59 protein-coding genes, 6 pseudogenes and 1 riboswitch (2 of these 66 only partly in view) are annotated in these 57671 nt (G+C 35.6%); of the genes and pseudogenes, 24 read left to right on the top strand and 41 right to left on the bottom strand.

Annotated features, from left to right (window positions below; genetic code table 11):
* The 18 genes from ABH959_RS16515 to ABH959_RS16430 form a co-directional block, all read right to left on the bottom strand.
* On the bottom strand, positions 1 to 151 hold the beginning of the coding sequence (locus ABH959_RS16515) for a VanZ family protein (RefSeq protein WP_404492916.1). 623 nt of this gene lie to the left of the window's left edge; 151 of the gene's 774 nt are visible here — the first part of the coding sequence; it begins with the start codon at positions 149 to 151; its stop codon lies off the left edge, out of view.
* Positions 144 to 476: a PadR family transcriptional regulator gene (locus ABH959_RS16510; RefSeq protein ID WP_061674045.1), complete on the bottom strand. Its 333-nt coding sequence runs from the start codon at positions 474 to 476 to the stop codon at positions 144 to 146. The genes ABH959_RS16515 and ABH959_RS16510 overlap by 8 nt, the downstream gene beginning before the upstream one ends.
* A 115-nt stretch (positions 477 to 591) precedes the next feature.
* Positions 592 to 2274 (bottom strand): aerobic glycerol-3-phosphate dehydrogenase, encoded by a 1683-nt coding sequence (glpD, locus tag ABH959_RS16505; protein WP_002134793.1) that lies wholly within the window; start codon positions 2272 to 2274, stop codon positions 592 to 594.
* A gap of 133 nt (positions 2275 to 2407) precedes the next feature.
* Positions 2408 to 3898 (bottom strand): glycerol kinase GlpK, encoded by a 1491-nt coding sequence (gene glpK / locus ABH959_RS16500; RefSeq protein ID WP_404492915.1) that lies wholly within the window; start codon positions 3896 to 3898, stop codon positions 2408 to 2410.
* A gap of 12 nt (positions 3899 to 3910) precedes the next feature.
* Complete coding sequence (gene glpF / locus ABH959_RS16495; protein WP_144505599.1) at positions 3911 to 4732, bottom strand: glycerol uptake facilitator protein GlpF; 822 nt, start codon at positions 4730 to 4732, stop codon at positions 3911 to 3913.
* Positions 4733 to 4959: 227 nt separating this feature from the next.
* Positions 4960 to 5520, bottom strand: coding sequence for a glycerol uptake operon antiterminator GlpP (gene glpP / locus ABH959_RS16490; RefSeq protein WP_000394293.1), 561 nt, complete (start codon positions 5518 to 5520; stop codon positions 4960 to 4962).
* 90 nt (positions 5521 to 5610) lie between these two features.
* The gene (locus ABH959_RS16485) at positions 5611 to 6060 is read right to left on the bottom strand and encodes a helix-turn-helix domain-containing protein (RefSeq protein ID WP_404492914.1); all 450 of its coding nucleotides are present in this window, start codon (positions 6058 to 6060) and stop codon (positions 5611 to 5613) included.
* Positions 6061 to 6333: 273 nt separating this feature from the next.
* On the bottom strand, positions 6334 to 7530 hold the full coding sequence (locus ABH959_RS16480) for an oxalate decarboxylase family bicupin (protein WP_002166205.1): 1197 nt from the start codon (positions 7528 to 7530) through the stop codon (positions 6334 to 6336).
* Positions 7531 to 7742: 212 nt separating this feature from the next.
* Entirely contained in the window at positions 7743 to 7943 is a 201-nt protein-coding gene (locus ABH959_RS16475; RefSeq protein ID WP_002087191.1) for a sporulation YhaL family protein, read from the bottom strand.
* A gap of 77 nt (positions 7944 to 8020) precedes the next feature.
* On the bottom strand, positions 8021 to 8893 hold the full coding sequence (locus ABH959_RS16470) for an alpha/beta fold hydrolase (RefSeq protein ID WP_404492913.1): 873 nt from the start codon (positions 8891 to 8893) through the stop codon (positions 8021 to 8023).
* A 239-nt stretch (positions 8894 to 9132) separates the two neighbouring features.
* Positions 9133 to 9372 (bottom strand): Phr family secreted Rap phosphatase inhibitor, encoded by a 240-nt coding sequence (locus ABH959_RS16465; RefSeq protein WP_044444079.1) that lies wholly within the window; start codon positions 9370 to 9372, stop codon positions 9133 to 9135.
* Complete coding sequence (locus ABH959_RS16460; protein ID WP_404492912.1) at positions 9372 to 10466, bottom strand: response regulator aspartate phosphatase; 1095 nt, start codon at positions 10464 to 10466, stop codon at positions 9372 to 9374. Before ABH959_RS16460 ends, ABH959_RS16465 begins: the two co-directional genes overlap by 1 nt.
* 256 nt (positions 10467 to 10722) lie before the next feature.
* The gene (locus ABH959_RS16455; RefSeq protein WP_002134781.1) at positions 10723 to 11700 is read right to left on the bottom strand and encodes a ring-cleaving dioxygenase; all 978 of its coding nucleotides are present in this window, start codon (positions 11698 to 11700) and stop codon (positions 10723 to 10725) included.
* A gap of 43 nt (positions 11701 to 11743) precedes the next feature.
* Positions 11744 to 12688, bottom strand: coding sequence for a ring-cleaving dioxygenase (locus ABH959_RS16450; protein ID WP_404492911.1), 945 nt, complete (start codon positions 12686 to 12688; stop codon positions 11744 to 11746).
* Positions 12689 to 13233: 545 nt separating this feature from the next.
* Complete coding sequence (locus tag ABH959_RS16445) at positions 13234 to 14661, bottom strand: serine hydrolase domain-containing protein (protein ID WP_113936620.1); 1428 nt, start codon at positions 14659 to 14661, stop codon at positions 13234 to 13236.
* A gap of 413 nt (positions 14662 to 15074) precedes the next feature.
* Complete coding sequence (gene yhaM / locus ABH959_RS16440) at positions 15075 to 16019, bottom strand: 3'-5' exoribonuclease YhaM (RefSeq protein ID WP_002011096.1); 945 nt, start codon at positions 16017 to 16019, stop codon at positions 15075 to 15077.
* Positions 16020 to 16060: 41 nt separating this feature from the next.
* A complete protein-coding gene (locus ABH959_RS16435; RefSeq protein ID WP_404492910.1) occupies positions 16061 to 18985 on the bottom strand; it encodes an ATP-binding protein in 2925 nt (974 codons plus the stop codon).
* Positions 18982 to 20223: a metallophosphoesterase family protein gene (locus tag ABH959_RS16430; RefSeq protein ID WP_404492909.1), complete on the bottom strand. Its 1242-nt coding sequence runs from the start codon at positions 20221 to 20223 to the stop codon at positions 18982 to 18984. The genes ABH959_RS16435 and ABH959_RS16430 overlap by 4 nt, the downstream gene beginning before the upstream one ends.
* A gap of 253 nt (positions 20224 to 20476) precedes the next feature.
* On the opposite strand from ABH959_RS16430, the gene ABH959_RS16425 reads away from it, so the two are divergent.
* Positions 20477 to 20662 (top strand): YhzD family protein, encoded by a 186-nt coding sequence (locus tag ABH959_RS16425; RefSeq protein WP_000539551.1) that lies wholly within the window; start codon positions 20477 to 20479, stop codon positions 20660 to 20662.
* 27 nt (positions 20663 to 20689) lie between these two features.
* On the opposite strand, the gene ABH959_RS16420 is transcribed toward ABH959_RS16425, so the two are convergent.
* Positions 20690 to 21052, bottom strand: coding sequence for a hypothetical protein (locus ABH959_RS16420; RefSeq protein ID WP_002011092.1), 363 nt, complete (start codon positions 21050 to 21052; stop codon positions 20690 to 20692).
* Positions 21053 to 21206: 154 nt separating this feature from the next.
* Here ABH959_RS16420 and ABH959_RS16415 point away from each other — a divergent pair, with 154 nt between their 5' ends.
* Positions 21207 to 21347, top strand: a complete 141-nt coding sequence (locus ABH959_RS16415; RefSeq protein ID WP_000273535.1) for a YflJ family protein — start codon at positions 21207 to 21209, stop codon at positions 21345 to 21347.
* A gap of 73 nt (positions 21348 to 21420) precedes the next feature.
* Here ABH959_RS16415 and ABH959_RS16410 read toward each other — a convergent pair whose 3' ends face one another.
* The 4 genes from ABH959_RS16410 to ABH959_RS16395 all read right to left on the bottom strand — a co-directional run bounded on the left by ABH959_RS16410 (position 21421) and on the right by ABH959_RS16395 (position 24369).
* On the bottom strand, positions 21421 to 21819 hold the full coding sequence (locus ABH959_RS16410; RefSeq protein ID WP_113936623.1) for an Ig-like domain-containing protein: 399 nt from the start codon (positions 21817 to 21819) through the stop codon (positions 21421 to 21423).
* A gap of 100 nt (positions 21820 to 21919) precedes the next feature.
* On the bottom strand, positions 21920 to 22354 hold the full coding sequence (locus tag ABH959_RS16405; protein WP_113936624.1) for a hypothetical protein: 435 nt from the start codon (positions 22352 to 22354) through the stop codon (positions 21920 to 21922).
* Positions 22355 to 22517: 163 nt separating this feature from the next.
* Positions 22518 to 23162: a response regulator gene (locus ABH959_RS16400; protein WP_113936625.1), complete on the bottom strand. Its 645-nt coding sequence runs from the start codon at positions 23160 to 23162 to the stop codon at positions 22518 to 22520.
* On the bottom strand, positions 23152 to 24369 hold the full coding sequence (locus ABH959_RS16395; protein WP_113936626.1) for a sensor histidine kinase: 1218 nt from the start codon (positions 24367 to 24369) through the stop codon (positions 23152 to 23154). The genes ABH959_RS16400 and ABH959_RS16395 overlap by 11 nt, the downstream gene beginning before the upstream one ends.
* Before the next feature lie 94 nt (positions 24370 to 24463).
* Here ABH959_RS16395 and ABH959_RS16390 point away from each other — a divergent pair, with 94 nt between their 5' ends.
* The 5 genes from ABH959_RS16390 (at position 24464) to ABH959_RS16370 (ending at position 28649) form a co-directional block, all read left to right on the top strand.
* Positions 24464 to 24649: a hypothetical protein gene (locus tag ABH959_RS16390; protein WP_040963148.1), complete on the top strand. Its 186-nt coding sequence runs from the start codon at positions 24464 to 24466 to the stop codon at positions 24647 to 24649.
* A gap of 464 nt (positions 24650 to 25113) precedes the next feature.
* Positions 25114 to 26106 (top strand): zinc-dependent alcohol dehydrogenase family protein, encoded by a 993-nt coding sequence (locus tag ABH959_RS16385; RefSeq protein WP_404492908.1) that lies wholly within the window; start codon positions 25114 to 25116, stop codon positions 26104 to 26106.
* Positions 26107 to 26223: 117 nt separating this feature from the next.
* Positions 26224 to 26529 (top strand): hypothetical protein, encoded by a 306-nt coding sequence (locus ABH959_RS16380; protein ID WP_404492907.1) that lies wholly within the window; start codon positions 26224 to 26226, stop codon positions 26527 to 26529.
* 181 nt (positions 26530 to 26710) lie between these two features.
* Positions 26711 to 27391: a FadR/GntR family transcriptional regulator gene (locus ABH959_RS16375; RefSeq protein WP_242311190.1), complete on the top strand. Its 681-nt coding sequence runs from the start codon at positions 26711 to 26713 to the stop codon at positions 27389 to 27391.
* A 70-nt stretch (positions 27392 to 27461) separates the two neighbouring features.
* Positions 27462 to 28649, top strand: a complete 1188-nt coding sequence (locus tag ABH959_RS16370; RefSeq protein WP_404492906.1) for an MFS transporter — start codon at positions 27462 to 27464, stop codon at positions 28647 to 28649.
* Between the two features lie 119 nt (positions 28650 to 28768).
* Here the strand turns inward: ABH959_RS16370 and ABH959_RS16365 are convergent, their stop codons facing one another.
* Positions 28769 to 29080, bottom strand: a complete 312-nt coding sequence (locus ABH959_RS16365) for a YbjQ family protein (protein WP_000637510.1) — start codon at positions 29078 to 29080, stop codon at positions 28769 to 28771.
* A gap of 203 nt (positions 29081 to 29283) precedes the next feature.
* Here ABH959_RS16365 and ABH959_RS16360 point away from each other — a divergent pair, with 203 nt between their 5' ends.
* Together ABH959_RS16360 and ABH959_RS16355 are read left to right on the top strand one after the other, a co-directional pair.
* Positions 29284 to 29754 carry a hypothetical protein gene (locus tag ABH959_RS16360; RefSeq protein WP_404492905.1) on the top strand — a complete coding sequence of 157 codons (471 nt, stop codon included), beginning with the start codon at positions 29284 to 29286 and terminating at the stop codon, positions 29752 to 29754.
* Between the two features lie 268 nt (positions 29755 to 30022).
* Positions 30023 to 30139, top strand: a complete 117-nt coding sequence (locus tag ABH959_RS16355) for a YjcZ family sporulation protein (protein ID WP_002069235.1) — start codon at positions 30023 to 30025, stop codon at positions 30137 to 30139.
* 165 nt (positions 30140 to 30304) lie between these two features.
* Here ABH959_RS16355 and ABH959_RS16350 read toward each other — a convergent pair whose 3' ends face one another.
* The 7 genes and pseudogenes from ABH959_RS16350 to ABH959_RS16325 all read right to left on the bottom strand — a co-directional run bounded on the left by ABH959_RS16350 (position 30305) and on the right by ABH959_RS16325 (position 35341).
* A complete protein-coding gene (locus tag ABH959_RS16350; RefSeq protein ID WP_113936632.1) occupies positions 30305 to 31156 on the bottom strand; it encodes a P-loop NTPase family protein in 852 nt (283 codons plus the stop codon).
* 590 nt (positions 31157 to 31746) lie between these two features.
* Entirely contained in the window at positions 31747 to 32406 is a 660-nt protein-coding gene (locus ABH959_RS16345; RefSeq protein WP_404492904.1) for a hypothetical protein, read from the bottom strand.
* 54 nt (positions 32407 to 32460) lie between these two features.
* Positions 32461 to 33132 (bottom strand): ribonuclease, encoded by a 672-nt coding sequence (locus tag ABH959_RS16340; RefSeq protein ID WP_404492903.1) that lies wholly within the window; start codon positions 33130 to 33132, stop codon positions 32461 to 32463.
* A gap of 231 nt (positions 33133 to 33363) precedes the next feature.
* Positions 33364 to 33849 carry a hypothetical protein gene (locus ABH959_RS16335; protein WP_404492902.1) on the bottom strand — a complete coding sequence of 162 codons (486 nt, stop codon included), beginning with the start codon at positions 33847 to 33849 and terminating at the stop codon, positions 33364 to 33366.
* A 188-nt stretch (positions 33850 to 34037) separates the two neighbouring features.
* Positions 34038 to 34511 carry a hypothetical protein gene (locus tag ABH959_RS16330; protein WP_404492901.1) on the bottom strand — a complete coding sequence of 158 codons (474 nt, stop codon included), beginning with the start codon at positions 34509 to 34511 and terminating at the stop codon, positions 34038 to 34040.
* A 14-nt stretch (positions 34512 to 34525) separates the two neighbouring features.
* Positions 34526 to 34668, bottom strand: a pseudogene (locus ABH959_RS29410) (DUF2812 domain-containing protein); the annotation flags it as partial.
* Positions 34669 to 34705: 37 nt separating this feature from the next.
* Entirely contained in the window at positions 34706 to 35341 is a 636-nt protein-coding gene (locus ABH959_RS16325; protein ID WP_404492900.1) for a hypothetical protein, read from the bottom strand.
* A gap of 314 nt (positions 35342 to 35655) precedes the next feature.
* On the opposite strand from ABH959_RS16325, the pseudogene ABH959_RS16320 reads away from it, so the two are divergent.
* Both ABH959_RS16320 and ABH959_RS16315 read left to right on the top strand, forming a co-directional pair.
* Positions 35656 to 35769 (top strand): annotated as a pseudogene (locus ABH959_RS16320) (RNA-guided endonuclease TnpB family protein); the annotation flags it as partial.
* A 37-nt stretch (positions 35770 to 35806) separates the two neighbouring features.
* Positions 35807 to 36418, top strand: a complete 612-nt coding sequence (locus ABH959_RS16315; RefSeq protein ID WP_404492899.1) for a trypsin-like serine peptidase — start codon at positions 35807 to 35809, stop codon at positions 36416 to 36418.
* Between the two features lie 165 nt (positions 36419 to 36583).
* On the opposite strand, the gene ABH959_RS16310 is transcribed toward ABH959_RS16315, so the two are convergent.
* Complete coding sequence (locus ABH959_RS16310; protein ID WP_404492898.1) at positions 36584 to 38320, bottom strand: S-layer homology domain-containing protein; 1737 nt, start codon at positions 38318 to 38320, stop codon at positions 36584 to 36586.
* 682 nt (positions 38321 to 39002) lie between these two features.
* On the opposite strand from ABH959_RS16310, the pseudogene ABH959_RS16305 reads away from it, so the two are divergent.
* Positions 39003 to 39206, top strand: a pseudogene (locus tag ABH959_RS16305) (hypothetical protein); the annotation flags it as partial.
* Between the two features lie 95 nt (positions 39207 to 39301).
* The gene (locus ABH959_RS16300; RefSeq protein ID WP_044741177.1) at positions 39302 to 40132 is read left to right on the top strand and encodes a VanW family protein; all 831 of its coding nucleotides are present in this window, start codon (positions 39302 to 39304) and stop codon (positions 40130 to 40132) included.
* A gap of 634 nt (positions 40133 to 40766) precedes the next feature.
* On the opposite strand, the gene ABH959_RS16295 is transcribed toward ABH959_RS16300, so the two are convergent.
* The 3 genes and pseudogenes from ABH959_RS16295 to ABH959_RS16285 form a co-directional block, all read right to left on the bottom strand.
* Complete coding sequence (locus ABH959_RS16295; RefSeq protein ID WP_181777910.1) at positions 40767 to 43151, bottom strand: immune inhibitor A domain-containing protein; 2385 nt, start codon at positions 43149 to 43151, stop codon at positions 40767 to 40769.
* A 387-nt stretch (positions 43152 to 43538) separates the two neighbouring features.
* Complete coding sequence (locus tag ABH959_RS16290; RefSeq protein ID WP_404492897.1) at positions 43539 to 43664, bottom strand: hypothetical protein; 126 nt, start codon at positions 43662 to 43664, stop codon at positions 43539 to 43541.
* Positions 43661 to 44773, bottom strand: a pseudogene (locus ABH959_RS16285) (response regulator aspartate phosphatase). Before ABH959_RS16285 ends, ABH959_RS16290 begins: the two are co-directional and overlap by 4 nt.
* A gap of 221 nt (positions 44774 to 44994) precedes the next feature.
* Here ABH959_RS16285 and ABH959_RS16280 point away from each other — a divergent pair.
* The gene (locus tag ABH959_RS16280; protein ID WP_061674074.1) at positions 44995 to 45330 is read left to right on the top strand and encodes an AbrB/MazE/SpoVT family DNA-binding domain-containing protein; all 336 of its coding nucleotides are present in this window, start codon (positions 44995 to 44997) and stop codon (positions 45328 to 45330) included.
* Entirely contained in the window at positions 45330 to 45713 is a 384-nt protein-coding gene (locus ABH959_RS16275; RefSeq protein ID WP_404492896.1) for a type II toxin-antitoxin system PemK/MazF family toxin, read from the top strand. The genes ABH959_RS16280 and ABH959_RS16275 overlap by 1 nt, the downstream gene beginning before the upstream one ends.
* A 196-nt stretch (positions 45714 to 45909) precedes the next feature.
* Here the strand turns inward: ABH959_RS16275 and ABH959_RS16270 are convergent.
* Positions 45910 to 46710: pseudogene (locus tag ABH959_RS16270) on the bottom strand (LLM class flavin-dependent oxidoreductase); the annotation flags it as partial.
* A gap of 234 nt (positions 46711 to 46944) precedes the next feature.
* A riboswitch (SAM riboswitch) is annotated at positions 46945 to 47050 on the bottom strand.
* 251 nt (positions 47051 to 47301) lie between these two features.
* Between ABH959_RS16270 and ABH959_RS16265 the strand changes: the two are divergent.
* Both ABH959_RS16265 and ABH959_RS16260 read left to right on the top strand, forming a co-directional pair.
* The gene (locus ABH959_RS16265; RefSeq protein WP_242248175.1) at positions 47302 to 47508 is read left to right on the top strand and encodes a hypothetical protein; all 207 of its coding nucleotides are present in this window, start codon (positions 47302 to 47304) and stop codon (positions 47506 to 47508) included.
* A gap of 222 nt (positions 47509 to 47730) precedes the next feature.
* On the top strand, positions 47731 to 48282 hold the full coding sequence (locus ABH959_RS16260) for a DUF4352 domain-containing protein (RefSeq protein WP_404492895.1): 552 nt from the start codon (positions 47731 to 47733) through the stop codon (positions 48280 to 48282).
* Between the two features lie 56 nt (positions 48283 to 48338).
* Here the strand turns inward: ABH959_RS16260 and dhaK are convergent, their stop codons facing one another.
* Positions 48339 to 50090 (bottom strand): dihydroxyacetone kinase subunit DhaK, encoded by a 1752-nt coding sequence (gene dhaK / locus ABH959_RS16255; protein WP_404492894.1) that lies wholly within the window; start codon positions 50088 to 50090, stop codon positions 48339 to 48341.
* A 178-nt stretch (positions 50091 to 50268) separates the two neighbouring features.
* Between dhaK and dhaS the strand changes: the two genes are divergently transcribed.
* From dhaS to ABH959_RS16240, 3 genes are all read left to right on the top strand, one after another.
* On the top strand, positions 50269 to 50835 hold the full coding sequence (gene dhaS, locus ABH959_RS16250) for a dihydroxyacetone kinase transcriptional activator DhaS (RefSeq protein WP_113936643.1): 567 nt from the start codon (positions 50269 to 50271) through the stop codon (positions 50833 to 50835).
* Positions 50836 to 50854: 19 nt separating this feature from the next.
* The gene (gene dhaQ / locus ABH959_RS16245) at positions 50855 to 51853 is read left to right on the top strand and encodes a DhaKLM operon coactivator DhaQ (RefSeq protein WP_404492893.1); all 999 of its coding nucleotides are present in this window, start codon (positions 50855 to 50857) and stop codon (positions 51851 to 51853) included.
* A gap of 293 nt (positions 51854 to 52146) precedes the next feature.
* Positions 52147 to 52254 (top strand): YjcZ family sporulation protein, encoded by a 108-nt coding sequence (locus ABH959_RS16240; RefSeq protein ID WP_000505673.1) that lies wholly within the window; start codon positions 52147 to 52149, stop codon positions 52252 to 52254.
* Positions 52255 to 52582: 328 nt separating this feature from the next.
* On the opposite strand, the gene ABH959_RS16235 is transcribed toward ABH959_RS16240, so the two are convergent.
* Entirely contained in the window at positions 52583 to 53218 is a 636-nt protein-coding gene (locus tag ABH959_RS16235; protein ID WP_404492892.1) for a hypothetical protein, read from the bottom strand.
* Between the two features lie 137 nt (positions 53219 to 53355).
* On the bottom strand, positions 53356 to 53985 hold the full coding sequence (locus ABH959_RS16230) for a VanZ family protein (RefSeq protein ID WP_404492891.1): 630 nt from the start codon (positions 53983 to 53985) through the stop codon (positions 53356 to 53358).
* 244 nt (positions 53986 to 54229) lie between these two features.
* On the opposite strand from ABH959_RS16230, the pseudogene ABH959_RS16225 reads away from it, so the two are divergent.
* The 4 genes and pseudogenes from ABH959_RS16225 to ABH959_RS16210 all read left to right on the top strand — a co-directional run.
* A pseudogene (locus tag ABH959_RS16225) lies at positions 54230 to 54331 on the top strand (TetR family transcriptional regulator); the annotation flags it as partial.
* Positions 54332 to 54525: 194 nt separating this feature from the next.
* Positions 54526 to 54837: an ArsR/SmtB family transcription factor gene (locus tag ABH959_RS16220; protein WP_002087249.1), complete on the top strand. Its 312-nt coding sequence runs from the start codon at positions 54526 to 54528 to the stop codon at positions 54835 to 54837.
* Positions 54838 to 55125: 288 nt separating this feature from the next.
* The gene (locus tag ABH959_RS16215) at positions 55126 to 56301 is read left to right on the top strand and encodes an MFS transporter (RefSeq protein ID WP_002125689.1); all 1176 of its coding nucleotides are present in this window, start codon (positions 55126 to 55128) and stop codon (positions 56299 to 56301) included.
* A gap of 550 nt (positions 56302 to 56851) precedes the next feature.
* Positions 56852 to 56953, top strand: a complete 102-nt coding sequence (locus ABH959_RS16210; protein ID WP_000505688.1) for a YjcZ family sporulation protein — start codon at positions 56852 to 56854, stop codon at positions 56951 to 56953.
* A gap of 121 nt (positions 56954 to 57074) precedes the next feature.
* On the opposite strand, the gene ABH959_RS16205 is transcribed toward ABH959_RS16210, so the two are convergent.
* Positions 57075 to 57446 (bottom strand): ATP synthase subunit I, encoded by a 372-nt coding sequence (locus ABH959_RS16205; protein ID WP_098635075.1) that lies wholly within the window; start codon positions 57444 to 57446, stop codon positions 57075 to 57077.
* 22 nt (positions 57447 to 57468) lie between these two features.
* Positions 57469 to 57671, bottom strand: the final stretch of a protein-coding gene (gene pssA, locus ABH959_RS16200; RefSeq protein ID WP_404492890.1) for a CDP-diacylglycerol--serine O-phosphatidyltransferase. It continues 382 nt past the right edge of the window; 203 of the gene's 585 nt are visible here — the last part of the coding sequence; its start codon lies beyond the right edge, outside the window — the gene reads right to left on this strand; the stop codon is at positions 57469 to 57471.

Here is a 57671-nt window from a genome sequence, read left to right as displayed (position 1 = left end):
CCGCTTCTTTTTCATTCATACCTTGTTCCATATATTCTTCTTTCAAGCTGTTCAAGTGATCATATATTTCTAGAAATAGCTCATCCTGTTCAATATTACTAAGTTCTGAATAAGCTAAAATGGACTTAATATACTCATCAAATTCACTCATAAATAACTCCTTTCTGACAAGTTTGAATTAATGATGTTACACGCTCCCAAGAGTTCACTTTCTTCTGCAATTCTTTTTTCCCTTTACTTGTAATAGTATAAAATTTCCTTTTCATCCCATTCTCAGATTGATTCCAATAAGATTCAAGAAATTCCTTTTTTTCTAATCGCTTTAAAGCTGGATACAAAGTTCCCTGCCCCATACTATACAAATCTTCACTTGCATCCTTTAAACTTTGGGCTATTTCATATCCATATGTATCACGTTTTGCAATGATAGAAAGTAATAAAATATCTATACTTCCCTTCAAGATTTCTTTGTCCAACAATACCACCTCCTTATATACATCGTATAACAACATATGTCGTTATGCAACACAATTGAAATAATCCCCCATAAAAAAAACCACCTAAAGGCTCCCCTTCAGGTGGTTCTCTATTTTATGCTAACGCAGCCGCCTGCTCTTGTTGATCTACAGGAATTACAGCGTCTGTTAATGCTTTTTCTAATTCAGCTGTGTATTTCATTTGCTCTTCTTTGCTCCAGCCTAGTTTCGCAGCCATGTAGTTGATTACTGCTTCTTTCCACTCGTATACCCAGTGGATGTTGAAGAATACAGCGCCTCTGCGGCGTACGAAGAAGTCAACTGGTTTCGCTGTCATTTCGTAATCCATTGCGTATACAAGTGGGATTAGAACGTCTAGCGGCATGTTGTATTCTTTCGCTTCGTCTTTATGTTTTTTCGCTAAGTCAAACAGTACGTCAACGTTAGAGCCGTAGAATTTCGCGAATTTTTCCGCTTGTGCTGTCGTTAAACCATATTTCGTACCTTCGCCTGCTTTTTTCGCAACAAATGCCGGGAATCCGTGTGAACCACTTACATGACCACCAGAGATTGGCATATGTTTCGTATCGCTCTTCTTATATGCGCTATGGCCTTCTTTTTGTAATAGATTCGTTACGTAGTCTACTACCATTTCAGCCATTTTGCGGTATCCTGTTAATTTACCGCCCGCGATTGTAATTAAACCAGATTCAGAAGTCCAAATTTCATCTTTACGAGAAATTTCAGATGCATTCTTACCTTCTTCATAAATTAGCGGACGTACACCAGCCCAGCTTGATTCCACATCTTTTTCTGTAATTTTTACACTTGGGAACATGTAATTAATCGCATTAATGATATATGTGCGATCTTCTGTTGTCATGTGTGGTACAGCTGCGTCTTTATCATAGAACGTATCTGTTGTACCTACGTACGTTTTTCCTTCGCGAGGAATCGCGAACACCATACGTTTATCTGGTGTATCAAAGTAAATTGCTTGCCCTAATGGGAAACGTTTTTGGTCAATTACTAAATGCACACCTTTTGATAACTGAAGTACTTTCCCTTTTTTAGAGTTATCTTTTTCACGAAGTGTATCTACCCAAGGACCAGCTGCGTTTACAATTTTCTTACCGTAAACTTCATACACTTCTCCGTCTAGTAAATCGATTACACGTACACCGCATACTTTTCCATCTTTATATAAGAAACTGTCTACTTTTGCGTAGTTAACAGCTTTCGCACCGTGTTCAATCGCTTCTTTCATTACTTCAATTGTAAGACGCGCATCGTCTGTACGATATTCTACGTAGTAACCGCCGCCTTTTAATCCTTCTTGTTTTACAAGAGGCTCTTTATTTAGCGTTTCTTCACGGTTAAACATCTTTCTGCGCTCGCTTCGTTTTACACCTGCTAAGAAGTCGTATACACGAAGACCAATTGATGTACTGAATGACCCGAACGTGCCGCCTGTATGGAACGGAAGTAACATCCACTCTGGTGTTGTTACATGGGGACCGTTCTCATATACGATCGCACGCTCTTTCCCCACCTCTGCTACCATTTTCACTTCAAGTTGTTTTAAATAACGTAAACCGCCGTGTACAAGTTTCGTTGAACGACTTGATGTACCTGCTGCAAAGTCCTGCATTTCAAACACAATTGTTGATAAACCACGTGTTGCCCCATCTAATGCAATACCAGAACCAGTAATACCTCCACCAATTACGATCACATCTAACTCTTGTTTATTTACTCCGTTTAATACGTCTTTACGTTGTTTACTTGAAAATTTCATGGTAATTCCTCCCTTTGATAACGAAAAAAGAGACCACAAGCTCCGCTATAGATTTCGCCTCTACAGCGTGTTGTGGTCTCTCCAAATCTCCTACCGAATTATTAACTTGTCATCATTATAACACTGTTTATGATTATTTGAAAGCTTTAGTTGCTTCAATTGCTTTTTTCCATCCAGCATATAACTCTTCGCTTGTTTCCGCTTCCATTGCTGGTGTAAAGCGTTTATCCATATGCCACTGCGATTTAATTTCGTCTTGGTTTTTCCAATATCCAACCGCAAGACCTGCTAAGTATGCTGCACCTAAAGCTGTCGTTTCATTGATCACTGGACGCTCTACAGGAACGTCTAACATATCGCTTTGGAACTGCATTAAGAAGTTATTCTTAACTGCTCCGCCATCAACACGTAATGTATTCAGTTCAATACCTGAATCTGCTTCCATTGCGCATAGTACATCTTTCGTTTGGTATGCTAAAGATTCTAGCGTTGCACGAATGAAATGCTCTTTCGTCGTACCGCGCGTTACACCAAACATAGCGCCGCGTACTTCACTATCCCAGTATGGTGTGCCTAGTCCAACGAATGCTGGTACTATGTATACACCTTCAGTTGATTCAACACGGCTAGCGTACACTTCACTCTCACTCGCATCTTTAAACATGCGCATTCCGTCACGTAACCACTGAATTGCAGAACCTGCAACGAAAATACTTCCTTCTAATGCGTAATTCACTTTACCATCTAAACCCCATGCAATTGTTGTTAATAGTCCATGCTCAGAAGCTACTGCTTTTTCGCCTGTGTTCATTAACATGAAACAACCAGTTCCGTAAGTATTCTTCGCCATACCTTCACCGAAACAAGCTTGTCCAAATAATGCTGCTTGCTGGTCACCAGCTACACCTGCGATCGGTACATTTTGCCCGAAGAAGTGGTAATCAATTGTTTCTCCATATATTTCAGATGATTGACGTACTTCTGGAAGCATGCTCTTTGGTACTGTTAACATGTCTAGAAGCTCATCATCCCACTGTAAGTCGTGAATGTTAAACATTAATGTGCGTGATGCATTTGAGTAGTCTGTTATGTGCGCTTTACCGCCAGACAATTTCCATACAAGCCATGTATCAATTGTTCCGAATAATAACTCGCCGTTTTCTGCTTTTTCTCTTGCACCTTCAACGTTATCTAAAATCCATTTTACTTTCGTACCAGAGAAGTATGCATCAATTAAAAGACCTGTTTTTTCGCGAACCATCTCGCTATAACCTTTTTCTTTTAACTCATCACAAATTTCAACTGTTTGACGAGATTGCCATACGATTGCGTTATAAATTGGTTTTCCAGTCGTTTTATCCCATACAACCGCTGTTTCACGTTGGTTCGTAATACCGATACCAGCGATTTGTTCTGGCTTCACATCTGCTTCACTTAAGCAAGTTGCGATAACTGCTAAAATAGATCCCCAAATTTCTTGTGCATTATGCTCAACCCAGCCTGGCTTTGGAAAATGTTGTGTAAACTCTTTTTGAGCTGAATGAACGATTTTTCCTTCTTTATTGAAAAGAATTGCGCGTGAGCTTGTTGTTCCTTGGTCTAATGAAAGAATATATTTTTTCATATCGGTTTCCCCCTATGCTACTTTTCTACTTTTTGTAGTAGTTCCACTTTTTTTACTTGTCATATAAGAGATTGCTAGTACAATCACAGTTGCAATAATTACATAAATAAGTGCTGAATTTTGTTTTCCTTCAAATACAACTTGATGGAATAATCCTGCAAGTGATCCACCTAAAATTGGACCAACTACTGGAATCCATGCATACTTCCAATTTGAACCGCCTTTTCCTGCAATCGGAAGGAAGAAGTGTGCAATACGCGGACCTAAATCACGAGCCGGGTTGATTGCGTATCCTGTTGTTCCACCTAATGATAAACCAATACTTACAATTAAGAAACCTACGATAAATGGATTTAAACCATCTGCAAATTTATTTGCTCCAATTGCTAATATACCAAATACTAAAACGAATGTTCCAATCATTTCACTTAAAAGGTTTGTAAATGTGTTCGGAATTGCTGGACCTGTTGCAAATACACCTAACTTTGTTCCTGGATCTTCTGTTTCTTTCCAGTGTGGTAAGTAATGTAAATATACAAGAACTGCCCCGATAATTGCCCCAATCATTTGTGCTGCGATATACATAGGTACATCACTCCATGGGAACGCTCCCTTAAAAGCAAGTCCTATCGTTAAAGCCGGATTCAAATGTGCCCCACTAATTGATCCAACTGCATACGCTGCCATAGCAACCGCTAGACCCCAACCCATTGTAATTACAATCCAACCAGAATCTTTCGCAAACGATTTCTTTAAACTTACACCAGCGCAAACACCGCCACCAAGTAAGATTAACAACGCAGTCCCTATTAATTCCCCTAAAAATGCTGACATAAAATCCCTCCACAATCAATTTAAATGCTTTCGAAAAGTGATAGAGGTAAAATGAATGGCCATTCGTTTTTTTCAAAAGAAAAAGATCCACAGCTTACATGCTTCTATATAATATATATAGAAACAATAAAATGTGGATCTCTTCTTTTCTCCGTCACGTTTATTAACTTGTCTATAATGTTAACCTCTAATGAAAGCGGTGTCAACAGAATTTTTTCACATTTTCGTCACTTTTTTTGGTAATGTTTCCATAATTCTTTTTTCGATGTCGTAATTGCTGTCGCACCAGCATTTAACGCCCTTTCAACATCCTCGACAGTTCGAATAAAACCACCTGCTAAAATCGGTACACCTGTACGCTCTTTCACCTCAGCAATGACACCTGTTAACGCACCAGGAAGCACTTCTATATAATCCGGCTTCGTCTTTTCTAGCAAATTACAGCTCTTTTCCATTGCGCTAGAATCAATTAAAAAGATGCGTTGAATGGAGACGACACCTTTTTGCTTCGCCTTCATAATTACGCTCGCCTTTGTCGATAATAACCCGTACGGTTTATATTCTTGGCATAAAAACTCCGTCGCATGCCCATCACTTTGTAATCCATGGATCAAATCAACATGTAAAAATACTTTTTTATTATGCTGCTTCGCAAGCGACACAACACTCTTCAATTGACCGACATGAATATCTAAAATAACAATATACTCATACGAACTATGTAATAGCTTCTCCAAATCTTTAATTTGCCTCACTGCCGGCAAAATCTTCTGTTCATGAAATTCCATGCTAAACGTCCCCTTCCTATCTATCCTTTATAGTACACAATTTAAGTGGAAAGAACAGCTAGTGCCGGGAATTTCTTTCAAATCTTTCTTTTACCTATATATCTTCTTCAACTTATCAGAAACCGTACCACCTATAACCATTAATAGGAGGGGTAAAAAATTCATTACATATGGTGCATCTGCTACAATTGTAATGCTCACTCCTGCAAACTTATTTAACGCCCATACAATGATTTTTGTAATAAACAAAAATACTCCCATCATAAATAGACTATCGAAAAACACCTTCCATTTTGGATACGCTAATTGTTTACTATCTTCAATTACCTTCTGCGTCAACTCTTCGTCACTCCTCAACAACTCATCAATCGTAATACCGAACAGATCGCTTAAATGAATAATAATTTCAATGCTCGGATAGTTCTTTCCCGTCTCCCATTTCGAAACAGATTGTCTACTTACATGAATTTTTTCAGCCAAATCATTTTGCGACCAATTTCGTTTCTCTCGCTCTTCTTTTAAACGTTCGCTAAAAATCATACTGTGTTTATCACCTCTCTACGTCTAGTATGGGCAAATAACTGATGAAGAGTAAAGCTAGTTATCGTTGCGTAACCTGTGCAACTTGTGCGTTACACTTTAAAATGGCGCCATTTCATACTCTATGTCATGCAGATTTCATATGTTTTTCTTCTATAATAATTTCCCGAACAATAATACAAATAACGAATACTAGTAAAGACAGGACTAGACATAAAAAATACGCCATTCCTTCCTATAGTTCTCCAGAAAGAATAACGCATATATCCATGTTTACTCATCCGTTTTCGGTTTATAAGAAAAACCCGGATATTTCACAACAGGCCACTTTTCTTTACGTAAAGAATCCATCAATTGCGGGCCAACATGTACATTACTTTCCACTATTTCTTTAGGAGTCAGTGCCATCCATTGATTTAACGATACATCTTCAAAACGGTTACTTTTAAACATCTCTAAAAACCATAATGTTTCATTGCCTGTGTTTTGAATATAGTGTCCAGTCGCAAACGGTACATATCCAACATCACCAGCTCTATAATCAAATGTACGAGCTGTACCATTTCCAAGAAACACCGTCATTCTCGCTTGCCCGGTAAGATAATATTGCCACTCATCATTATTCGGGTGCCAGTGAAGCTCTCTCATTCCACCGGGCTCAACCTCAACGAGCGCTGCTGCGATTGCTTTTGAAATTGGAAAGTTCGTAGAATCTACAATTCGAACGCTACCACCAGGTGTCTTAATCGGTTTTTGTTTTAACAGTTCGTGTTTAAATGTTAAAGGAACTTCTCCTTCTGGCGACTGGACTTCCTGACTCTCAAGCGAACCCGGTACCTCTCCTTGATAAATATAAACTTGATCTGAAGGAATAGAGCGAAAAGCACTCTCCGGCACTCCGAAGTTAGCCGATAGAACTTCTTTTGGCGTATGTGCAAACCAATCAGAAATAGCTAAAGTAGATAAATCAGAAAAGTGTCCATCATCGAATACGAGTAGAAATTCACAATGTTCCAATCCTTGAATAGAATGCGGAATGCCAGGAGGAAAGTACCAAAGATCACCTGGACCAACATCAGCAATAAAATTCCGTCCATTTTGATCAACCGCAGTTATGCGCGCCTTTCCTAAAAGCATATATGCCCATTCTGCTTGTTTATGCCAATGAAGTTCACGCACCCCACCGGCCGTTAAACTCATATTTACCCCAGCAATCGTAGTCGAAACCGGAAGTTCTCTAACAGTAATCTCCCTGGACCACCCACCGTGTTTTAAAATCATAGAAGTGTCTGAAAATGAAAATTTCAAGTTAGGAACTAAGCCAGCATCAGTTATAGGCGGAACGAGCATATTCGGATTTTGAATATCCCGCATAACATTACGAGGTCCAGAATCTATCGCACCAGCTCCATCGCTACGGATTGGTTGTGGTATACTCCCTCCCGCTTCATTAACAGTACGTTTTTTCATCATTACACTCCTTTTTCATCCGATTATTAAGTAAAAAGCCTCCATCATAGTGTATGAATTGGGATTTGGATGGTTACTGTGACTATGGATACAAGGGGTTCTGCCTTAACAATCCACTAAAGCTTGATGCGATCTTAATTTAAAAGGGAGTATCCAACAAACTAACATATAAAAAAGAAGAGAAATCCTTTTCTCTTCTTCAAAAGTTTCTATTAAAGTAATACCGAATCTTTATCACTATCCTGATTCCGTTTCTCTCGTTCTTCTTCTAAGCGCTTCATATATACTTCGCCTTCTTTTTCGATAAAATCATTATCCATCTCTTGCTCTTTTTTCGAAGTATATAAAACCATGTAGCCACTTAGTACAATCCCAATGATTACAAGATAAATCCACCATGGTAAAGTTTCCACTTTCATTCATCCCTTTCCTTAGACAAGCCTTATTAGTTTCACTTTATGAGGAAAGAAGTGGTTTTATGCTTAAAATTTTATTGTGGATTCTTCGCGAAGAACGCTTGTACATATTCCATAAACTCTATTGGTTCCTGGCGAAACGGTGCGTGGTATCCTTTTTCAATGATATGGAACGTACTATTTGCAAATAGCTCATGATACAGTTCACCATTTTTCCAAGAAACACTCTTATCGTGTCGTCCCCATATAATTAAAGTCGGTACCTTAATTTTATCTGCTTCCATCGCAATGCGGCGCTCTCTCATTTTCGTAAGCTGATCGTAATGCTCTTTATCATCGCGACTATTTTTCACTTCATTTTTATTATAATCCGTAATCTCTGTTACAGTTTGTAAGTCTGTCGATAGTGGCGGCACTTCATAACTTTCTTTTTGCTGGAAAGACTCTATCCCTGTAGAATCCGCTAAAACGAGATGCGTTACTGCATCCGGATATAAATACGCTAAATTTAGAGACATCTCTCCGCCCATCGAATGACCAAGTACTGCGAATTGATCGTATCCGAGTTTCTTCATTAACTTATAATATAAATTCACTTGCGCAGGAAACGAATACTGAAAATCAACCGGCTTAGAAGAACGCCCAAACCCTAAAATATCAACTGCGATAATCGTATGATCCTTTACAAGTTCCGGATAAATATCATTAAACCCATCTGAAGAACCACCGAACCCGTGAAGCATAAGTAAAGGCGGTTTCCCCTCACCAATTTGCTTAAAATAAATCGTCTGCCCATCAATCTGCGCCATACTCTCTTTCGTATTTATCTTCATCATAACAGTATCTTTCACTTCTTCAACCTTCGCAATCGGCTTATCAACGAAGTTACATACTATTAACAAAACGAGTACAATACCGCTAATCATATAAAACTTAAAACGTTTCAAAATTCCCGTCTCCTTTCTCATGCTGCTATTTAAAGTTTTTACATTTTTTGGTTGTTTTATGATTAATTTTAATTGTAACCAATACAGTTACAATTATATTAAAAAAATATAACTCATTTCTATTAATGATGGCTATTTTGTAACTATTATAGTTACATATGAAAAGTAAGTCAATTCTTTTCTCTACGTGGCCTAAAAATAAAGAAAGGGACTCCATTTTGAAGTCCCTTTCTTTGTTATTATAGTTGGCTTACTCCGCCGTCTCCTCTATTATCTGCTGGTGCTCCGCCATCGCCTTTATTGAAGTTAGCTGGCGCTCCGCCACCATCTCCCTTATTAAAACTAACATAGTCTGGTCTTGCTGGTGCTCCTCCTGTCTCTCCTATATTTAATGCTTGATTTGTAAATAAACTATTAGCTCCAATCGATAACGCACCTACTAACGCAATCCCCAACATTCCAAAGTGAATCTTTTTCATTATTTCAGCGCCCCTTTTTTCAATAATTTTTTTTGAGCTTTATGACTCATGTAAAAATAATGACTTGCCTTATTGTGATTCTCTTCTTCATAAAACCTTAAAGCTAACATTCCAGCGTATTCTTGTATACACTCCCATAACTCTTCTTTCTCAAAATAAGAAATACCTTCTAAAACTACTTCCTCTAAGCTTAATGTAGGTGATTTTTCGTTTACACTTTTCAAAATCATAAAACGGTATTGAAACTCTTCCTTATTTAATTCTTTACAAATATCCAAACCTTTTTCTATCAAATCTGCCGCCAATTGATATTGTCCTAATTTATAATATTCACCCGCTTCAACAAATAGCGCTTTAAAAAATTTCGGCTGTTTTTTTGTAACTTCGGATGCATGACGAATTGCGAGTTCCGATAAATCTTGGCTAGCATATAAAAAAGCTAAATTATGACGCACCATTAAAATATATTTTTCATAATTTACTTTTTGGAAAATATCCATAGCAGTATTAAAGCTTTCTTCAGCGAGTTCGTAATTTTTTAAATCTACACAACACAGGCCAAAAACATTTTCATCTAGCGCTATATTTATTTCACAACCTATATGTTTTTTAAATTCCTCTTTCGCTTTTCTCAAATACTCAATTGCATTAACTTGTTGGTACGTCTGATAGTAAAAATTACCCATACGATAATCAAATTCAGCATTCTCTAAAGGGTGCGAGACATATTTCAGTAATTCATTTGCCTTTTCATAATTTTCCTTTGCATCTCCATATTTAGACATTGAAGTACAATATATCCCTTTAAAAAAATGATAATAATATGCTAAAAACCCTTCAGTTGGAACTTCAAAAGATTCTATTCTTTCAAAACTATTTTCTTTTATATTTAACCAATCCGTCAGCATTTTATATCTAAAATCTAATAACGTAAAATACAAAGATATTTCCTGATCCACTTCCAAACCACTAATCTTACTATCAATCTCCTCTTTCATCTCCGTAGCTTTCTCTATGTTTTGCTGCAACATTACACGATACCAATTATCTAAAGAATGTTTCATTTGCTCCTTCGTTACTACATCTGTTCCCATACCTTCGCATCCCCTTTTCTCCAAAATTACAAAATTAGGATATTTATACAATTATTCAAATTGTATATTATCACCCCTTTTCTATGTATTGAAAAATAATTGTCAGAAAATTTATAATTTAAATGAATTATACCAAATATTTCTATTTTAAAAACTTGAGAAACATTTTTCAGAAAATTTTATAGACCAAATAAAAAAGCAAGCAATTCCAGCGATTCGCTAAAACTACTTGCTCTTCTACTTATTATTTCTATTTTTACTCTTTAATAAATTCCTTCGTACTTCTCACTGTATCAATTGGACGAACTAATTTTTCGATTTCTTCACGCTTTGGCTCTAAGAACGGAGGTAAAGATAATTTCTCTCCAAGCGTTTCATAAGGCTCATCTCCCATAAACCCTGGGCCGTCTGTTGCAAACTCGAATAAAATTTGCGGCGCAACTCTTGCGTATAATGACTCAAAGAAGTGACGATTTACATAACCAGATGAAGGGAGTCCAACTCGACTTAGTCGCGCAATCCACTCTTCTAATACAGCGCGATCCTCTACACGGAATGCTGCATGATGCACTGTACCAAAACCTTGTTGCGCTTCTGGAAGAACTGTATTATGTTCTACAATGACTGAGGCACCATTTCCACCTTCGTTTACTTCAAACAAGTAGAATTCTCCTTCTTGAGCAATCTCTTTAAATAATAGAACTTTTTCTAGTACTTCTTTGAAATAACTAAAGTTCGCGATACGAATAAATACAGGTCCTAAGCCAGTAATTGCATATTCTAATGGGACTGGCCCGTCTTGCCAAGGTGTACCTGATTCCACCCCTTTATCAAATTCATCTGAGATTAATTGATAGTGTTGATCATCAAAATCAGCGAAAGAAAGAGTTTTCTTACCAAATTGCTCTTTAATTCCTGTATGTTCTACTTCAAGACGGTCAAAACGTTTCACCCAATACTCTAGTGCTGCGTCAGTCGGAACGCGGAATGAAGTTTTTGAAATTTCATTTGTACCGTGTACTCCTTTTGGAACACCTGGGAAGTCAAAGAATGTCATATCTGTTCCTGCACTACCTTTATCATCTGCAAAGAATAAATGATACGTTTGAATATCATCTTGGTTTACTGTTTTTTTAACTAAACGCATTCCTAAAACGTGAGTGAAAAACTCATAGTTCTTTTCTGCACTACTTGTAATTGCTGTAACGTGGTGAATTCCTTTTAATTGGTTCATTTTATATTCCTCCAATGGTTTTAAAGTTATATTTTCTCTTCTATTATTTCTCTTCAATAGGTGCTAATTTCGCTTCAATTTCTGCTCGCTGATCTTCTAAGAACGGCGGTAAATCAAGTTTTTCTCCTAAATGTTCTACATCTCCATCAACTGTAAATCCTGGTCCATCTGTCGCAATTTCAAATAGGATTCCGTTTGATTCACGGAAGTATAAGCTTTTAAAGTAGAAACGGTCGATAATGCCTGAAGAATGGAAACCTTTTTGTATTACCTGTTCTTCCCAGTAAGCAAGCTCTGCATCGTTCTTTACACGAATTGCTAAATGATGGATGCTACCGCGGCCTGGCTTTTCAGTAGGACCATCTAAATATTTCACAACGATTTCTCCGAAGGCTTCTCCTTTAATGGACTGGAAAATCGCTTCTTCGTCGCTTCGGCTAACTTCTGTATAACCAAATATATCTGTTAATGTATTCGCCAGTTTATCAAGTCTACGCACTGTCATTTCCACTGAACCAATTCCTTGAATTTGATGTTCAGCTGGAACTTCTGATTTCTCCCACGTTTCCCAGTGCCCCACTTTTTCTCCGTTTGAAACGAGTAGCACGAGACGAAGACCTTCCGCATCCTCAAATTGCAAAGCAGGACGATTTGCATATGTTGTCATTTCACTATGTTTCACATCAAATTTCTCAAATCGTTCTTTCCAGTAATGTAAGCTTTCCTCTGAAGGAACGAGTAATCCGATTCGCGTAATTGCATTCGTACCACGGTACGTTTTTCCTACTAAAGGCATTTCAAAAAATGATAGTTCTGTACCTGGACTTCCTGTTTTATCTCCGTAAAATAAGTGATACATGGATGGATCATCTTGGTTTACCGTCATTTTCACACGACGTAAACCAAGTACATTTTTATAAAAGTGATTATTTTCATTTGCATTTTTTGTAACCATTGAAATGTGATGATGCCCTTTAATTTCATACATTGTTTATTCCTCCATTTCATTTTACTAGTCAAGTGATAACTAAAAAAATAACATTTCCCACAAATAATATGGTTTTTAGATTTTCAATTTATGCTCATTATGTTTTTGTAAATTCATCTTAGTTTTTACTGAATAAGTTACTTTGTTTTGTAAATCGAAAGCAAGTGAGTGTATGTTTTTCATATGACTCAATCACTTTCGTTACTATCACTTTACAACTCAAGTGATTAAAAAGCAAGTTATTTATCTCAAATTCGAGATATTTTTTTATAAAGTCTTATGTACTTCCTATAAAAACAGCTGTGCAGAAATAATAAAGTTGTTTAATTTACAATAAAGTCATTTAAAAAATAATATAGTTGTTTAAAAATCCTTATTCCACGAACGGAGCAGGTTAGTGGAAGCTATGGTAATTAGGTTTGGCTGGGAACATTGTCGATGATATTAAAAAAGACACCGAAGTGTCTTATCTTTTTCAAATTTAGCATACCAATAAATTGAAATTTAATTACTTAACATTATGCTTATCTTAGGAGCGAGGTATTTTATCGATGAGTGTATACAAACCATGTAATACTTGCTGTTAATAATGCTGACGAAATCAAAGCTGTAAGAACACTATATGTTTGCCACATAAGTATTGTTGACCAATCGAAAGCACAGCACAGTATACCCAGGGCAATCGTAGCGGTCAGGAAAATAACTGTTACGGTTATTCTCTTTTTTGTCATTGGCTGTCGCTCATTCGTTCTCCTTCTGCGTAATCCTAAGAGAAATAGCAAAACGGACAATAGGCAAAAAATAATTGTGATAGACGACAAAATGATATCCAAAAGCTGTGTGCCGCTTATTTCATATGACTGAGTTAGATTGCCTTCTAATATATCTTTAACTTTTAGTACCATGTTTGTATTGGTATTTGTGCCGTTGCTCAGCAAGGAGACGGCTGTTCGTTCATTTGGCAGTATGACTACTTCGGTTCTGAAATTTGGATTGCCCCCAGTGTGTTCTATAATCGTTTGTTCGGCATTTACGGACCAACCTGCCGCATAATACATACCGTTGACAGCCGAAACAGACATATCACCCCTATGTGATTTTTCGATAACCGTGTGAAATATTTCGGGTATGTCCTGCACGATACCCATCTGTATGCCCATCCAACGCGCCATATCTTTTGTATTAGAAATGATGTAGCCTGCGGGTTTATTCCCAGCATAATCCGGAGCTTTAAATGGAGTTGTCATAAAAAAGGAAGAACGGTAGCCCTGTGCCAACTGTCCAGTGGCTTGAGCATCTTCTTTATAAACATACGTCTGGTGAAGACCTAACGGCTGAAATACCTGTTCCTTCATAAAGTCTTCATAGCTTTGTCGCGACACAATCTCAATAACCAAACCCAATACGTCATAATTGACGGTTCCATAGTTATACTGTTCACCGGGAGGGAACGCCAATTCAGCATCCACGAGCATTTCCACAGTCTTTTGCAACATATCCGGCGTATTGCCTTGTGGAATATTTTGAGTATGCCTAATATTTGTTAGACCACTGGTATGGTGAAGAAAGTTATTTAATGTAAGACTTTGCATATCAACAGGTTTCCCTTGATACTTTAACGTAAACCAAGGTAAATATTTTTGGACAGGGTCAGTCATTGAGAGCAGCCCTTGCTCTTCCAATAGCATAATACCCATACCGGTAAAAGCTTTGCTGACCGAGGCTAACTCATAGAGTGTATTTTCACTTGCAGACAACCCCTTTTCACGGTCTGCATACCCTGAAGAAAAGTAGAACACTTCATCATCAGCAAGTATTGAGATTGACATTCCCGGCACACCTGATATACGACAGGCATCATCTAGCAACGCTTGTATTGCCGCAGATTGCGAATCTGACAACGCATAACTTTGTGTTGCAAATCCTGAGAATAATATAAATATCGTTAATACAAAAACAATAATCTTTTTCATAAACTCTCCTTTTTGGAAAATTATAAGAGAATAATATAAAGTGAACCTATAATCAGCCCTCACCAATCGGACGTTTACGGGCAGCCCGACCCCCACCTAACTTCTTTACTCCAGCCAAATTTTGAGGTGGGAGTTTTACTGCCCGTTAATGTTGGATAAATAACCTCCTTTTACAACTACGAAACTAAATTTTAATGTATCTTTCTATTCACCTGTATAATATCAAATAATTACGAATAGTTACACTTGAACGAACAGATGGATGTAATTTGAAACAACTTTAAAGAGCCTTGCTACGTAGAATGTAGTAAGGCTCTTAGTTTTTAATAATCAAAATTCAATAACTTTATTATCATAATACAACAGCCCCACTAAGCTTATTAACACTTAATGAGGCCATTCTATTCACAATCTTAATTATGGAAAGTTGGCTTATAGAACGAACGATTATCAAGTGCAAAGACACGTTCTGTGTATTCGCCTGGTTTTGTGCGTCCTAATGCGCGGTCCATCATGTTCATTTTTGCATCTAAGTTATCGATGTAGTGCAGAATTTCTGCTTCTTTTACTAATGGTGGTTTTGGACTACCCCATTCTGCTTTTCCGTGATGAGAAAGGACGATGTGCTGAAGGATTAATACTTCCTCTGCATCGATTTGTAGTTCGTCTGCTGCTTTACCAATTTCGTTCACCATGATAGAAATATGGCCTAGTAAATTTCCTTCTAACGTATACGTCGTAGAAATTGGGCCAGATAGTTCGAATACTTTACCAAGGTCGTGTAAAATAACGCCCGCATATAGTAAGTCTTTATCTAACGATGGGTATAGAGCTGATATAGCTTTCGCTAAATCTAACATTGATACAACATGGTAAGCTAGTCCAGATACGAACTCGTGATGGTTCTTTGTCGCTGCTGGATATTCTAAAAATTCGTTTTGGTGCTTATTTAATAAATGTCTTGTTAGACGCTGTATGTTCGGGTTTCTCATTTCAAATATGTATTGCGTAATTTTCTCAACCATATCTTCTTTTTTTATTGGAGCTTTTTCTACGAAATCCGAGATATCTGTTACTTCATTTTCATTCGCAACACGAATTTGTTTCACACGTAATTGAATACGTCCTTTATAGTTTAGAATATCTCCAGCTACTTTAACGATTGTTTCCGCTACATATTGTTTCTCAACTTCTGGTGATACATCCCATAGCTTCGCTTCAATATCTCCACTTGGATCTTGTAAGATTACTGTTAAAAACGGCTTACCATTGCTTGCGAGACCTTTTGTCGCTGTTTTAATTAACAAGAAAACATCGACTTGTTCACCAACTTCATATTCTACAATTTTCTTTTTCATTCGAATTCCTCCACCAAATCAGTTACTTTTAGTATAGCATACTACAACTCATTTTCTTTACGCTGACGCACTAATTTTATAATCTGTTTTTCTGTAAAATACGTTAGTAAATGCGCATGGCATGTAAAGAAGATAACTTGTCTATCTTTCGCAATTTCCTTTATAAGTTCAATCGTTCGATTCGTCCTTACCGCGTCAAAATGTACGAAGCTATCATCAATAATAAATGGATAATCATGCTCAAACGTTTTCGCTAGTGCAAATCGTAACGATAAATATAACTGCTCCGCTGTCGCTTGGCTTAGTTCATGACTGTAAAAACGCATACCATCGTTACGTTCGACAATGAAAGGTTCCGCTTCTGACGGTGAGAATATTTTACTATATCTTCCGCCTGTTAAATACACGAAATACTCTTCAGATTTTTGTAAAATGCGCGGTAAATGCACTTCATGATAATATTGCTTCGTTTTCGTTAACACCGTCTTTGCGGCCGCATATGCAGCCCACTTCTTCACTTGTTCACGCACTTGTGATTTTTTCATTTCCCACTCATGTAGTAAATCACCGTACGTACTGCCTTCTTCTAAATTCGCAATTTCTATTCGATGCTTCGCAATACGCTCTGTCAGTTCTTTTTCTTGCGCCAGACAGCTTTGCGCGGCTGTAATTTCTTGCTTTAATTTTTCATCATAACCGTCAGCCTCATAATGCTCAGCTAATGATAAACTCGTTAAGCGCTGTTCTAACAAATCAATTTGAGGTAATAAACGCCCCATTTGCTTATCCGCATCTTCACGTTTTTCTGCCCGCTTACCTGCTTCTAAAAACATCTCTTCATCAGTAGAATCTGCAATATGCCATAAGTTATCTCGTTCTACTAACAGTTGTTTCAATTGCTCTTGCATGAACCCATACTCTTCTTGCCATTCCGCCAGCTTCTCTTTTAGCTGCTTACAAGTTTGGCGCTTCTCTTTCTCATTTTGCATACGACTTTGCGCCTCATGCAAATTACTATACTCTTTACTACCGATAACCGTTTCTAGTTTATGCTCAAAGTGCGAAATCATTTCATATAATGAAGATTTCCGCTCGCCTTGTTTATCTAGCTCACGATATAATTGCTGCATTTTTTCAATACGCTCAAACGCTGGCAACATGTGCGCATATGTAAAAAATTGAGGGAACATATAGCGCGTTTTATACGCATCTACTTGTTCTCCTATTTGGAAAGTTTCTCTCTCCCATTCTTCATAAGATGAAACGACTTTATCATAAGCACGTTCCATTTGTTGTAATTTATAAGACTCTCGCTCAAATAATTTCCGAATCTCTTCATCCTTTTCTAACTGATAACGAACCGACATCGCCTCTTCACTTTGACGCCCGCCAGCACTTTGCTGAAGAGTAAGAAGCTCTTCTTGTAATCCACCCGAAGGATCTTTATATAAAACGAGTGCTAAAACAATCCCTACAAAAACAATAACACTAATAAATAACAGCACGCGGTTATCTATAAATAGACTCGTGAATAAAACAAGCGTGTTAATAAGAAGTAACAGAAGACAAACTCTTTGCCACTGTTTTTTCTTTTGCATAGCTGCCCCTGCTTTCTCTTCATACTTACGCTTCATTCTCTCTGCGCCCATACCTAAAAATGCCGCATCCTGAAATGATTTTTCTTTCTCAACTAACGTATTTCGTTCTTCATCAGCTAACATTTGCTGGCTGATTTGTCTTATATTTTCTTCTTGCTCTTCTAATTGCTCTTGAGCCGTTTTAAAACGATCATCAAGCTGTACTTTTTGCGTTTCTAATTCGCGCGCCTTTTGCACCGTTTGTGTAATTAATTCTTTCGTCGCTAAACTTATATCAAATGAAAGAACAGTCTCTTGTTCAAAAGTAGCGCCAATTTGTTGCTGTAGTTCTGCGATTTCTTCTTTTATATTCGCAATACTTCCCGCCATATCACGCATTTCTTGGCGTGCATTTTCATAAGACATATGCTGCATACGAAGTTCTTCTACATAACTTTCCTTTTGTAAAAATGCTTCATCTATTTCTGTGGAATCAATTTCTGATTGCACTGTTTCTATCTTTTTTTGAAGTGAATCTACTTGTACTTGCAGCGGTTCTATCTTTGCCTTTACCGCCTCATAGCGCGCAATTCCGTTTACAGGAAACTGCCCGTTCTCGCTTTTCAACACTTTCTCGTGTGCACTCTTTTCAATAACGAGAGGCTCAAGCGCCGCTAATATTTCATAGTCTTGCTTTCGTCTTTCGGCTGACTCTTTTTCCGCACGAACAGAAGCAAGCTTCTCTTCACTTTCTTTTAACTGCTCGACCTGTTTTTCATACGTGCCAATTTTCCCTTGCCACTCTTTCATCTTCTCTTCAAGTTTCTTCATCTCTTGCAGTGACACATTAATTTCAGGATTACGACCACTCGGCTTAAAGCGCTGATTCATTTCTTTTTCTAATTTTTTATCTAACTGCAATAACGCATCGCTTCCGACTGCACTTGCCGAAAATAAATAATTACCGATATCCGCTTCGCCGAGCTGATGAATATTTTGCAAACCATGCATATCAAATGAAAAAACAGAATCAAATAAGCTTTCATTCACACCGCTTAATATATCGTTTAAAATATCTTCGCCGCCAGTTTTCCCGTCTTCAAAATAAACGGTCACCTCACCAACTGCCGTCTTTGGCAATCGTTCAATTTTCAAACGGCCGTACTTTTCTGTTTGAACAGTAACTGCTCCGCCATACTTCCCGCCTTCTTTCGGCTCATAGCGGCGCTGTCCTCTCGTTGGAAAACCGAATAAAATACTTTTCATAAACGAGCGAATTGTCGATTTCCCCGCTTCATTTTCACCGTACAGTACCGTCAGCATTGACAGATCCATTTCCACATTTTCTAATTTTCCGTACCCATAAATATGGAGTTTTTCAATTCTCATTTTTTATCCCTCTCTTGCTGGAATAATTGCTCTAAAATAATATTTTCCGCTTCCTTTTGAATCTCTTTCTTCTCTTCTTCCGTAAAAGATTCAATGCTATTACGCGCTACAGGAGATGTCCAAATGGTGCGCAACACTCCGTCCATATTTGTGAAAGCTTCTAACTCTTTTAGCACGCTACCGACGAAATGATTTTCCTCTTTCAAACGTTCAATTTCTGCAAAAGAAACCGTCTCGTTTTTCCACTTCATCGCATATACAAAGTCTTTTCGCTCTTCTCCCGCTGCTAAAATATGAAAAATCTCTTCCACGCGCTTGTCTTCACGCAAATAAGGAGAAAGTGGTCCCTGTCCTGTAAATACGACAGTTAAAAGCGTACCTTCCTCTTCTCTTCTGCATTCATTCATCGCACTTGACGCGCTCGTCATAAGGTCATCAACAGTTTCCAGTCCATCAATATTCACTTCTATCTCATCCCATACAACATCCGCCGTATGGAAAAATGAACATTGCGTTCCTTGTTTCGTGAGTTCAATCAGGTACGCACCCTTTTCTCCTGTTTCCTTACGATGACGTCCTTGTATATTACCTGGATAAATAATATACGGCTCTTCTGATAAAATTTCACGTTTATGTATATGGCCAAGAGCCCAATAATCAAACTGCTTTTCTTTTAGCTCACGAATTTGAAACGGTGCATAGCGATTATGCTCTGCATCCCCTTCCACACTTCCGTGAAGCATGCCAATATGAAAAGGCGCATCACTCATTTTCGTATACTGCGCTGTCATATTATCCGTTACCGCTTGCTGCAAATAACTAAACCCGTAAATAGAAGCTAATAGCTCACCATTTTTATAAAATGACTTCTCTTCCACATAAGGCTCCGTAAACACATGAACATTTTCCGGAAACTCAATCGCTGCCCAGCTTCCCCCTAAATGATCATGGTTACCGTGAATAATAAAAACAGGGATATCATACTGCGACAGTCTCTTCATTTGCTCACGCACAAACACTTGCGCTCTCAAACTTCTCGTCTCCGCATCATACAAATCCCCGGCTAGTAATACGAAATCAACGCGCTCTTGAATCGCTTTATCAACAATACGTTCGAACGATTCAAACGTACTTTGCTTCATTCTCTCCCAAACAGACTGCGCAACATTCATTTCCATTCCTTTAAACGGACTATCCAAATGCAAATCAGCCGCATGTATAAACTTCACTTGTTTCACAAATAACGATCCTTTCTATAGTTCAAAAGTTTCATCTTATCAACATTAAAATTGCTAAAAACTAATAATCGTCGGAGATAAAAAGGCTCCCCGATTAGTTCAACTAATAATAAGCAGGGGATGAAAAAACTCCCCTGCTTATTAAAGTTTCACCTTATTGTAACACGCAATGTCATATATTTCTTTGCATATTCTAGTGATTTATGCCAAAATAGTTATAAGATTCTGATTTTTATTATTGGAGGGAATTTTCATGGGAGTATACGTTCTAACAGTCTTTGAAAAAGATGGTTCAAAAGCATTAGATGAATCATTCGAGGCGGCAACTGAAAAAGAAGCGAAAGCAAAAGGTGAATCTATTTTACAAGAGAAAGGATTGTATGAAAAAACACATCGCTGCACATCTTCTGCAGGTAAGCTCGTTTTATTCCAGCGCTAAAAAAAAGAAGCGTCATCCGCTTCTTTTTCACTCTACTATATCTTCGTCACACCACGTAAACGCCACATCTAGAATACGATTACCGATACGTACGCGCTTATTCCATTTTCCTGTTTGGATCTGATGTTGCAATTCCGCTTTCATCTTTTCCGTCCAGTCGTGAATCGTGTCACTACGGTCGTACGGATATACACCTGGAAATTCTTCCTGCAGAAGATGCAAGCTCTCTGCATCAAAATGAAAATGGAAGAAGTAGTTTGCTGTAAGCGATGGTTCTTGCAATCGTAAAAAATGATCATCAACTTGCTTTCTATTTCTATAGAAAGTAAAGATATTCACTTTACCGCTCGTAATTTGGTCAATTTGAATTTCGTGCTTCTCTATAATCACGTCTTGCCCACCTCGTTATATACTATCCTTAGTATATATGTCTTTTGCAACAAAGTTAACCATTTTCGCGCGAAATTCATTTCCTTCATTATATTACCTGTACCTCCAAGTACAATCAGAACTACTAAAAACAAAGTTGAAGGGGAGCGATTTCATGTATTTCGGAAGCAAAGGTTGGTATGTAAAAGAACTTAAAAAATTAGGGATTCGTACTTACGAAGGTAAAAAACTAGAATCTTATCGTACGCATATTTTATCTAGTTTACTTGAGAGAATGAAGAAAGCTTCGGCTTAATAGATGTAGGAAGCAACAAATTGTTGCTTCCTTTTACTTTTATTTAGTAAATAAAAACTGGAATCATTATAAATTAACAATCTACCTTTACTATTATACTATCTTGATAAAAACCACCTAATATCAACTGAACCTTTATTATCAAATACTCTTCCAGATGATTATTCGTATATATTTTAAATTCTCCATACTCATTAACCCGTCCACTTCCAACAAGCATATCGCCGCTCGTTATGACAATTGTTGCATAAGGTTCCGCATGGCCCGATACATAATTATCACCATATTTCACAAAATCTATCGTTATTTTCTCATAAATATTACTAACTGAATCTATACATTTCTTTTCATACAAATTAGCATTTAGTTCTTCGGTCCTCGAAAACGCTCTATTCCTGCTAACCTTTTCTGAAGAGAAAGCAAAACTCCCCAGCCAACTAAACCTATAAAATGTAGTAATAGGTAGAAACATCTGTGTTAACTCCCCCATTTCTTATCAACTGCAATCTTTGAATGAATTTACAGCAATACGTTTTATGTTGGGATAAAAGAAAACAGCTTTGATTTTCCATTCAATTTCGCACTGTTAATTTGTACAGAACACATAGAATACTGGTTTTCACCCCAGATGTAATGACAACACTACACAAAAGAAACCACGGTCCATTAAATGTAAATCCACCTTCAAATATATTAATAATAATTATGTTACCAATTATTAAGAGAATCCATGAAATGAAATACTGTTTTCCATTTGTAATATATAAAATTTCATCCTCATAACAGACTGTAATTCCCCCACCTTGCCAAACACCAATAGCGAAAGAAATAAGCGTAACTGCCAGTAACTCTGCTTGTAAATCCCTAGTCATTGGTTGCGGCGCCATATAAGTAATAATCCCTATCATCATGAGAAAAGTTATAATATCTATCCAGTTTAATTTTCTTTGTTTGCTTTGCAGCCAAATAAAGAAAATTAATACAGGAATTAAAAGCAAAGTTTCCATTTAATTATTCTTCTTCCTTTCCTACATTAGAAACGTCTATAATTGTAATGCAATTAGATTGTTCTTAAATCTCTCATACTTTCTGAAGCATAACATGAGAAAGAAATAAAAAAATCGTACAAAAGGGCAAGCCTATAATGTACGATTGGGCATATATAATGTTTTAAAAATGAATTAACTTCCTTTCAATAGATACAGCTACTGCTTCTGACCGTGAATTAACACCTAATTTATTGTATATATTTGTTAAATATGCTTTTACCGTTCGCTCAGCTATTCCCATATCAAATGCAATTTCTTTATTCTTATATCCGCGCGCAATAGCTTTCAGCACAAACAATTCTTTAACCGTTAAGTTATTTTTTGCAACCTTATCAGCATGTACTTCTTTCCTTTTATACTTCACTATCTTTTCCATAATATTTGGTTGTAGTAAAATCTCACCTCGAATAGCCGCTTCCAATGTTCGAAACAAATTCTCACGATCCGTATCTTTTAGCAAATATCCTTTTGCCCCTAACTCAATTCCCTTTAACATTAATTCATCTTCGTTATAAGTAGTTAATATAATAATCGGCGTATGATTTTGTTTTTTATTTAAAGCCTCAATTGTTTCTAAGCCACTCATTTTAGGCATATTTAAATCCATTAAAATGACATCAGGTTTCTTTTTTTCTATGAAAGAAAGAGCTTCTTCTCCGTTTGCAGCCTCACCTATAATTTGAAATGAATCACTCGTTTCTATTATTAATTTCAGACCCTCTCTCACAACGAAATGATCGTCTACAATTAATACGTTATGCTTCATGGCTATCTCCTTCTTTATTTATAGGCACTTGAATATACACTTTCGTACCTTTCATCTTTTCACTCAATATATGTATTTCTCCCTTAATCAATCGAACACGCTCATTTAAGCCAATTAAACCATAATGTCCAGGATTCTTACCGATATATCCAGTGTCAAAACCAATTCCATTATCTTCAACTTCAATAGTAAGCTTTTCAAGGTCATCGATATATTCAACTTTTAAATTTACATCTGTTGCCTGTGAATGTTTTGCGATATTCGTTAAACATTCACTAATTACATATAAGCAGTGCTCTTTTACTACGCTTGAAATATACGGTGGACTTTGGATAGTAAATCTCACATGTATAGACGTAGCTTCAGAAAAACGTTGAACCTCTTCTTTTACTGCTCCATTAAATGAATTAGTAGTATGACGCAAATCATCAATAACCAACCTTGCATCATGTAAAGTTTGTCTCGCTCTTATCATAGTTTGTTTCATAATCTCTTGAGATCGTCCTGTATTCCCTTTTTGCATATGGGCATCTATCGCTTCCAATTGCATAATCAAGCTTGCTAAACCTTGCGCTAACGTATCATGTAAATCTCTTGCCATACGCTGCCTTTCATTAGCTAATGTCAATTCTTCCACTCTCATATATGCAGACTCTAACTCTTGAATATAGCTCTGTATACGATTACGTGCATCAAATTGCTGCTTATTAATATAAGAAAAAGGAATAATAATTGCTAACACTAAAAGAAACATAGAGATAAGAATAGCTAATTTATTCACACCATAATTGATACTAATTGCAGCACAAAATATTGCATACATAAGAGTAAAAACTGTCATTACTTTAAATATATTGTTATAAACATATAAGCTTTGGGCGATTAAAATAGGAGTTAATCCAACAAAAATCGCTATCGAAGCATTTGTTGCAATAAATGCAGCCAAAAACACAATGAAAAGTTGTACAAAAAAGAAGTACAACAATTGCCTATTCTTTAATGAACTCGCATACCAATGAAAAATAGTATGAATAACAATGACTATTGTAAAGAAAAAACTATCCATAGAGAAAATATTATTACGAAATTCTAAAAGCATTGAAGCTATATATACGAGTGTAACCCATAAAATAATAAACCTTCTTGGAATAAATACCACTTCCAATACATTTGTATCCAAATCTATATTTAAACTTATTTTTTTCATATCTGACCTCCACTATTACATTATACTATACAAGATGCGACTTATATTTTGATAGGTTACTGATTCCTCTTTATCCTCATTACCGAATACAAATATGAAATATTGCATATCGAAATGCATTGATGCATTTGTAAACGCTTACTATAATGATGATATAAAGATTCATTACATCTTACTATTAAAAAAAGGAGGCAATCATATGGAAATCGCAATGGCAGTTTTAAAATTCGTAGGTGGAGTAATTCCATTGGTTCAAGAACTTTTAAAAGCATTCATGTAAGGTTATCATTCAGCAATTATCTATAAGAATTATCATGCAAATGATCTGTATATCAAAACAAATTGATACACAGATCATTTGTGTGAGTAAACTTTAAACGAGAGCTATGTATCCTAACAGAACAATAATGATACATCTATCTCAAGTCGGAAAAAGGCGCTCACAAGGGCGTCTTTTTATTATATTACTATGTATTCAGGAAATCGATTTTACAATCCATACAATGCTACATAATTCATGTATCTTTTTGAAATTTGCACAATAAAAATCCCCTCAAAGCATAAACTCCAAGGGTCGAGCCTATTTTTCATTAAATTTTTTAAACACAGCAATACCGTTTTCTACGATTTTATCAAATGTATAAACGAAGACTGTCTGTTCCTCTTTATTTAGTGCTAATGAAATAATCATTTAAACTGAAAATGCTATAATTAACCCAATCAAACTAAGGGGGAACAACTATCTTGCACGGAAAATACATTCAATTTCATAAGTTTGGTAACCCAAAAGATGTATTACAAGTTGAATATAAAAATATAGAACCATTAAAAGATAATGAAGTTTTAGTTCGTATGTTAGTTAGACCGATTAATCCATCTGACTTAATTCCAGTAAGTGGAGCATACTCACATAGAATCCCTTTACCTAACATACCGGGTTATGAAGGTGTTGGTATTGTAGAAGATGTAGGCGCGGGAGTTACTAGAGATCTTATCGGTAAACGCGTTTTACCTTTACGCGGAGATGGTACTTGGCAAGAGTTCGTTACAACATCAGCTGACTTTGTAGTCCCTATTCCTGATTCAATCGATGATTTTACAGCGGCACAAATGTATATTAATCCCCTTACGGCGTGGGTCACATGCACAGAAACGCTAAACTTAAAACAGAATGACGTTTTATTAGTAAATGCTTGTGGATCCGCTATTGGTCATCTTTTTGCTCAATTGTCACAAATTTTAAACTTCCGATTAATTGCAGTGACAAGAAATAGTAAACATACAGAAGAATTACTGCGCCTTGGCGCTGAATATGTAATAGATACTTCCACTGCCCCGCTTTATGAAACAGTTATGGAATTAACAAACGGGATCGGTGCAGATGCTGCGATTGATTCTATCGGGGGACCTGATGGAAATGAATTAGCTTTCTCCTTACGTCCAAATGGGCGCTTTTTAACGATCGGCCTTCTATCTGGAATACAAGTGAACTGGGCAGAGATTGTCACGAAAGCAAAGGTGCACGCGAATATATTTCATTTACGACATTGGAATAAAGAAGTATCACCATATAAATGGCAAGAAACGTTTCGTCACTTAATTCGCCTAGTGGAAAATAAGCAATTACGTTTCATGACAGTCCATTCTACGTATGACTTAGCAGATGTAAAAAGTGCAGTTGGTGTCGTTCAGTCTGCTGAGAAAACAAAAGGTAAAGTGTTTTTGACGAGTGATTAAATACAATTGAAGAAGTCTTTTTGATCGGCCTTTTAAATAGATTAGATAATACATTTAGGAGCACGGAATTGTAAGTATCTGGTATAATTCTATTAAAAGGCGAAAGGAGATTCTAACATGTGGTTAATTACGGCCATTGCGCCTGTTGTAATAGTCGGAGGAATTGTATTATATGTAATTGAAAGAATGAAACATAAATATAACGAAGGCAAATTAGGTAAGAAAAAATCAAAAGGTGCTCAACAATTATTAGATAGTTTAATACCTATGGGAATGCTTTTAGGGTGTTTAATCGGTATAATTGTCGACATATTTTTCCCGGGTTATTCACTGTTTACAGTTGGTTTAGGGGCTGGAATAGGCTATTTATTCGGATTTTTTGCCTATGAAATTTATAGCAAGACAGGAAACGATTTTTCATAATCAAAAACAGACAAAATTGTAGAATAAGCGAGGCCAGTACATATTAGTCATATAAAATATGTACTGGCTTTTCATTTATTCATCAACGTTATCCCCTCCCACTTCCACTACCTAAAAAATAACATTGTCAACAGAACTTAAATTGGTTATCATAAAAATGAATATAACAGGAGATGAGCAGATGAATATAAACGAAAAGAAATCTTTTTCAAAAGTTTCTCGACGGAAATTAGTCGATGAAGTGTTGGAACGTCTACAAGAAAAAATCTTTTCTGGCGAGTATGAAGTTGGTGATCGCCTCCCTACAGAGCCGCAATTAATGGAAGAGCTAGGTGTAGGGCGTTCGACGCTGCGAGAAAGCATAAAGATATTAGTACATGCCGGCATCTTAGAAGTTCGACAAGGACAAGGTACTCGTATTGTCTCACTAAATACAACACAAGATTCATTTGAAAAACGATTGCAAGCAGCTAATATTAATCATGTGTATGAAGCAAGAAATATGTTAGATAAAGAAGTAGCGATGTTAGCGGCACAGCGCCGAAGCGAAGAGGATCTTTTATATTTAAAAGGACATTTGAATAAAAGAAAAAATGCCCTTCAAGAAGGAAATTATGTAGCATACATAGATGCAGACATTCAGTTTCATCTAGCAGTTGCAAAGGCGAGCAAAAACGAAGTTCTACTTGATTTGTATCAATCTTTCGTACCTGCCCTTCGCCACATTTTAAGCCAATTAATATTAAATACAGCGAACTATGAAGATAACTCTGACATTCATGAAAAATTATTCCAAGCTATTTTAAAACAAAATGCCGAAGAGGCTCGAACATACGCTGTTCAAAATTTGGAGCTGAAATAAGCTCCTTATATATTACACTAAAACATCAGATGATATACTCAACAACATCTGATGTTTATGAGAGGAGAAAATGAAATTGAAACATCAAGAACGAACTTATTTGTATATACTAGCACTATTTTTTGTTTCCATTAATTTACGTATCGGAATTACATCTATTTCACCTTTATTAGAAACAATCCGACAAGACTTAAATATAAGCAATTTTTCCGTTAGTTTTTTAACAGCTATTCCTGTTTTTTGTATGGGGACATTCGCCTTACTGACTGGGAAGGTAATTAAAAAATTCGGAGCAGAAAAAGCAATTATGGCTTGTCTTATTTTAATTGGCTTTGCTACATGTATGAGGGCTTTTACCTCTTCCATTTCCACATTATTCGCGAGCTCTTTATTTATCGGCATCGGAATTGCACTTGCAGGTCCGTTACTATCAGGTTTTATTAAAGAAAAATTCCCTACGAAAATCGGCTTAATGATTGGCATATATTCAGTAGGTATGGGAACTGGTGCTTCTTTAAGTGCAGGGTTAACGATCCCTTTACAACATGTATTAAAAGAAGATTGGAATATGGCACTCGCTTTTTGGGGTGCACTTACTATTATCGCTATTATATTTTGGTATCCGGTTATGAAACGAAAAAAGAATACGAGTACACAAGATAAAAAGAATAATAGTTTACCTTTAAGAAATAAAAAAGCATGGTTGTTCACAATCTTTTTCGGACTACAATCAGGAATCTTTTACTCCATTACAACTTGGCTTGCGCCCGCAAATCAAAATATGGGTGTCAGTAGCGAACAAGCTGGTACTCTCATAACTGTATTTACAGTTATTCAAATGATATGTAGCTTTTTAATTCCAACATTAGCGGATATTTATAAAAACCGAGCACTTTGGTTATTAGGGAGTATATGCTTCGTACTCGTAGGTTTATCGCTTATGATTTACCCACTAACTACACCATGGATCCCTTCTATTTTACTAGGCATCGGGCTCGGCGGCGTATTCCCACTCGCTCTCATGCTACCGCTATATGAAACAAAAACTTCAGAAGATGCGAGTGCATGGACTGCTATGATGCAGTCCGGAGGATACATTATGGGCGGATTCATTCCTGTCCTAGCAGGAATCGCTCGTGATTATTTTAATAGCTATACGCAAGTTTTTATTATAATGGCACTTTTAAGCTTCCTTTTATTCCTATTAACTTTAGTCATGAATAAAAAGAAAGTAGAAGCAAAAGATCTTATAGCTTAAATAAAAAGAATGAGCTTTTTCCTAAAGGATCAAGCTCATTCTTTTTACTTCTACTACTTGAAAACAAAAAAAGCCCCTCAAAGCATACGCTTCAAGGGGTGAGCCTGTTTTTTATTTAATTATATACGTACAGCTGTACCACTTACAGCAACCATTAACATTCCATCACGAACAACTTCATAATCTACGTCAATACCAACGATAGCGTTCGCACCTTTTTGTTTTGCAAGTTCTTTCATTTCATCCATCGCGATATCACGAGCTTCTTTTAGCTTGCTTTCATAAGAACCAGCGCGGCCACCGACAACATCACGAACGGAAGCGAATAAGTCGCGAACAATATTTGCACCCATAATAGCTTCACCATTTACAATATCAATATACTCAATAATTTCTTTACCTTGGATTCCAGACGTTGTTGTTACAATCATGACTGACACTCTCCTAATAAGTTGTAGTTTTTAATGTGCTTTCTTATGTCTTTATTATGACATGGAAAAAGTATCTAATCTATTGAATTACCTTACAGGAGTGTGACAATTTTGTAAGGATGAAATATTATTCTACCTTTTCCTTACAATAACCACCTAAGTTGACGGAATATTGTTATAATTAAATTAGAGGAGGAGATAAAATGAAAAAAATCACTTACATATGTGCTCTAAGTGTTCTATCTTTCACTTTAATAGGTTGTACAAGCACTTCTACTACAAATAATACTCCAGCAACTAAGCAAGAAAATACGAAAAATGCCATTCAATTAAACTCTGCAGACATTACCAACATTGAGATGTTTAGAACAACAAGTAATACTAGTTCCAAATCTCAAACAGATAACGAGGAAATGATACAATCAATCGCTTCAGCAGTCCAAAAAGGAACACCGAAAACAATCACACTAGATCAAAAAAAGAGGGCATCTGCGCATTCTACTATAACCGTTACACATAAAGATGACTCAAAAGAAGAGTTTCTTGTGTGGGTTGATAATAAGGAACAAATTACGATTGCTAAAGATGAGAAGAAAGATAAAGTTGAAGGTGTTACGGTGAGTATTAAAGACGCTAAGATAATGAAGGATTTTTTTAAAAATGATAAAACGTAAAAGGATCCCCATCAACTTAAGGATTCAAAATCAGCACAAAATTTTGTTCAGAAACACTATAAAATTCCAGCCTAATAGGTCTGTGGCGAGACCATATATTATTAAACTTAAAATGTTTCAAATCGAAGGAAGACACCTTATAAGGTGTCTTTTCTTTATTTTCAAAAGGACCTGCTCAATTCATGCTTAAAAACATAAAGTAAAGTGAACCCGTTAAAATACATGAGTGACCCCTTGTTTTATCCTCTTATCTAAAGGAGGAACTATTATGGGCTTTGGTGGTAGTTGTGGTAGTTGCGGCGGCGGCGGCTTCGCTGGAGGATTTGCTTTATTAGTTGTATTATTTATTTTATTAATCATAGTTGGAGCTAGCTGCTTCTGCTAAAAAACTATCGGAAAAGACACTCTTATATGGGTGTCTTTTCTTCATGAAAAAATCCCCGTGCTAAACAAAAGATAAAATAAGCTGCCCATATGGACAGCTTATTTACATAATTATCGTTAGCGGAAGTTAAAAATTCTTAGTTTCTTGCTCAATTAAAGCACTACATTAATCTAGAAATTCAAGTAATTTCAATTTTTCAATTATCATTGACTTATATTTGATAGCTTCATACTGTGAATTATCAATTTTTGTCTTCTTTATATTTAACATATCAAATATTTCTCTTTCAATATCTCTTCTTGCTTCTAAAACTTTAATTGTTCCGTCTAAACCGTGATAGCCTTTCATTTTCGCATACCCTTGATTTGTATAATACTCAATAAATCCAGCAGACCATTCTTTTGCCCTTTCATTAAATACCTTTCTGAATGAGAATTCCAAATCATCTTGTTCTATATAAAACAATACTGGATTTAATTTCTCTATGATTTTCGCTAATGCATTAATATAACTTATAACTTCCTCTTTTTTTTCACCATATTTAACCATTCCGATTGTTAATGGATTTTGTATGAAGCAACATTCAAAAATATAAGTTTTATTTTCGTTGTTGGCTATTTCAACAAAATCCCTCCATTTTTCAGTTATTAATTCAATATTCCTCTCTAGCGGTAATTCATATATATCATTTTTGAAAATGGTATTTAATAAACTTTCAGGAAAATTAGAGCCGTATTCATTTTTAATTTTTTTATATGGCAATAAATAATTGTTTCCTCGCTTCGTGACTCTATCACTAATTACTCCCCTAAAATTACCACTATTCACTAACAAACTTTCGAATTCACTTTTATCAAAACAAGATACCCCATCATAATCAGCAGGGTGGTCTGGATTCCCTTCAAGAAATAACTCAACGTCAATATTTTTTTCAATTAGAATATCGTAAAGCAAGTTTGCAGTGGTGGATTTCCCAAAGCCAGGAAGCCCTTCTACTATGATTAATTTTGTATTCAAAAAAATCTACACCTTTCTAAGACAAAATAAAAAGTTTTAAATTAAAAATAAATTGTCCACTGAACTCACCCCTAATATCCAATATTAGAGTAATTCCACTATTTTTATAATTTCCCTTCTATCACTAAACTGCCCTTTCGTTGAACAAGGAGAAATGTATAAAATATACATTGCTCGTTTACATAATTATTTATTATCAGTAGCAAGAAAAAAGCGAATCCCTACTCTCAAAAGAAATCCACTTTTTCTTTTTCTATAACTCTATTCATTCTTTATACATTCCTATCCTGGCATGGTTTTTAGGTTACTGGATTAGCAGAAAAACTGTATAAAGTCTTGCATACTCTTAGCCTGATTTTTTTCAGAAATGCTGGCGGTAACCCATTTAGAAGACCAGTATATGCTGCTAGTCTTTTTTTATTAATTTATAAATTGAAGTAATAAAGAAAAGACACCCTAAGGTGCCTTCCTCTGACTTGAACCATCTTAATTTTAATAATATGTATTGGACTCCCATCCAAATATTATTTTACCGTGTTAAGTTATTTTCTTCATTGAGAAATATGGTTCAAATCTATATTTTTTTTTAACTACCTTTTTAAAGAATCTTCTAGGAACCCTTCTAATTCCTTTTTGATTTCTTCAGGTTTCATCTGGTCAACTGGTTTATAATTACCATTAGCATCATAGTTAGCCGAATCCTTTTTAGGATCATATGTAGATGGTGCCTCTTGTCCTGCAGATGAAGAAGGAACTGAGTTGGAATTCGTAGTAGTATTAACAGGTTCTTCTTTTTTCTTTATTTGATTCATATCAGAATTATAATCTGACTTAGTGTATTTTTTATTATCATTAATTACTAATTCTTTATAAAAAACATCCATTGTGTATTTGTCATTGCCATCAGAAATATGGAGATTGTCATAAATGCAACGGTTGTCATTCCCACATTTAATTAGGCTTGAAGATCCATCTAGCTTATTAACAGCATCTTGCATCACTTCATATTTTTCCATTGTTTCTAAATCAGAGAATCGTTCATCTACATTTATATTAATGTTTACTGAAGTTCTATCTTCCTTTTTACCACCTTCTTTGTAACTAGCCTCTTCAATATACGGAAACAACTTGCTATCTTGTAATTTTTCCGTAGCATCTTCTTCTACAACTTTCATGTCTGCTGAACAACCAGTGAATATAAGACACGTAGTAGCTATCAATAAACTCATAAAGACTTTCTTCATATACATCACCCCTGATTTTATTTATGTCTGAAGACAAAATAAAAGCACTCTTTCGAGTGCCTAATTACGGCTAACTCCCAATTTCGATTCAACTTCAGTTAAACTAGCTACAGCATTGATTAGTTTTTGATCAGAAATTTGGATTGATTTTTGAGCTTCATCCATTCTTTCTTTCATTGGAGCTACCCCTTTTATTCCTTGAGTCACAGCTCTTCCGGCATTACTTCTATAGTTCGTTGCTAGTCCAAAATCAACTCTGAATTTCTCAATCTTCTCTTTTAATACAGGATCGTTTAGCTTCGCACCGCTTTTAAACGCAGTATTTTTATTGGATAGTTCATCGTATCGATTTGTAACTGACTCCATTTTCTCTTTTAAAGTGTTCTTGTCAATAGATGCAGGATCTTTGCTTGCTTCGCCCCAAATAGGTCTCCAGTCCTGATTCCAAATTTCATCATATTCTTTTATCATGGCATCAATAATAGGCTTGATTTCGTTTTCATATGTAGCCTTATCAGCGTTTACAGCTGGCTTAGGTTCTTCCTTTTTCTTAGCTTCATCTTGTTGCTTCTTCTGTTCTTCTTTCATTTGAGCATCCTTTTTGCTTTCTTGTTTTGGATTAGTAGATGCTTTTTCTTTCGAATCATTACTACCATCAATAACTGCAGCAACAAAAATGATGACTACAATTGCTATTACCCCTAAACACCCAAACTTAAAAATTTTACCCATTATGTAGTTCCTCCAGTGGTTAAATGTAAGATTTCCTGCACAAGCATAACAGAAACAATTACAACTATTTTGTCATATTCTGTCGAAGAATAATAAAAAAGACACCCTAAGGTGCCTTCCTGCGACTTGAACCACTTTAATTTTAATAATATGTATTGGACTCCCATCCAATTTTCATTTCACCGTATTTATCCATATTTTTGATCAGGAAAATATGAACAACATAGTATCTTATTGCTGCTTGTTCATAGCTTTTATCTGTTCGTCATACACATATTTAGTAGTCATGAAGTCGTTAGGGAAGTCGCTGATCACTTTCTTCATAACGTTCAGTTCCTCCTGGGATTTGAGTTCAATACCATTTAAATGGTCAAACGCCTTAGATTGTTCCTCTGCTACGTAATTCTGTGTCATGTAATCATCTGGGAAGTCTTTCTTTGCCTTTTCTTTGACGGCATTCATAGCAGCTGTTTTATCGATATGTTTAATAGGATTTGTAAATCCCGATGCAGATTGTTGAACATCTTGTTTAGGTTGTTCTTTCTTTTCTGGTTGAGCTTTAACATCTTGTCTAGGTTGTTCTTGTTTTATGTCTTTTTTCAGTTCGGCGGGAGTTGTTGTAGCTTCTTCTTTTTTGTTTTTTCCTCCAACAACAACAATTACGACGACGGCAATAATAAACCAAAACCACCACTTTGTATAAAACGCGTTTTGCATAGTTCTCTTCCTCCGATTATAGGGAATGTAGACTTTCTCATCCAAGCATAACAAAAATGGTTACAACTATTATATCGAATTTTGTCGCCGAAAATAAAAAAGAGAACTATAGCTCTCTTTTTAGTAAAAACACTAAGTTTTTATTAGCTTTTTTTTGCCCATTTATCAGATATAAAATCCAAAATTTCTTATTTTGAAATTTCACCATTAGTGTAGACATGAATTGCATCCCCTATATCTACACTAATTAGTTGATTAATAAAATCATATAAAGCGTCCATAGTAAGGTGGATATCAAAAGAAACCCCTAAATCTGAGAACTCTATATATGTTAAATATCTTTCCTGTTCCACATCCAAAAGAACGGAAATTAATTCCAATTTTTCATCCAGATAAATATCATCTACTAGATCATGTTTGATGTGAATTAGGCGTTCTGTAAACTCTTCTTCAGTTTCTGAACCTTCACAATAAGGTGTAACATTTTCTAAATATACATCTTTAAAGACATCTTTTAATAACACATTGACAGCATCTTCAACTTCTAACATAGTAAAGATTTCATAAATGCCATCTAATCCAGCGTCGGAAATTGGTTTTAATCCTTGCATTATTGATATTTCTAAATCTAATAGTTTGGTTACTAAATCAACCTCCCTCACCTTAATCCCTCCTATCATCTTCTCTCTTCATATAACCGATTTGCTTTATACAAGAAAATGAAAAACATACATGTCGCAACGGAAGTCCTCTCATTAATGCAAATGGCGTTTCAAATAAGAATGACCATAGAAATGATACACCTTTCTTATCCCATAACAAAAACGCTACCTTTTTAAAAGATAGCGTTTTTGTATTACCCTTGCTTATTCTTTGCCTTCATTTGCTCTTCATAAACAAACTTTGCGGTCATAAAATCGTTAGGAAAATCTCCTAATGCCTTCTTCATCACATTTAATTCTTCTTGTGATCTGATCTCTACTCCGTTTAAGAAATCAAATGCTTTTGATTGTTCATCCGCAACAAAGTTTTGCGTCATATAATCATCTTGAAAATCTTGCTTCGCTTTTTCTTTCACTTTGTTCATTGCATCTGTTTTATTTATACTTTTCACAGGGTTTGCAAATGCTCCTGCGGGCTGTTCTGGTTTAGGTTCTTCTTTCGTTTCCGGCTGTGGAGCTGGTGCTGGTTGTTGTTTAGGTTGTTCTTGTTGAACTGGCTGCTTCGCTACTTGTTGCTCTTTTTTCGCTAATTCATCTTTTAACTTCTTAACTTGCGCATCAAGAGATTTATTTTCAGTTTCTAATACACTCTTATCACTTTTTAACTTTTGCATTTCTTCAAAATGTTCATCTACTAATTTATTGTATTCTTTCTCAGTGTACATTTTTTCACTAGTTGATGTCGTTTTTCCCTTCGTAATAACTACATTAATAATTACAAGTAACACTATAATTCCTATTACCGCAGCAACAATCTTCTTTTTGTTCATTATTAATCCTCCAAAATGTAAAATTACCAAAGTCATCATAACAGATACAGTTATGTTCTTTTGTCACATTATGTCGAACTAAAATAATAAAAGAAGCTGTCCTATAAGGCGATAAAATTTCTTTATGGGACATCTCCTTTTCTAATGTTTACAAAACCACTCTAAACAAATATTGAAAATAGCTTTGTTTATTTCCGGAAAATTGTAAGTATACTTTAGAATGATATTGATTATCATTTTCATATAATTAATAATATAATGACCTCATCAAATATAAGGAGGAAGCAACAGTAAGTTTAAGTGAAAATATAAGCAAACGTGAACAACGCTCTTTATCACGTAAATTTGAAAATATAAAAAAGCGAGGTGAACAATCTGTTACTAACAAAAGAGCAAATATAGATAAAAATATGCTTAGGGTGCAACAGAATGTATATTTGTCTATATTTTTAGTAGCAGGAAATTATGATTACATCTTTTATCCCTAAAAATGTATGTATCTTTTCTATTATCCTATTTTCTATATTCTTTTCGTCACTATCCTCGCGACAAGTAATGGCAGCGGGAGATCCCGAAGCTCCAGTAACAATAATGAATCCAGATGAATCTTCCAAACCAAAAAACTATATTCAAAGTAAAGATTCATTATATGAAGAAACAGGAGGCCTTTACACAGAAGAGGACCTCAAAAACGCCATACCTAAAGATAAAACAAAAACACCAGACAACTCCATCAAATTAAATCCATCATTTGAGAAACCACCTATGAAAGAAAAAGATAAAAAGCAACAATTTGCACCGCCAACTTATCCCAGCAATGAACCTTTTCCTACTAAAGCAATAGTTCCAAAAACTACAGGAAAGCTATATTTTCGCGAGACCCCTAATTCTAAAACGTCGGTATGCTCTGCATCTGTAGTTACTTCCAATGAAGATAACGCAATATTAACAGCAGGTCACTGTGTTCACGATGGTGCTAAAGGCTCCTGGTATACGGACTTTTTATTTGTTCCAGCGTACTTCAATGGCGAACGACCATATGGTAGTTGGATATGGGAAAAAGTCCATGCACCATAACTACATGAAAAAAAGTGAAAACTTCTTCGATTTCATCGAGGACGTTTTCACTTTTAAACTAAGAAGATTTTTTTAGTGGTCTTTGAGTGCAGACCTTTTTCTTATGCACATAATTGTTTGTTTACAATACATTATATAATTTGTTAAACCTCTTTTTCATTCTCACTACATAAACGTAATCGTCACTAAAGAATATCCTTCTTTCGCATTATACGGCTCAGCTTTATAAGAAACACGGTTCGCTCCTTGCGGATAACCGATTTCTCCAATTACTTTTTTCACATCTTGCAATGCGCCATCCATTGATTGTTTATAAAGAATTTCAATCTTTGCTGACTTTGTGCTATAACGTTGCTGCATTTTATTTTTGAATTCATTATAGTTATTTGCGATATATTCATTTCCTAAATAATTTAACTTTGTATCTTTCAATATTTGCTGATATGCAGGTGTTTTCGTACCACCTGTCGCAATTTTATTTGTTAATGTACTATAATAGTTTGTTGTAGCTTGCGGATAGTCCACGCGGTTCCACTCATGATTTCTTGCAATTTGCTCATCTGATAAGTTGAAATAAGAATATGTTACGCGGCCTTGTTCATCTGGCACCGGATCATCGAATGTTGTATCAAGGTGATACCATTTGTTTTCGATTTTCACCAAGTTCCAAGCATGAGGCTGACCGTCTCCAGTTCCTACTACAAAATGATTCTCAATTCCAGCTTCTTTTAATAATTGATAGGTTAATAGTGTGTAACCTTGGCAAACGGCAGAACGATTCGCGAGTGCCTCATATGCTGTATACGCTTTATAAGACGTATCGTAAGAAACATGTTTTACAACATAATCATGAATTGCCTTCACTTTTTCATGATCATCCATTCCCGTTTGAATAATAGAAGAAACGATCGCTTTCGCTTGTTTCATCACATATTCTGTTTGTTCTTTCGTTTCACGATATGTAATCTTTAACGTAAATGTATAATTTCCAGGGGATCCAGAAAGTCCATATGAAACATTCGACCTATTATAATTTGTATACTCATTTTTACTTGCGACTTCTTTATACGCGTTAAAAAGTGTATTCATCACTTCTTCTGTATTACTATTTTTCGTTTTATATGGAAGTGTAATATTCGTTTCATACGTATTAATACGTGTTTGCACTTCATTTTTGAATGCTGCTAATAATGCCGCATCTCCTGTATCTTGCACCGCAACCTCAGGCTTTTTATATTTCAATGCATTATATAAAAACTGTGCATACTGTTCACGCGTTACCGTTTTAGCTGGTTCAAATTTCCCGTCTCCTGTACCAGATGCAATCCCGTTTGACTGCACGGCACTAATCGCATTTTCTGCCCAAAATCCATTTGGAACATCATTAAATGTATGTTTTTGTTTAGCTGAAACTTGGAACGCATTTTTAATAATTTGCGCCATTTCTGCGCGGCTAACAGAATCTTTCGGTCTAAAACCGCCATTTCCATCACCTTTAAAAATCCCCAATTTCGTTAACGTTAAAACCTCTTCCGGAAACATTGTAGAACCTGAGCGAATATCTCCATACGGATTATTTAAAGTAGACCCATCTTGTAATACATAACGAGCAGCATCATTACTAAACGTACCACCTTGCTTATTTGGTACTAACACACGATAAATTAAAGCTGCAACTTGCTCCCTTGTCGCAACATCACCAAAACCAAACATCCCATTTCCATAACCTGAAATAATATTTTTGCTCGCTAAGTCTTTAATCGCAGGATAGGACCAGTGCGATGTAGGTACATCGGAAAAAGTACCCGCTTCAGCAGCTTTCATCTCACCAATATTTGTATATAATAAAGCGCTACCAATAAGCGTTAATGACGTAATTGATTTTAATAGTTTTGTGTACATAATGCATTCTCCCAATACTTTCTCTATTTGTGTTATTTTTTGTCGAAAAATCTAAAAAACTATGACAAGAAACATTATACAATTAAAACTTTTCGGAGGATATATTAAATTTTAAAATATGCAAAAACTCATATTACTATAGTAATTCGTACTAATATTATGTTGCGAATATATAAAGTGAAACTTTAATCAGTGGGGGTTTTGTTCATCCCCCACTGATTATTAGCCCGCACCAACCGGGCGTTTACGGGCAGCAGGGCTCCCACCTAACTTCTTTGCTCCAGCCGCATTTTAAGGTGTGAGTTTTACTGCCCACAAATAGCGGGATAAATAAAAAGAAAAACACTAATGTAACATCGTAAATATACATATCGCTTTTTGAGCTTTTATTTCGCTAAAATGTAGCCTAAAAAACAATGCTATCTCCATTAAAATCACAATATAATCCTGAGAACATACCTTTTAACATGATTCATTGTAATTAACTTAACTTTTTATTTGCTAAGAAACTTTGCAACAGAACCTAGTAAAGTCTCAAAAAACAACTTATTATCAATCAATATTTAGTAAAAATATATTATTTCTTTAGAATTTATTTAATTTTCATTATTTTTTATTTAAGGTTATCCTTTATATTTATAATGTGTTTATTTGAATTTATCATATTGAGGCAGAGTTTCACATGACTATAAGCAATTCGAAAAATGAAAAAAACAAGGTCCCCATTAGATTAATTATACTGTTTTTTTGCGTCTTTTATCTATTTATATTAATTACTATGCAGCTAAGAAAAGTACAATTTATTGATGGATATACATATAAGAATGTAGTTAAAAAACGAGAGAATGCGACAATTAATATTACAGTTCTGTGCGGGAAAACTTGGGTAAATTCAAAGGCATTAATACGGCAATTGATTGGGATCGTAATTACGGAAATGGTAACATATGAAAACGATGGAGAGAGGAGAGAGGAAATAAAATGAATTTAGTGAACTTACGTCCTAAACAGCGGTCTAAGTATCGCATTCTACTAGGGACATGGTATTACTCTACAAAGAGGTACATTCAGTGGTTAGCAGATGGAAAAACATATGCAAAAACATTTCAACAAGAAAAGTTACCCTATACAGCGATTCAGCACCGAACGATACTACTTCGTAAGCTCAAAGATGTAGATATGTGGTATCAACAGAATAAAGTTGTTAATTTGAAGATTGCTATTAAACAACTAAATGGTATCGTCATTAGACCGGGAGAAACATTCTCTTACTGGCGTTTAATAGGTAAGCCTACGAGGAGAAAAGGGTATGTAGAGGGCATGATACTACACTATGGATCTTTTCAAGCAGGCATTGGAGGAGGGCTTTGTCAGCTTTCAAATTTAATATATTGGATGACCTTACATACACCATTGACAGTAACAGAGCGATATCGTCATAGTTTTGATGTCTTTCCTGATTCCAAGCGGACCCAACCATTTGGAAGTGGAGCGACTTGTTCTTATAATTATTTGGATTTACAAATCAAAAATGAAACGGACCAATCGTATCAACTTCACCTTTATATTACAGATAAGCATTTAGTCGGTGAGTGGAGAATTGCCCATCCGCAGCTTTATCAATATGAAGTATATGAAAAAGAACACTCAATCCAATCTGCATACTGGGGTGGTTATATACGACATAATGTTATTCAACGTAAAGTATATAATCAACAGAAACAGTTTATAGAAGACCAATATGTAACGGAGAATCACGCTATAATGATGTACGAACCATTATTAGCTTATAATAATGAGGAGGGTAAGTGAAGGTAACCTTGGTGTATCAAGTATTTTTGTCTAGTAACACACTACATGCCTCTCTTCATATAATTAATAGGCACAACCCTTTTTGCAACATAACTTTTTCTTGTTAAAAAACTTTGTAACAGAACCTCTTTTTAGGTTCTAGTGTGAAAATACAAGGATGTGATAATTAATTTTTTCTGTACATCATAAAAAATCAATTATCAAATTCTTCTTTAAATGGCCTTAAGGATAATAACAATACAATTATACTTATCATTTCTTACAATCAAGTCTGATAAGTATTTTGTAATTTAATAAAAATCTCGTATGAGAATGTATTTTTGCTCATGCATTTCAATTAATTTGAATCATGCTACATAAATCTATTTTGATTTCTCGACATATAAATCGCTGCTATGCAGAATATAACAGGACCACTACTGACTTTCTCCCTTTGTTTTACACCTCTCATGTGGAAGGAAAAGGAAATTATCTGGCGATATCATTTCTCGTTTTTATTGAAAATGAATTTTATATCTTCCTTTCCAATGAACTGGTTCCTAAACTAAACTGCCACGTTTCTAGAATAAGAAAAGAGCTGTCCATAAGTCAGTTTCACCAACTTATGAACAGCTCCTCTTAGTTTCACCTTATTCTATCGATGAATCCAAACTGCACCTGCAGATTTGTCTTCAGCTTGACCTACTACTTCAAACTTCAATCCTAGTTTCGGCAACTTACGTCCTGCATCTGGAATTGCACTGTTGATGTACTGCTTAGAGTCATCAAATTTTGCAACCCCTGGTAATCCTTTATAGTCAAAGATACCGCGAGTTGGCGAATCTACTCTCCATGCTGGCGTTTGATCAAATGAGAATGCCGCATCGGCGATTTGATAACGCGTACTGCTCTTCACAGTCGGTTGTCCGTTTAATGTACCTACGATTGCCTCTGGATGAGAATCTACTACTCCTAAGAATCCTTCACCTGGATGAACACCTACCCAGTTATCTGTAAAGCTTTGATCCGCATACCATACAACCATTCCTGTATTAAAGACTGGACCACGCGCATGTTGTAACGCCGTGTCAGAACCAGCGTAATTTCTCCACTCTACATAGTAGTTATTTTTTTTCTGTTCCAATCCGTTAGATACAGTAAATCCTTTTAATGTCATTGCTGGTTGACCTTCTGCATCATCTGAGAAAACAACTTTTCCATCTACAGTTAATGCAGCATTATCTAACGCAAATCCTTTATAAGCTACTGCAATATCTGTTAAATACTCAAATTGCAGTTTTACTTTTTTCCCTTTAAATTGGCTTAAATCGTATGATTTATCAACCCACTTACCATTAGTTGTATCCACGCCGTCTTTTACATCTTTTTCGCCCATTCTATCAATACGTGTCTTCGTTCCATCTTCTGCAATCGCATATACGTCAAGGAAATCATACTTCGCTTCAAGTTCGTAGAATGCCTTATAATCGAACTTAGCATTCGTTGCATTTGTTAAGTCAAATACTGGTGTCTCAAGTGTTGTATGAATGTCATTTCCTTTTGTGCTGTAATAAAACTTCTTACCAAATGCCGCTTCGATATTTTTAATATCTTTGTCTGGCAAGTTAACACGAACGATTCCTGGTCGTTTTGATTTTGTAACACTTTGATCTAAATATGTTGCAACACCGACTCCCGTGCGAAGTTTATCATAATCTACCTCAACGATATTCGCCCAGTTGCCATTCATATTCTTTTGGAAAAACTCTTTATTTTGTGGTGAGAAACTTGTTGGCTCTGTTCCTGCAATTTTTCCAGCCCAACTACCACCACTCATAATAGACCATGACTCAATAGGTTCACCTTGTCCTGAGTACTTCGTATCGTACTCATCTGGTAAGCCTAAATCATGACCATACTCATGCGCAAACACACCAACCGCTCCATCTTCAGGCTCGATTGTATAATCGTATGCAGCCATCTTTCCGCCCCAATTCGAAACAGAAGATTTTGTACCATCAATCGCATATGGTTTTGATCCAAGTTTTGAACGATGAGACCAAATTGCATCATCTTTCAATTTACCGCCGCCAGCTTCTTGACCCACGCCAGCATGTACAACCATTAAATGATCAATAATGCCATCTGGCTCGTTTTTATTTCCATCACCATTTTGATCGTATTGATCATATTGGTCATAATCAGCTAAGTTAATTCCTTTTGCTACCGCTGCTTTTAATGCTTCTTTCACAAGATCGCGCGGCCCTAAAGGACCTTTGTTATCATGACCAGTGCCCGCATCCGCACCATAATCTGAAGCTTTCCCTGGAACAGTAAGCCATTCCGTTACAGTTCCATCAACTGTGTAGCTGCCGCCAGATTGTTCTTCATAATATTGTTTAAATGTATTAATCTTCGATCCATCAAATAACGTAAATGGTTCATCACCAAATAACATTTTTTGATAATGTTCACGATTAAAGTCCTTAGAATACATGTATCCTGGCTCTTGATCAATATTGTTATGCTTAAAATCGCTAAATTCTACAAGTAAAACAAGCACTTTATCTTTTCGAACAGCACCGTTGTACTCTTCTTGCTTCGCTGGTGCAGTAGGGACTTTTCCATTTAATTTACTAGAATTCAATCCCGCACCTTGTCCAGCTACTGGCCCTACTGTTGGCTGCTGCGCCTGTTCATTTTCCTTCATTTTTGCATCTTTTACTTTTTTCATAAAATCAGAAGCTTCTTGCGTAAGACTATCTCCTGTCAAGATTTCTTTACCAGGGTTTTCCCCTTTCTTTTTCTCAACATATTTTTCGACAGCCTTTGACGTCTCAGCTTGTGATGCAGATTGATCAATTACGCCCCGTTGTTTTAGCGCTTCTGCCAAACGCTCCTCCGGTATTAAATGCTCATCTATTGGTAGAGATGATGGCGAATCAGCATACGCCGCATGACTTCCAAAAGCAAAACTACTACTTAGTACTGCCGCTGTTGCTAAAACTGATAATGGTTTTAACTTCTTATTCTTTTTCAATGCATTTCCTCCCCAGTGTCTGCGAATTATCGTTTTTTTTGCCGATAGCAACATAATATTCTCTTTATAGAGAATATTCAATGTTTTTCAACAATTAAATATTGAGAAATATTTTTTGTGCAGGGTGGAATGCGTAGGATAAGAAAATACAAAACTTCTACTAGTTTATGTTTTGCACATAACCATAAAGTGGGGTCACTCGTTCTTTTGTTTTGATGGCGATAGAATAGTGCTAGGAAAGGCAAAGAAATAACAAACAGCCCAAGTTCCTCATTGGAACTCGGGCTGTTTGTTATTTGAATGAATACTTTCCATAATGAACGATTACATTTCAAGCCAATTTACAGAGTTCCTTTCCTAATTCCTTTATATTAAAAGAGCGCCACCCTAATCTCCTACTGACATACTTTGAATCACATTTTTATGCTGTTTCACATCTTTCTGTCCTACTAATCCTAATGAAAACGAAAAGATTGTAACGATCCCCATCACACTGATCAATACTTTTTTCATTTTAATGCCCCCTTGTCTTGTGCTTTCTTTCTAAATTTTGTACCCAAGTAAAAATACTTACTAGATTCCATGTGCTTTTCTTCCTCTAAAAATCTCACCCCAAGTGCCTCATAGTATTCTTGGACATTTTCATATAATTCTTCCCTCTCAAAATAGCGAATTCCTTCTAACACTATTTTTTCAAATTCCGTTGCGGGGTAATTATTATTTAATCCTTTTAGAATTATAAAGCGGTGATAAAATTCCTCTTGCTTGATTTCCTCTACAACTTTTAAACCATTTTCAATAAGTTCATTCGCTAGTTCTACCTCTTCTAATTTATAATGTTCTAATGCTTTTGCAAAAATTGCCTTATAATGATTTGGATTCTTTTCTACTACTCCAGAAAGATAGCGAATCGCTAAAGGCGATAGGTTTTGATTTGAATACATCCAACCTAAGTTATGGCGCACCATCAATATAAACTTTTCTTCTCCAACCCTTTTGAATTGGTCCAATGCTGCTGTGAAATATTCTTCAGCTAATCCCCATTCCCTCAAATGAATACAAGCTAATCCCAAAATATTCTCACAGAACGCCACGTTAATTTCGTAGCCACTTTCTTCAGAATACATTTCTTTCGCTTTTTTCCCATATTCAAAAGCCTTTAATCCTTGCTGTATATCATAGTGGAATGTAGCCATTTTAAAATAAAATTCAGCCTGTTCTAACGGATCGGAAATATATCTCAAATACTCTTCAGCTTGATCATAATACTCTTTTGCTAAATGCAAATTACCAAGTTCATTTGCGTGAATCCCCTTAAAGAAGTAATAATAATACGTTAAAGGATTATCCGTAGGCTTCCCAAATGCATCTATTTCATTAAAACTATCTTCAGAAACCCCTAAATTATTAATTAAATAATTGTATCTAAACTCTAGTAAGGAATGATATAGAAATAGACTTTAATCCTGCGCCTCTACTTCTGCCTCCTTCTTTAGTTGAGATATTTTAAAGTCAATTTCCTTTTTCAAGCGTTCCGCTTCTGGAATACGTCTTGATCTGATTTCTATGTACCATTCATTTAGCAATTCTAATACTTTCTCTTTCGTATTAGCGACAACCATATCCCCCTCTTATTCACAATCAAAATGCTCACTACCTTAATAATAACAGAAAATTCTAATTTATTTCTCCTCATAATCCGTTATTAAAACTTTCTCAACATTTATCACACAATTATAAGACCACATTGATTTTCTCTTCATGATTTTCAAAAATCATGTATCATTCTTTCGTTTTTTGTATATACATAAGTATATACATTTTTCAGCAGGAGGTGATACAATTGAACCATAGTAATACAAATAATAGCAAAGGGATGATTCATGTGACAGTAGTTGCTGAAGCTATCGCAAAAGGAACTATCCGAACTTGGGGGAATAGCCTCGCTGTTCGAATCCCATCGGAAGTCGTTAAAATGGCTAAGTTTAAGGATGGAGTTAAAATTGATTTCCACGTTTCAGATAACGGAGAAATCGTTTTACGCCCTGCATCATATCCTGAAGCCGATGATCAAGAAGGTCTAAGAAAATTGTTCCTATCCTTGCGTGGATCTTCTAAGCCAGGTGTACGTAGTCATGAAGAAGAACTTTATGAGCCAATAGGAGATGAAGAAATTTAATGGCTATTTCAGGAAATGTAGTTCGCGGGAGTATCGTTTGGCTTAATCTGTATCCGAAAGCCGGAAATGAACAAGCGGGATATCGCCCTGCAATCGTTATATCAGACGGGCTTATCGATGATACAATCTCTAGTTTAGGTATTATCGTTCCCACAACTTCAAAAGTAAAAGGCTACGCTTTCGAAGTTTCCGTTCCTTCAGGTATACCAATGAACGGCGTTTTAGTAGGAACGCCATATACGAATCTCTCAGGTGTAGCATTAACAGATCATGTGAAGTCATTAGATTTAGCTGCAAGAAACGCAACTGTTGTTGGTCATATTGACCCAAACTCTGATTTCTATAAAAAAGTCGTAACATATGTAAGAGCAATGCTAGCATAGCAACAAAAAGGCATTTTGATAAATATATCAAAATGCTTTTTTATCAAAATCGCTATTTGTGGCTAGTAACCACTCCTAAACCCACCTGCACTAATTGTAAAGCCTGTAGCAAGTAGGAGTGCAATTACTTTATTTTTTTCATTCCAAATGTCTTTGCTGTATTTTGTTATAATAAAATATAATAGTTTTATATGTTACCCGCGTAACCTAAAGCATCCTCTTTCACATCCGTTATGCGTCTCCATTCCTCTAACGCCTCTTCTTCTGTATCACGACAAATGACGTAAGCCGCGAGCCCGAATGACTGCAATGGCTCCTCGGTGACTTTCTTTCTACGATTCTTCATATCTTCTATTTTCACAGATACTTCTTCCACTGTTCCCCCGTGCATTACATATGCATCCGCGTGATTTACAATGACCTCTTTTCCTCTCTCACTCTCACCACCTGCATAAATCTTAATGCCTTGTTTCTGAACAGGTTTTGGACTTAAATGCGTATGATGAAGCTCATAAAAGTTCCCTTTATAAGAAAACTCTTCTTCTTTCCAAAGCTCCTTCAAAATTGTTACAAATTCCTCTGTGCGATCATATCTTTCATCATGTGCGGTAAATACCCCGCCGTACTGTCTCGCTTCTTCTTCCCACCACGCTGAAACTACATTCAATGTAAAACGACCATTACTTAATTGATCGATATTTGCTGCCATTTTCGCTGTAACTGCTGGATTATGGAAGCCAGGTCTTACAGCTGTCATAATCTCTAATCTATCCGTCACTGCTGCAAGTGCTGCCGCAGTTGTCCACGCTTCTAAACTTGGTGCTGAAACACCTTTTATATCATTTAAGTTTAATTCCGCAATAAGTGTTGTTGAAAAACCTAATTGTTCTGCCGCTTGCGCTGTTTGTTTTGCATACTCAAATGTAGGCGGCATAGATTCATCATCTACATTTCGAAGCCATCCCCCAAAAATCGGTAACCAAAAACCATACTCCACTACCTATTCCCCCTTTATCTTTTAGCCATAAAGTGAAACTTTAATCAGTGGGGATTTTGTTCATCCCCCACTGATTATTAGTTGAACCAATCGGGCTTTTACGGGCAGTTGATCCCCCACCTAACTTCTTTGCTTCCGCTGAATTTTGAGGTGGGGGTCTTACTGCCCGTTAATGCGGGATAAAAAAAGCTACTCTTATCGAAATAAGAGTAGCCTTCTTGACTAAATGAACCGCTCTTATCTTTCAGGTGTTTTTCACCTGCAGGATTTGGCACCTTTCGTCTAAAACGAGGTTGCCGAAGTTTCATAGGGCCCGTCCCTCCACTTCTCAACATAAGAATTGTTTGTTTTTTATTTATTATAATCATCAGAATAATAAAACTCAATACTTTAATACTTATTTTTCCGATAAACATTAAATGATATATGAAACATCATATTGTTATAGAGATTTATAGGGTGTTGTTTTACTTGCGAATATATAAAGGGGTATGTTGTATCATGTCGAAAACATCATTTATAACCAAGTTGCTTTACTTCTATCTTAAAAAAACAGAAAAATAAATATCAATCAAATGAGGTGTTAGTAACATGAAAAATAAACGATGCGAGAATTGTGGTTCTACTACATTTAAAGAAGGAAGAGTTGGATCTGCTTATCATGCATATGTTTGTGAGGATGAATCTAGTAGATTCTTTTCAGGAGGGAAACGTTCCAAACTATTAACCACATTTTGTTTAGAGTGCGGTGAGGTGCAATCATTTAGAGTTGAAAGACCGGAGATATTTAAAGAATAAAATAATACTAATTACATATTTACAGTAGGAATGATAACAACGGACGATTTCGCTACAACTAGAGTAAATACACCAATCATATTAATAAAAAACAAGAATAAGGTGTCTAAAGGACCCCCTATTTTGAGCCAATAATGAGACATTATGTTAATCTTAATAGAATCTCTTTATAATATGTATAGTTGCACAAAATTGAGAAACTTAAGGAGACAGATAAATTTTATGAGGAAATTATTCATATTACTTACTTTAATTCTAGTATTAGCCAGTGTTACGGCTGCTTGCACACAAGATAAAAAAGATAGTGCCGTTGAAAATGGTCCAATAGAAGAACCAACCGCAAAAAATGAAAATGAAGAATTAATAAATTTTGAAGAAAAAGAAGATATGAGCCGCTTGGAACAAGGTATTTTATTAGTTGGTGAGAGTGTTAAGGGAGGCTATTACTTGACCGCCGTTCAAAATGCATATTTAAATGCTAGTAACGATTCCGTCGTTGTTAATGTCTCTGTAAAAAATGTACGAGGTCAAACGATTGGACTATCAGAATTAAAATATAACTTAAAAGATGAAAAAGACGGAAAGGCCTATGAAGGAAAGGTGCTTGATCAAAACCCTTCTGATATACAAGTTAAACCAAATGAAACGGTAGAATTAAAAATAGCTTTTGAAGTACCAAGTACCGCAGATGAATATATGTTTTATATTGAAAGCTCTTTAGATCCTCTAGGAGCACACTGGAAAATCGATAAGCTGCAATCACAAAAAAACTAAATCTAAAATACAATATAAAAGTCCCTCCACCTTAAGGCAGAGGGACTTTCTAATTCCTATTTCAAACTACCCGCAATCTCCGTAAAGATAACTCCAAGCGCATGCGCACCTGCATCAGGATATCCTAAGCTTCTTTCACCAACTGTACCGGCGCGGCCCATGCGAGCGACGATTTCTTTCGTATACTCTGCTCCTTTAACCGCTGCTTCTGCTCCTTTTTCAAAGACAGTTTTCACGTCTACTTCGTTTGAAGCGCTAGCTAACCAAGAGTCTACACATGGAGCAAGTGCATCAACAAGTGTTTTATCACCAACTACCGCTCCTCTACCGAACGATCTTTCACCGATAGATTGTATACCTTGCAGTGCTGCTTGTAACATTTCAGCGAATTCTTTCACTGTTAGCTCACGCTTCTCGCCTGCTTCTTTACTAGCTGCGCGGAATGCTCCGCCCCAAATTGGACCAGAAGCGCCGCCGCAATGTTCCATAATAATCATTGAACAACCGTCAAGGAATGATCCGATCGTTACATTCTCTTGTCCTAAAATAGAATGCCACTCACGCTTTAATTGCTTAAATCCTTTTGCCACACTCATTCCGAAGTCGCCGTCACCTGCATGTGTATCTAACTCGCAGAACGGTACTTCATTTTTAATAATAATGTCGCTCATTTTATCAACTAGATAGATCATGTTATTTAATGTAATGACATTATCTTTAATAACAGCGTGCTCTTCCGCTGTTTCTATTTCAAAGGAAACTTCCTTCTCTTCTACATCTTCAAGCACATTCACGTACTCTACACTCTCAACTGGTCCATCTACTTTAAACGCTGGTGTATTACACTCTTTCGATAACAACGTTTTTAACTCGTCATCTAACTTCATTACTGTTAAAGACATACCAGCCATATCGATACTCGTCATATAGTTACCGACGAATACTCTATTAATTTTAATGCTTCTAGCAGCTAATTCTCGTGTAACTGCGTTGTTAAATAAGTATAGTTCTTGCAGTGGTGTTCCGCCAAAACCATTTACTAGAAGTGCGATTTCCTCACCATCTTTTACTCCTAAATCTTTTATTACATCATTTGTCATACGGTTAGCTAATTCATCTGCTGACAGCGTTTTTTCACGTTTAATACCTGGTTCACCGTGAATACCTACGCCGTATTCCATTTCATCTTCCGCAAGTGTAAAAGTAGGTGATCCGCTCGCTGGAACTGTACAAGACGTTAACGCTAAACCGATTGTACGCACGTTAGCCGCTGCTTTTTCTGCGACAGCTTTCACCGCTCCTAAATCCATACCTGCTTCCGCAGCTGCACCGGCAATTTTATGAACTAAAATAACTCCCGCAACGCCGCGGCGTCCTACTGTATACAAACTATCTTCTACCGCAATATCATCGTCTACTTTTACGTAGTCGACTTCAATTCCATCTTCAGTCGCTAAATGTGCACCGTTTTTGAAATTCATAATATCGCCGCTATAATTTTTAATAATTAATAATGTACCTTTTTTACTAGCTGTTTCTTTAATTGCTTGATAGACCTGAATTTGCGAAGGAGAAGCAAACACATCTCCGCACACTGCCGCATCTAACATTCCTTTTCCGACTAACCCTGCATGCGCTGGCTCATGACCACTACCGCCACCACTAATTAACGTTACTTTATCTTCATTCATTTCTTTCTTCTTAATCACTTTATATTTTTTCAAAAGCTCAAGCTCTGGATGAGCCATAACCATTCCGTTACACATTTCCATTACTAATGTTTCTGGTTTGTTTATAATCTTTTTCATTGTAGTTCTCCCTCAATTCCTTTAATATATTGTGATATATTTGAAATCTTCTTCTTACTACTCATGTTAAAATGAAAGCGTTTTATAGTAAACGGACAAAATGGACAATCTGTCTAAAGACACTGCTCTCATTTCTCGGTAGGATTTTCATATTAATAACATTCTAGGGATGATCCACATGACCTCTTCTATAATTTCTAAAAAGATAATCGCGAATTCATTGAAGTATTTAATGGAAACAGAGTCGTTTCATAAAATATCGGTGAGCGATATTATGTTACACTGTCAAATGCGTAGGCAAACTTTTTATTATCATTTTAAAGATAAATTTGAACTATTAAGCTGGATTTATAGAGAAGAAACGAAAGAAAACATTATCGACTTTCTCGACTATGAAACGTGGGAAAACATTTTCGATTTATTATTTGATTACTTTTATGAAAATCAAAAATTTTACCGAAATGCTTTTAAAGTCATTGAACAAAACTCGTTTAATCACTATTTATTTGAGCATACGAAAAACTTATATATGAAAATTATTGATGAATTATCTGCGAGCTGTGGATTCAGCCTTTCTGATGAGACAAAAAATACGATTGCCTCCTTTTATAGTCACGGCTTCGTTGGAACGATTAAAGATTGGATTGAAAGCAAATGCGAAGTAGATCCTTCCATTATGTCTTCTCTCATGAAAAATATGATAAACAATCAATTACTACTATTACTGGAGCAATCAGCAAAGTAATTAAAGGGTGGCAAAAGCAATGAAAAAGATTATGAATGATGTAGAAAATATTGTTCAAGATATGCTGCATGGCTTTTATTTTGAACATAACGACAAAGTGAATTACGACGAAACACATAACATCATTTATGTAAAAGATATCGCAGAAATGGAGCAAAACGTTGTCATTATAAGCGGCGGTGGTAGCGGACACGAACCAGCTGATATTGGTTATGTAGGAAAAGGAATGCTTACGGCGGCAGTAAACGGAAGCATCTTCACTCCGCCAAGAGTAGAACAAATTATTGCAGCAACCCGTCTCATGCCAAAAGATAAAAGTATTTTATTCATCATCAAAAACTTTAAAGATGACGTTGAAAACTTTCTTGCGGCTGAACAAATTGCTAAAGAAGAAGGAAGAAAAATTGACCACATCATCGTAAATGACGACGTTTCAATTGAAGATGATGCTTCGTTTAATAAAAGAAGACGCGGCGTCGCTGGTACTGTTTTCGTTCAAAAAATACTTGGTGCGGCCGCTCTTGCAGGTCACTCTTTAAATGAACTAACAACACTTGGCCGTTCTATCACCGAAAACTTACACACATTAGGAGTCGCCCTTTCACCTGCAAACGATCCAGTGAAAGGAAAAGCTTCATTCACATTAAACGACGATGAAGTCTTTTACGGCGTCGGCATTCACGGAGAAAAAGGTTACCGTAAAGAAGCGCTATCTTCTTCTGAAATATTAGCAATCGAACTGATGAACAAACTAAAAAGCATTTATCGCTGGAGAAAAGGCGACAACTTCGCCATCCTCATTAATGGACTCGGTGCGACACCATTAATGGAACAATACATTTTCGCAAACGATATTCGCCGTTTATGTGAGCTGGAAGGCTTACATGTGAAGTTCGTAAAGGTTGGTACCCTTCTCACTTCTTTAGATATGAAAGGTGTTTCGCTCAGTTTGCTTAAGGTAGAGGATTCTGATTGGGTGGAGTGGTTGAAGATAGATGTTGGAGTGAGTAGTTGGTAACAATAAACTAAACCTTATGATGATTGAACGTTTAGTAATCAAAAGTACTGACTTATATGAAGAATGTATAAATCTTAGGTATCTGTAAATAAATCGAAGCATACATACTATTCACAAGTTATCCACCAGTTTCGAAATGCGGTTATCCAGTCGGAGAAAGGCACCTTAATGTGTCTTTTTTTATTTTCAAAAGGACCTGCTCAATTATTGCGTAAAAAACATAAAGTAAATTGAATCCGTTAAAATACATGAGTGACCCCTTGTTTTCCCCTCTTATTAAAGGAGGAACTATTATGGGATTTGGTGGTAGTTGTGGCGGCTGTGGATTTTCTGGCGGCTTTGCTTTATTAGTAGTATTGTTTATTTTATTAATCATAGTTGGAGCTTCTTGCTTCTGCTAAACAAACTATCGGAAAAGACACTCTTATATGGGTGTCTTTTCTTTGTAATAAAAAACTCTCCATAAAGGAAAGTTTTTTAGTTTATACATTCAAGTCATCCAAATTAGTTATTTATACAGCACCTTATCACTTTCGGTCTTTAGTGTGACATATAAATAATCCTTCCCCTACACAAAATTGCTCAACTAACTTTAATTCCTTAGATTCAAAACTTATATAATTAAAACACTCAGCACCAATTAATACACCTATTCTTAAATCAGAAAATATTAATATACGTTTATCAACTTCTCTACTTGGTAAAAACTTTAACACATCATCATTAAATTCATTTTCTTACATCAATAGTTAGCTCATCTGTAATCTGCTCAAGATGAAAAAATCTTTTTATATAATGGATATGTGACCATTTTTCTTCCCCGCCAATAATAAATAATTCTTGCGCATCATACATAAATGAGAAGCTTGGATAGAAACTGTCCGCTTTTATTTCAATCTCACCAGTATGATTACTAATCATCTTACATTCTGCTGAATAGCTTAATAACGTATAGAGAGAATCTTGTGCTGATTGGAAGAAATACTTCATAAGTGTAGTTATATCATCACTATTGGTAATGCACACTTTAAAAAAGTTCGTATCCTTTTTCTTATTAGTAAAAACTAGCTCAAACGTGAATTTATTCTCTTCTAAAAACCTTTCAATAAAGTCACCGCGCAAATAAGTTTCAAATACCATATACATAGGAAATTTGTTAATTAAGCCTATAAATCCTTTAATGATTTCTTCAAATCCTTTATGCTGATTCCAATTCGTTCCCACACCCATCATAATACGGTGATTTAAATAGATAGGATAAGGTGATAACCCTTCATCTTTTAACATATACACTCGTTTTCCATCTGTATGAAGAGCTGTTTGAGACTCTTTTAGTAAGTATTGAGATAATTGAACATTTAACACATTTACACCCACCTATCATGTAATACATAAACTGTATCTATTAAGTTAGAAAAAGGGATGAATCATTCACATTTTACCGTGTTTAAGCGAGGAGAACTAGAATCATTTTATAAACGAGATCGTATCTCATTGAAGGATTACAAGTCTCCAGGATAATAAATGAACATCGCACCTACAAATGAACACACTAAACAAAAAATAGCCTCGTATTTTATGACTAGAGAAGAGTTCGTATCAAGCTTTTTTTCCTCTCTTTTTAATATCATTTTAAATAATGCTGTATATAATACTTTATATAATACATACCCAACAATCGCCCCGAGGGTATTCGTAAATAAATCATCAATATCTGTAATTCTATTATTTAGTAATTGATTTAACTCAATTGCCAATGAAAAAAAGAATCCCGCACATACGGTGTTTTTCATTTTTCTAAACTGCGGCCAAATAGTCGGTAATAAAAAACCGAACGGCATAAACAGTACAATATTCAAAAGATACGTCGTACTACCTGCCGTATCAAATAGAGTCAAGTTAATTTGACTGACACGAATCCACGTTTCATATCTACTTATATCCCATACAGTTGCGATTTGCGTCACCCCATATACTAGCGAAAGATAGAACAGAAAAATATATACCCATAGAAAATGCCGAATAGATACATTTCCTTTCGCTTTAGAATACAATCCAATTTGAAACACTACACAAAAAATAATAGTAAAAAAATGAGTATACAAATAACTCATCAAAACTCCTGTATGCATGTAGAATCCCCTAACTTTACATTTTCATCTATGACTTTGTCGTTTTTAGTATCCTTCTTGATGTAACTCATTTATAGGATAGGAAAAACTTTTAAAATAAAAAGTGGGGTAAACATAAAAATTTTCTTAAATCTTCAGTTAGGTTTTATTATTACTCTTCTTAGGAATCCGCCATTGATAGCTAGGCAACAACATGCTTAAACCTAACAATATTATCATTTTTGCACGTAATCCTCGTAGTACTTTAACCGATGAAGCATATATAAAATCATGTGAATCGTTTGTTCAGTTAAAACATGAAATTAAGAAATATATGACGTACTATAATCACTCTTGCTATCAATAGAATTTAAAGAAGATGACTCCTGTTTGCATACAGAAATCATCTTTTTTAGGTTGCCTAACTTTTTTTAGAATGTCCTTTACAAAGGGTACAGATTAAGAGCACCTCATTCCTATTTAAGGGGATCACATATACCTTCTCCCCTTAAAATCACCAAAACCCATTTACAAATCTATAAAAGTAGATATAATATCCTTATGGAACCTTTATTAATTTATAAAGCATTGTCAAATGAAACAAGATGTCAAATTTTATCATGGTTGAAAAATCCAGAAAACCATTTCGATGAAAAACCTTATCTAGAGCAAGGCCTTAGCTTCCAAGTTGGAGTGTGCGTAGGAGATATCCAGCTTAAAACTGGCTTAGCCCAATCGGTTATTTCTAGTTATTTATTAACTATGAAAAAAGCAGGATTACTAGACTCTGACCGAATTGGAAAATGGACCTACTATCGCCGAAATGAAAAAACAATACGAGAGTTTTCTGAATACGTTCAAAACGAATTATAAAATGAAAGCTAATAATCAATCTGCATATCAATTGATTATTAGCTTTCACACATTCTGCTTTTTTACAGGTACCCAATTACTTTTTTATAAGATTGCACTACCTATAAAAGCAAGAAACATAGAAAGGAGAAAATTTTTTAATATATCATATCTAGTTATTTAGATATCTGTTATTGTATTTTAAATTACATAGTCCTGATAATATTGGCATCCGATCATACTTGTAATAATGCTTCTTTGTTAATGAATTTACTTTCAAAATACCGATACGAATGGAGAGTTTTATAAATGAAAAAAGTAAATCCTTTACTTATTCTGACACTCGCAATAGGTGTGTTCGGAATTATTACTACCGAGATGGGTATTGTCGGCGTATTACCACAAATCACTCAAAAATTCGGAATTTCAACTACACAAGCTGGATTTTTAGTAAGTATATTTGCACTAGTTGTTGCTATTTCTGGTCCGTTTTTAATTCTGCTCGTCTCTAGTATTAATCGCAAAATAATTTTATTATCAGCAATTTTCATATTTGTTATTTCAAATATAATCTACGCTTATACAACACAATTTGAAATCATGCTTATTTTTCGTATTTTACCGGCAGCACTTCACCCACTCTTCTTTTCAATTGCTCTTGTAACAGCTGCTAAACTTGTCCCTCCAGAAAAGAGCGGTCAAGCGGTTACAAAAGTTTTCATGGGAATTACTGTTGGCTTTGCTTTAGGTGTACCACTAACCTCTTACCTTGCAGACCAATTTTCACTCGAAATTGCTTTCTTATTCGGAGCGCTTGTTAACACTCTTGCATTCATTGGAATACTAATCCTACTTCCTTCTATGCCTGTTAAAGAAAAAATGTCTTTCGGCAAACAAATTCGTATACTCGGCAAACCAGGATTATGGTTGAATATTTTAACCGTCACATTCCTTTTTGCAGCCATGTTTTCCGTATACAGCTACTTCGCTGAGTACCTTGCAAAAGTAACTTCCATGAATGGATCTCTCATCAGTATCATGCTATTCATATTTGGTATAGTTATGATTTTAGGTAATCATTTATTTGGTAGTCTCCTGCAAAAAAGTATAGTAAATACAGTAATATTATTCCCTATCCTATACTCTATTGTTTACATATTGGTTTATTATTTAGGTTCCTACCTTGTTCCAATGATTTTTATCGTATTCATTTGGGGAATCGTACATGCTGGTGGATTAATTGTTGGTCAAACATGGTTAATAAGCGAAGCAAAAGAAGCGCCTGAATTCGGTAATAGTCTATTCGTTTCGTTCTCAAACCTCGGAATTACTTTAGGAACAACTATTGGAGGCTGGTTCATTTCAAACTTAGGTATTCACCAGCTTATTTGGAGCGGATTTATATTCACACTACTCTCATTTCTATTAATTATAATAAAACTAAAATTTTTCAATTCTAATAGCCAGGCTTCATTATCAAGCTAGTACATTTTCAGTTTCAAATTTGATAAAAAAACATTATAAATTCTTCTCATAAGATTTTATAAAGTGAAAAGTATAATGATCAAAGCCTTTAGCCATAATTACGACTAAAGGCTTTTTTGTATGAAAGAATAAACAACTATAAATCTAAAAGGAGCTAGTTTTATGGAACATAATCAAAATGGAGTACTTGCTTTAATTGTGTTGTTTTTAGGATTAGTGTTTTTCGTTAGTGGAATGGTTTATCATTTATGGGGTTCTTATTAATTTCAACTTTTAAACAAATAAATAATTCAAAAACTAAAACGTGTATTGTAATTATCGATATGGAATATTTCCAAAAACAAATTAACATGGTAAAATAATATTTGGACGGGAGTCCAATATTATTAAAATTAAGATGGTTCAAGTCGGAGAAAGGCACCTTAGGGTGTCTTTTCTTTATTTTCAAAAGGACCTGCTCAATTATTGCGTAAAAAACATAAAGTAAATTGAATCCGTTAAAATACATGAGTGACCCCTTGTTTCCCCTCTTATTAAAGGAGGAACTATTATGGGATTTGGTGGTAGTTGTAGTAGTTGTGGCGGCGGCTTTGCTTTACTAGTTGTATTGTTTATTTTATTGATCATTGTTGGAGCTTCTTGCTTCTGCTAAAAAACTATCGGAAAAGACACTCTTATATGGGTGTCTTTTCTTTGTAATAAAAAGCTTTCTATAAAGGAAGGTTTTTATATTTTTAGGCTTTTACATTCAAATTAGTTATTTACACAGCTCTTTATTCCTCCACATCTCTCATACTGTAATACCCTAAATTAATAATAATTAAGAAATACCCAGCCATAATTCCAGCAGCAAATGTCCACATGAATTCATGGTGTTCAATTTCATACATAATAATCGCTCCGAGTATTGCGGCTGCAAACCGATTCATCATGCCAAGCATTGGTGCTTTTTCTTTTTTTACGATGCTATTTCCGAACTTTTCAATACGCCTTCCTAAAATCCAGGCGCAGTACATACTAACTAAAAGGCCGATGCTTATCCCTACAAACTGGGCTCGAAAAGGTGTCATCAACCATCCCAGTAACATCACGCCTAGCAAACAATATATTTGTATGTTGAATGATCTTAATGCCATACGAATCATGTTATGCTCCTTATCTTTCTCATTAATCCCATCTCTCGGACTTCAAGCTTTCCGATATATCTTTTTTAAAATGAGGGAATTTTATTTTACTCACCATTAAATAAGCGAGTACGCATGTGCCAAATGCCACGGAAACTGGGTTATTTAGGAGGCATAAAATAAGGAGACACATTGCCGCAAATGGAATGGGCATTCCGATGAATGTTGGGAGTTTGCTTTGTTGCG

The organism is Bacillus sp. RC51, assembly GCF_044908115.1.
GTDB classification, from domain to species: Bacteria; Bacillota; Bacilli; order Bacillales; family Bacillaceae_G; genus Bacillus_A; species Bacillus_A mycoides.
This window is presented reverse-complemented; position numbering and strand designations above follow the sequence as displayed.

Excerpts from the sequence above, each read along its gene's own strand:
- dhaS (WP_113936643.1), top strand. The coding sequence starts at position 50,269 with ATGACCTCTTCTATAATTTCTAAAAAGATAATCGCGAATTCATTGAAG.
- ABH959_RS16290 (WP_404492897.1), bottom strand. The coding sequence starts at position 43,664 with ATGAAAAAAGTATTGATCAGTGTGATGGGGATCGTTACAATCTTTTCG.
- ABH959_RS16450 (WP_404492911.1), bottom strand. The coding sequence starts at position 12,688 with ATGTATGAAATTAAAGGGCATCATCACATTTCAATGGTTACAAAAAAT.
- ABH959_RS16375 (WP_242311190.1), top strand. The coding sequence starts at position 26,711 with ATGAATATAAACGAAAAGAAATCTTTTTCAAAAGTTTCTCGACGGAAA.
- ABH959_RS16410 (WP_113936623.1), bottom strand. The coding sequence starts at position 21,819 with ATGTTTCTACCTATTACTACATTTTATAGGTTTAGTTGGCTGGGGAGT.
- dhaQ (WP_404492893.1), top strand. The coding sequence starts at position 50,855 with ATGAAAAAGATTATGAATGATGTAGAAAATATTGTTCAAGATATGCTG.
- ABH959_RS16425 (WP_000539551.1), top strand. The coding sequence starts at position 20,477 with ATGGGAGTATACGTTCTAACAGTCTTTGAAAAAGATGGTTCAAAAGCA.
- glpP (WP_000394293.1), bottom strand. The coding sequence starts at position 5,520 with ATGGAATTTCATGAACAGAAGATTTTGCCGGCAGTGAGGCAAATTAAA.
- ABH959_RS16355 (WP_002069235.1), top strand. The coding sequence starts at position 30,023 with ATGGGCTTTGGTGGTAGTTGTGGTAGTTGCGGCGGCGGCGGCTTCGCT.
- yhaM (WP_002011096.1), bottom strand. The coding sequence starts at position 16,019 with ATGAAAAAGAAAATTGTAGAATATGAAGTTGGTGAACAAGTCGATGTT.
- ABH959_RS16275 (WP_404492896.1), top strand. The coding sequence starts at position 45,330 with ATGGCTATTTCAGGAAATGTAGTTCGCGGGAGTATCGTTTGGCTTAAT.
- ABH959_RS16395 (WP_113936626.1), bottom strand. The coding sequence starts at position 24,369 with ATGAAAAAAATAAGTTTAAATATAGATTTGGATACAAATGTATTGGAA.
- ABH959_RS16310 (WP_404492898.1), bottom strand. The coding sequence starts at position 38,320 with ATGTACACAAAACTATTAAAATCAATTACGTCATTAACGCTTATTGGT.
- ABH959_RS16265 (WP_242248175.1), top strand. The coding sequence starts at position 47,302 with ATGAAAAATAAACGATGCGAGAATTGTGGTTCTACTACATTTAAAGAA.
- glpF (WP_144505599.1), bottom strand. The coding sequence starts at position 4,732 with ATGTCAGCATTTTTAGGGGAATTAATAGGGACTGCGTTGTTAATCTTA.
- ABH959_RS16400 (WP_113936625.1), bottom strand. The coding sequence starts at position 23,162 with ATGAAGCATAACGTATTAATTGTAGACGATCATTTCGTTGTGAGAGAG.
- ABH959_RS16390 (WP_040963148.1), top strand. The coding sequence starts at position 24,464 with ATGAAATATTGCATATCGAAATGCATTGATGCATTTGTAAACGCTTAC.
- ABH959_RS16240 (WP_000505673.1), top strand. The coding sequence starts at position 52,147 with ATGGGATTTGGTGGTAGTTGTGGCGGCTGTGGATTTTCTGGCGGCTTT.
- glpK (WP_404492915.1), bottom strand. The coding sequence starts at position 3,898 with ATGAAAAAATATATTCTTTCATTAGACCAAGGAACAACAAGCTCACGC.
- ABH959_RS16415 (WP_000273535.1), top strand. The coding sequence starts at position 21,207 with ATGTATTTCGGAAGCAAAGGTTGGTATGTAAAAGAACTTAAAAAATTA.
- ABH959_RS16260 (WP_404492895.1), top strand. The coding sequence starts at position 47,731 with ATGAGGAAATTATTCATATTACTTACTTTAATTCTAGTATTAGCCAGT.
- ABH959_RS16405 (WP_113936624.1), bottom strand. The coding sequence starts at position 22,354 with ATGGAAACTTTGCTTTTAATTCCTGTATTAATTTTCTTTATTTGGCTG.
- ABH959_RS16465 (WP_044444079.1), bottom strand. The coding sequence starts at position 9,372 with ATGAAAAAGATTCACTTTGGAATGTTGGGGATTGCGTTAGTAGGTGCG.
- ABH959_RS16205 (WP_098635075.1), bottom strand. The coding sequence starts at position 57,446 with ATGATTCGTATGGCATTAAGATCATTCAACATACAAATATATTGTTTG.
- ABH959_RS16210 (WP_000505688.1), top strand. The coding sequence starts at position 56,852 with ATGGGATTTGGTGGTAGTTGTAGTAGTTGTGGCGGCGGCTTTGCTTTA.
- ABH959_RS16215 (WP_002125689.1), top strand. The coding sequence starts at position 55,126 with ATGAAAAAAGTAAATCCTTTACTTATTCTGACACTCGCAATAGGTGTG.
- ABH959_RS16315 (WP_404492899.1), top strand. The coding sequence starts at position 35,807 with ATGATTACATCTTTTATCCCTAAAAATGTATGTATCTTTTCTATTATC.
- ABH959_RS16370 (WP_404492906.1), top strand. The coding sequence starts at position 27,462 with ATGAAATTGAAACATCAAGAACGAACTTATTTGTATATACTAGCACTA.
- ABH959_RS16435 (WP_404492910.1), bottom strand. The coding sequence starts at position 18,985 with ATGAGAATTGAAAAACTCCATATTTATGGGTACGGAAAATTAGAAAAT.
- ABH959_RS16480 (WP_002166205.1), bottom strand. The coding sequence starts at position 7,530 with ATGAAAAAACGTACTGTTAATGAAGCGGGAGGGAGTATACCACAACCA.
- ABH959_RS16335 (WP_404492902.1), bottom strand. The coding sequence starts at position 33,849 with ATGCAAAACGCGTTTTATACAAAGTGGTGGTTTTGGTTTATTATTGCC.
- ABH959_RS16325 (WP_404492900.1), bottom strand. The coding sequence starts at position 35,341 with ATGAACAAAAAGAAGATTGTTGCTGCGGTAATAGGAATTATAGTGTTA.
- ABH959_RS16230 (WP_404492891.1), bottom strand. The coding sequence starts at position 53,985 with ATGCATACAGGAGTTTTGATGAGTTATTTGTATACTCATTTTTTTACT.
- ABH959_RS16360 (WP_404492905.1), top strand. The coding sequence starts at position 29,284 with ATGAAAAAAATCACTTACATATGTGCTCTAAGTGTTCTATCTTTCACT.
- ABH959_RS16445 (WP_113936620.1), bottom strand. The coding sequence starts at position 14,661 with ATGAAAAAGATTATTGTTTTTGTATTAACGATATTTATATTATTCTCA.
- dhaK (WP_404492894.1), bottom strand. The coding sequence starts at position 50,090 with ATGAAAAAGATTATAAACAAACCAGAAACATTAGTAATGGAAATGTGT.
- ABH959_RS16220 (WP_002087249.1), top strand. The coding sequence starts at position 54,526 with ATGGAACCTTTATTAATTTATAAAGCATTGTCAAATGAAACAAGATGT.
- ABH959_RS16485 (WP_404492914.1), bottom strand. The coding sequence starts at position 6,060 with ATGATTTTTAGCGAACGTTTAAAAGAAGAGCGAGAGAAACGAAATTGG.
- ABH959_RS16380 (WP_404492907.1), top strand. The coding sequence starts at position 26,224 with ATGTGGTTAATTACGGCCATTGCGCCTGTTGTAATAGTCGGAGGAATT.
- ABH959_RS16300 (WP_044741177.1), top strand. The coding sequence starts at position 39,302 with ATGAATTTAGTGAACTTACGTCCTAAACAGCGGTCTAAGTATCGCATT.
- ABH959_RS16460 (WP_404492912.1), bottom strand. The coding sequence starts at position 10,466 with ATGGGAACAGATGTAGTAACGAAGGAGCAAATGAAACATTCTTTAGAT.
- ABH959_RS16340 (WP_404492903.1), bottom strand. The coding sequence starts at position 33,132 with ATGGGTAAAATTTTTAAGTTTGGGTGTTTAGGGGTAATAGCAATTGTA.
- ABH959_RS16345 (WP_404492904.1), bottom strand. The coding sequence starts at position 32,406 with ATGTATATGAAGAAAGTCTTTATGAGTTTATTGATAGCTACTACGTGT.
- ABH959_RS16455 (WP_002134781.1), bottom strand. The coding sequence starts at position 11,700 with ATGAACCAATTAAAAGGAATTCACCACGTTACAGCAATTACAAGTAGT.
- glpD (WP_002134793.1), bottom strand. The coding sequence starts at position 2,274 with ATGAAATTTTCAAGTAAACAACGTAAAGACGTATTAAACGGAGTAAAT.
- ABH959_RS16365 (WP_000637510.1), bottom strand. The coding sequence starts at position 29,080 with ATGATTGTAACAACAACGTCTGGAATCCAAGGTAAAGAAATTATTGAG.